Annotated in this window: 41 protein-coding genes, 1 other RNA gene and 1 pseudogene (1 of these 43 running past the window's edge); 22 read left to right on the top strand and 21 right to left on the bottom strand. The window is 65.7% G+C overall.

Annotated features, from left to right (window positions below; all coding sequences use genetic code 11):
• On the top strand, positions 1–574 hold the end of the coding sequence (locus EO174_RS21175) for a glycoside hydrolase family 3 protein (protein ID WP_126947306.1). The gene continues 2,114 nt to the left of window position 1, outside the view; the window shows 574 of its 2,688 coding nt (coding positions 2,115–2,688); its start codon lies off the left edge, out of view; the stop codon is at positions 572–574.
• A 149-nt stretch (positions 575–723) separates the two neighbouring features.
• Positions 724–2,187, top strand: a complete 1,464-nt coding sequence (locus tag EO174_RS21170; protein ID WP_126947303.1) for a mannitol dehydrogenase family protein — start codon at positions 724–726, stop codon at positions 2,185–2,187.
• Positions 2,188–2,350: 163 nt separating this feature from the next.
• On the opposite strand, the gene EO174_RS21165 is transcribed toward EO174_RS21170, so the two are convergent.
• Positions 2,351–2,737: a VOC family protein gene (locus tag EO174_RS21165; RefSeq protein WP_126947300.1), complete on the bottom strand. Its 387-nt coding sequence runs from the start codon at positions 2,735–2,737 to the stop codon at positions 2,351–2,353.
• A gap of 249 nt (positions 2,738–2,986) precedes the next feature.
• Complete coding sequence (locus EO174_RS21160) at positions 2,987–4,075, bottom strand: hypothetical protein (RefSeq protein ID WP_126947297.1); 1,089 nt, start codon at positions 4,073–4,075, stop codon at positions 2,987–2,989.
• Positions 4,076–4,688: 613 nt separating this feature from the next.
• On the opposite strand from EO174_RS21160, the gene EO174_RS23290 reads away from it, so the two are divergent.
• The 4 genes from EO174_RS23290 (at position 4,689) to EO174_RS21140 (ending at position 8,464) form a co-directional block, all read left to right on the top strand.
• The gene (locus EO174_RS23290; protein ID WP_241240057.1) at positions 4,689–5,078 is read left to right on the top strand and encodes a SymE family type I addiction module toxin; all 390 of its coding nucleotides are present in this window, start codon (positions 4,689–4,691) and stop codon (positions 5,076–5,078) included.
• A gap of 325 nt (positions 5,079–5,403) precedes the next feature.
• Positions 5,404–5,562 (top strand): DUF2256 domain-containing protein, encoded by a 159-nt coding sequence (locus EO174_RS21150; RefSeq protein ID WP_104584391.1) that lies wholly within the window; start codon positions 5,404–5,406, stop codon positions 5,560–5,562.
• 235 nt (positions 5,563–5,797) lie between these two features.
• The gene (locus EO174_RS21145) at positions 5,798–6,802 is read left to right on the top strand and encodes a 2-hydroxyacid dehydrogenase (RefSeq protein ID WP_126947294.1); all 1,005 of its coding nucleotides are present in this window, start codon (positions 5,798–5,800) and stop codon (positions 6,800–6,802) included.
• A gap of 39 nt (positions 6,803–6,841) precedes the next feature.
• Positions 6,842–8,464, top strand: a complete 1,623-nt coding sequence (locus EO174_RS21140) for a lactate permease LctP family transporter (RefSeq protein WP_126947291.1) — start codon at positions 6,842–6,844, stop codon at positions 8,462–8,464.
• A 67-nt stretch (positions 8,465–8,531) separates the two neighbouring features.
• On the opposite strand, the gene EO174_RS21135 is transcribed toward EO174_RS21140, so the two are convergent.
• On the bottom strand, positions 8,532–8,954 hold the full coding sequence (locus EO174_RS21135; protein ID WP_104584323.1) for a hypothetical protein: 423 nt from the start codon (positions 8,952–8,954) through the stop codon (positions 8,532–8,534).
• Positions 8,955–9,239: 285 nt separating this feature from the next.
• On the opposite strand from EO174_RS21135, the gene EO174_RS23435 reads away from it, so the two are divergent.
• Together EO174_RS23435 and EO174_RS21120 are read left to right on the top strand one after the other, a co-directional pair.
• The gene (locus EO174_RS23435; protein ID WP_126947328.1) at positions 9,240–9,851 is read left to right on the top strand and encodes a hypothetical protein; all 612 of its coding nucleotides are present in this window, start codon (positions 9,240–9,242) and stop codon (positions 9,849–9,851) included.
• A gap of 559 nt (positions 9,852–10,410) precedes the next feature.
• Positions 10,411–11,457 (top strand): kelch repeat-containing protein, encoded by a 1,047-nt coding sequence (locus EO174_RS21120; RefSeq protein ID WP_126947288.1) that lies wholly within the window; start codon positions 10,411–10,413, stop codon positions 11,455–11,457.
• A 142-nt stretch (positions 11,458–11,599) separates the two neighbouring features.
• On the opposite strand, the gene EO174_RS21115 is transcribed toward EO174_RS21120, so the two are convergent.
• The 6 genes and pseudogenes from EO174_RS21115 to EO174_RS21090 form a co-directional block, all read right to left on the bottom strand.
• Complete coding sequence (locus tag EO174_RS21115; RefSeq protein WP_126947286.1) at positions 11,600–12,637, bottom strand: SMP-30/gluconolactonase/LRE family protein; 1,038 nt, start codon at positions 12,635–12,637, stop codon at positions 11,600–11,602.
• A 76-nt stretch (positions 12,638–12,713) separates the two neighbouring features.
• A pseudogene (locus EO174_RS21110) lies at positions 12,714–13,897 on the bottom strand (endo-1,4-beta-xylanase).
• 239 nt (positions 13,898–14,136) lie between these two features.
• Complete coding sequence (gene galB / locus EO174_RS21105) at positions 14,137–16,815, bottom strand: beta-galactosidase GalB (RefSeq protein WP_126947325.1); 2,679 nt, start codon at positions 16,813–16,815, stop codon at positions 14,137–14,139.
• A 184-nt stretch (positions 16,816–16,999) separates the two neighbouring features.
• The gene (gene uxaC, locus EO174_RS21100) at positions 17,000–18,421 is read right to left on the bottom strand and encodes a glucuronate isomerase (RefSeq protein ID WP_126947283.1); all 1,422 of its coding nucleotides are present in this window, start codon (positions 18,419–18,421) and stop codon (positions 17,000–17,002) included.
• 51 nt (positions 18,422–18,472) lie between these two features.
• Complete coding sequence (locus EO174_RS21095) at positions 18,473–19,465, bottom strand: endo-1,4-beta-xylanase (RefSeq protein WP_126947280.1); 993 nt, start codon at positions 19,463–19,465, stop codon at positions 18,473–18,475.
• A 10-nt stretch (positions 19,466–19,475) separates the two neighbouring features.
• Complete coding sequence (locus EO174_RS21090; RefSeq protein WP_126947277.1) at positions 19,476–20,801, bottom strand: MFS transporter; 1,326 nt, start codon at positions 20,799–20,801, stop codon at positions 19,476–19,478.
• 466 nt (positions 20,802–21,267) lie between these two features.
• Here EO174_RS21090 and EO174_RS21085 point away from each other — a divergent pair, with 466 nt between their 5' ends.
• The 4 genes from EO174_RS21085 (at position 21,268) to EO174_RS21075 (ending at position 27,884) form a co-directional block, all read left to right on the top strand.
• Positions 21,268–24,210, top strand: coding sequence for a TonB-dependent receptor (locus EO174_RS21085; protein WP_164740293.1), 2,943 nt, complete (start codon positions 21,268–21,270; stop codon positions 24,208–24,210).
• Positions 24,211–24,451: 241 nt separating this feature from the next.
• Positions 24,452–25,939 (top strand): MFS transporter, encoded by a 1,488-nt coding sequence (locus tag EO174_RS23285; protein WP_241240056.1) that lies wholly within the window; start codon positions 24,452–24,454, stop codon positions 25,937–25,939.
• Between the two features lie 33 nt (positions 25,940–25,972).
• On the top strand, positions 25,973–27,007 hold the full coding sequence (locus EO174_RS23280) for a glycoside hydrolase family 43 protein (RefSeq protein ID WP_241240055.1): 1,035 nt from the start codon (positions 25,973–25,975) through the stop codon (positions 27,005–27,007).
• A 343-nt stretch (positions 27,008–27,350) separates the two neighbouring features.
• The gene (locus EO174_RS21075) at positions 27,351–27,884 is read left to right on the top strand and encodes a lipocalin family protein (protein WP_126947275.1); all 534 of its coding nucleotides are present in this window, start codon (positions 27,351–27,353) and stop codon (positions 27,882–27,884) included.
• 86 nt (positions 27,885–27,970) lie between these two features.
• Here the strand turns inward: EO174_RS21075 and EO174_RS21070 are convergent, their stop codons facing one another.
• On the bottom strand, positions 27,971–28,324 hold the full coding sequence (locus EO174_RS21070; RefSeq protein ID WP_126947273.1) for a ribonuclease E inhibitor RraB: 354 nt from the start codon (positions 28,322–28,324) through the stop codon (positions 27,971–27,973).
• Positions 28,325–29,056: 732 nt separating this feature from the next.
• Here EO174_RS21070 and EO174_RS21065 point away from each other — a divergent pair.
• Positions 29,057–29,260 carry a YdcH family protein gene (locus EO174_RS21065; protein WP_164738977.1) on the top strand — a complete coding sequence of 68 codons (204 nt, stop codon included), beginning with the start codon at positions 29,057–29,059 and terminating at the stop codon, positions 29,258–29,260.
• Positions 29,261–29,654: 394 nt separating this feature from the next.
• Here EO174_RS21065 and EO174_RS21060 read toward each other — a convergent pair whose 3' ends face one another.
• The 3 genes from EO174_RS21060 to EO174_RS21050 all read right to left on the bottom strand — a co-directional run bounded on the left by EO174_RS21060 (position 29,655) and on the right by EO174_RS21050 (position 34,610).
• Positions 29,655–30,635 (bottom strand): zinc-binding dehydrogenase, encoded by a 981-nt coding sequence (locus tag EO174_RS21060; protein WP_126947271.1) that lies wholly within the window; start codon positions 30,633–30,635, stop codon positions 29,655–29,657.
• Between the two features lie 328 nt (positions 30,636–30,963).
• Positions 30,964–33,633 carry a glycerol-3-phosphate 1-O-acyltransferase PlsB gene (gene plsB, locus EO174_RS21055; RefSeq protein WP_115678152.1) on the bottom strand — a complete coding sequence of 890 codons (2,670 nt, stop codon included), beginning with the start codon at positions 33,631–33,633 and terminating at the stop codon, positions 30,964–30,966.
• Positions 33,633–34,610: a hypothetical protein gene (locus EO174_RS21050; RefSeq protein ID WP_164738978.1), complete on the bottom strand. Its 978-nt coding sequence runs from the start codon at positions 34,608–34,610 to the stop codon at positions 33,633–33,635. The genes plsB and EO174_RS21050 overlap by 1 nt, the downstream gene beginning before the upstream one ends.
• Positions 34,611–35,016: 406 nt before the next feature.
• On the opposite strand from EO174_RS21050, the gene EO174_RS21045 reads away from it, so the two are divergent.
• From EO174_RS21045 to EO174_RS21030, 4 genes are all read left to right on the top strand, one after another.
• Positions 35,017–36,069, top strand: coding sequence for a LacI family DNA-binding transcriptional regulator (locus EO174_RS21045; protein WP_104649838.1), 1,053 nt, complete (start codon positions 35,017–35,019; stop codon positions 36,067–36,069).
• A 134-nt stretch (positions 36,070–36,203) separates the two neighbouring features.
• The gene (locus tag EO174_RS21040) at positions 36,204–39,233 is read left to right on the top strand and encodes a TonB-dependent receptor (RefSeq protein ID WP_126947268.1); all 3,030 of its coding nucleotides are present in this window, start codon (positions 36,204–36,206) and stop codon (positions 39,231–39,233) included.
• Positions 39,234–39,538: 305 nt separating this feature from the next.
• Complete coding sequence (locus tag EO174_RS21035; protein ID WP_126947265.1) at positions 39,539–42,571, top strand: TonB-dependent receptor; 3,033 nt, start codon at positions 39,539–39,541, stop codon at positions 42,569–42,571.
• Between the two features lie 110 nt (positions 42,572–42,681).
• The gene (locus EO174_RS21030) at positions 42,682–44,202 is read left to right on the top strand and encodes a tryptophan halogenase family protein (RefSeq protein WP_126947262.1); all 1,521 of its coding nucleotides are present in this window, start codon (positions 42,682–42,684) and stop codon (positions 44,200–44,202) included.
• 247 nt (positions 44,203–44,449) lie between these two features.
• Here EO174_RS21030 and pyrF read toward each other — a convergent pair whose 3' ends face one another.
• Complete coding sequence (pyrF, locus tag EO174_RS21025) at positions 44,450–45,175, bottom strand: orotidine-5'-phosphate decarboxylase (protein ID WP_126947260.1); 726 nt, start codon at positions 45,173–45,175, stop codon at positions 44,450–44,452.
• Complete coding sequence (locus EO174_RS21020; protein ID WP_126947319.1) at positions 45,172–46,134, bottom strand: 5'-nucleotidase, lipoprotein e(P4) family; 963 nt, start codon at positions 46,132–46,134, stop codon at positions 45,172–45,174. Before EO174_RS21020 ends, pyrF begins: the two co-directional genes overlap by 4 nt.
• Positions 46,135–46,219: 85 nt before the next feature.
• Between EO174_RS21020 and EO174_RS23365 the strand changes: the two genes are divergently transcribed.
• Positions 46,220–46,354 carry a hypothetical protein gene (locus EO174_RS23365; protein WP_256359939.1) on the top strand — a complete coding sequence of 45 codons (135 nt, stop codon included), beginning with the start codon at positions 46,220–46,222 and terminating at the stop codon, positions 46,352–46,354.
• A gap of 58 nt (positions 46,355–46,412) precedes the next feature.
• Positions 46,413–47,081, top strand: a complete 669-nt coding sequence (locus tag EO174_RS21015) for a DUF480 domain-containing protein (RefSeq protein ID WP_126947257.1) — start codon at positions 46,413–46,415, stop codon at positions 47,079–47,081.
• Positions 47,082–47,213: 132 nt separating this feature from the next.
• Here the strand turns inward: EO174_RS21015 and EO174_RS21010 are convergent, their stop codons facing one another.
• Positions 47,214–48,248: a DUF4272 domain-containing protein gene (locus EO174_RS21010; RefSeq protein WP_126947254.1), complete on the bottom strand. Its 1,035-nt coding sequence runs from the start codon at positions 48,246–48,248 to the stop codon at positions 47,214–47,216.
• A 77-nt stretch (positions 48,249–48,325) separates the two neighbouring features.
• Here EO174_RS21010 and EO174_RS21005 point away from each other — a divergent pair.
• Positions 48,326–48,401: non-coding RNA, sX9 sRNA (locus tag EO174_RS21005), on the top strand.
• A 4-nt stretch (positions 48,402–48,405) separates the two neighbouring features.
• Here the strand turns inward: EO174_RS21005 and EO174_RS21000 are convergent.
• The gene (locus EO174_RS21000) at positions 48,406–48,996 is read right to left on the bottom strand and encodes a GNAT family N-acetyltransferase (protein ID WP_119132113.1); all 591 of its coding nucleotides are present in this window, start codon (positions 48,994–48,996) and stop codon (positions 48,406–48,408) included.
• A 62-nt stretch (positions 48,997–49,058) separates the two neighbouring features.
• Positions 49,059–51,035, bottom strand: a complete 1,977-nt coding sequence (locus EO174_RS20995) for a UvrD-helicase domain-containing protein (protein ID WP_126947251.1) — start codon at positions 51,033–51,035, stop codon at positions 49,059–49,061.
• A gap of 113 nt (positions 51,036–51,148) precedes the next feature.
• Between EO174_RS20995 and EO174_RS20990 the strand changes: the two genes are divergently transcribed.
• On the top strand, positions 51,149–51,784 hold the full coding sequence (locus EO174_RS20990) for a thymidine kinase (protein WP_016904282.1): 636 nt from the start codon (positions 51,149–51,151) through the stop codon (positions 51,782–51,784).
• Positions 51,785–52,293: 509 nt separating this feature from the next.
• Complete coding sequence (locus EO174_RS20985) at positions 52,294–53,538, top strand: GAF domain-containing sensor histidine kinase (RefSeq protein ID WP_126947247.1); 1,245 nt, start codon at positions 52,294–52,296, stop codon at positions 53,536–53,538.
• 134 nt (positions 53,539–53,672) lie between these two features.
• On the opposite strand, the gene EO174_RS20980 is transcribed toward EO174_RS20985, so the two are convergent.
• The 3 genes from EO174_RS20980 to mutM all read right to left on the bottom strand — a co-directional run bounded on the left by EO174_RS20980 (position 53,673) and on the right by mutM (position 57,445).
• On the bottom strand, positions 53,673–55,274 hold the full coding sequence (locus EO174_RS20980; RefSeq protein WP_104649900.1) for a glucan biosynthesis protein D: 1,602 nt from the start codon (positions 55,272–55,274) through the stop codon (positions 53,673–53,675).
• A 67-nt stretch (positions 55,275–55,341) separates the two neighbouring features.
• Complete coding sequence (locus EO174_RS20975; RefSeq protein ID WP_119129931.1) at positions 55,342–56,445, bottom strand: DUF4380 domain-containing protein; 1,104 nt, start codon at positions 56,443–56,445, stop codon at positions 55,342–55,344.
• Between the two features lie 184 nt (positions 56,446–56,629).
• Positions 56,630–57,445, bottom strand: a complete 816-nt coding sequence (gene mutM / locus EO174_RS20970; protein ID WP_126947244.1) for a bifunctional DNA-formamidopyrimidine glycosylase/DNA-(apurinic or apyrimidinic site) lyase — start codon at positions 57,443–57,445, stop codon at positions 56,630–56,632.
• Positions 57,446–57,671 lie beyond the last annotated feature (226 nt).

The raw sequence follows: 57,671 nt of genomic DNA, 5'->3' as shown, positions 1-57,671 counted from the left end.
GCTGGCCTGGTACCCCGGCCAACGCGGCGGCAGCGCGGTGGGCGATGTGCTGTTCGGCCAGGCCAGCCCCGGCGGCCGTTTGCCGATCACCTTCTACCGCGAAGACGAGCGCCTGCCCGCCTTCGACGATTACGCCATGCGCGGGCGCACCTATCGCTACTTTGCCGGCAAGCCGCTGTACCCGTTCGGCCATGGCCTGTCGTACACACAGTTCGCCTATTCCGATCTGCGCCTCGATCGCACCACCTTGGCGGCCGACGGCATGCTCACGGCCACGGTCACGCTGAAGAACACCGGCCAACGCGCCGGCGATGAAGTGGTGCAGCTGTATCTGCATCCGCTCACGCCGCAACGCGAACGCGCCGGCAAGGAGCTACGCGGCTTTCAACGCATCACCCTGCAGCCGGGCGAACAACGCCAGCTGCGCTTCACCATCAAGGCACAAGACGCCCTGCGCATCTACGACGAGCAGCGCGAGGCCTACGCGGTGGACCCAGGCGCCTACGAGGTGCAGATCGGCGCCTCCAGCGCAGACATCCGCAGCAGGCAACGCTTCACCGTCACCGACAAGTAGCGCCTTGCAAAGCCCCTCGCTCTGCGGACGTGGGCAAAGAAACCCTCCGGCCGCGATTGCCCTAAGCCCCTCTCCCCTCGGCAGAGGGGTTGGGGTGAGGGTACGGCGCAGGCGACTCCACCACACATCCCTAATGTGCAGACACCACGATGCAAGCCCCACGTCTTTCGCTCGACACCCTTGCCACCCTGCCGCCAGTAGTTTTACCGCCCGCTTATGGCACAGCTGCAACCACCATCGGCATCGTCCATCTAGGCGCAGGCGCCTTCCACCGCGCCCACCAGGCCGTCTACATCGATGACCTGCTCGCAGACGATCCCAGCTGGGCCATCTGCGCCGTCTCCCTGCACAGCCCAGGCATGCGCGACGCGCTGCGCCCACAGGACGGCCTGTACACCCTCGCCCTGCTCGACGAGCACCCGCAACTGCGCATCATCGGCGCCGTCCGCGAGGTGCTGTGCGCCGCCGACGAACAGGCCGCCGTGCTCGCGCGCCTGGCCGATCCCGCCGTGCGGCTGATCACCCTCACCATCACCGAAAAAGGCTACTGCCTGGCTGGCGACACGCTCGACCTTGCGCACCCCGACATCGCGCACGACATCGCCCACCCCGGCACACCGCGCAGCGCCATCGGCTATCTCGTCGCCGGCCTGCACCAGCGCAGGCAGCAGGGTATTGCGCCGTTCACCGTGCTCAGCTGCGACAACCTGCCCGACAACGGCAGCCTGCTGCGCCGCGCGGTGCTGCGGCTCGCCCAGCAACACGATCCAGCGCTTGCGGCGTGGATCGACCAGCACGCCACCTTCCCACGCTCGATGGTCGACAGCATCACCCCCGCCACCGACGACGCACTGCGCGCGCAAGTACAAGCGCAGACCGGCCTGCACGACGCCTGGCCGATCCAGCGCGAGCGCTACAGCCAGTGGGTGATCGAAGACCGCTTCTGCAACGGCCGCCCCGCCTTCGAGCGGGCGAGCGTGATCCTCAGCGACGATATCGCCGGCTATGCACGCGCCAAGCTGCGCCTGCTCAACGGCCCGCACTCCGCACTCGCCTATCTCGGCAGCCTGCTCGAATTGGAAACCGTCGCCGACGCCATGCGCCACCGGCCACTGGCCGCCTTCGTCGAAGCCCTGATGCGCGAAGACATCGCCCCCACTCTACAACCCATGCAAGGTTTCGATGCGCAGCAGTACATCGACGCCATCCTGGCCCGCTTCGGCAACCCCGCCATCCGCCACCTGCTCGCCCAGATCGCCTGGGACGGCTCGCAGAAGATCCCGGTACGCCTGCTCGGCGTCATCGGCGACGCGCTGGCTGCCGGGCGGCGGATCGACCGGCTCTGCATTCCGGTAGCGGCCTGGCTGCAGTTCGTGTGCAGGCAGGCTGGTCATGGAGCGGCCCTGGTCGACCCGCTGAGCGAAGAGCTAAGCGACATGGGCCGCTCGGCCACCGGCGATGCCGCCCATGACATCGCGGCATTCCTCACCGTGGATGCGGTATTCGCGTCGCTTTCCGGCGATGGGCGTTTTGTGCAGGCGCTGCACGCTGCCTACGCTGCGCTGGGCAATGCAACACCAGCAGAGATACAGCGGGCCATTGACTTGGGGTGATGCATCGCACTGCATCGCCCGGTGAGGTCGCATGCAACAAAGGTCTGATGTCTGCAGCGTGCGATTGGCGGGCAGCAATGCGCAGAACACCGCCCATCGAGCTACCCGATCCGCGGCCTATTGCGGATAGGCAGGCACGCAGATGCAGCGGGCGATTGAATGCCTACTTACCGATCACCTGCCCAATCCTGAGCAGGTTGCCGCTCTCATCGACAAGCGCAAATTCCCGCATTCCCCAGGGCTTGTCGCCGACAGGATCGAGCCTGGGGATGCCGTGCAGCGGAAGCTCCGCCGCACGCATGGCGGCGTAGACCGCATCGACATCGCCAACCCGGATGTAGCACCCCGCATAGCAGGCAGCAGGATCCAGGTCCGGATGCGCGAAGAAATGCAGTTCCACCTCGCCACGGGTCAGGATCGCGTAGCCTGCATCGTGCGGATGCGCATCGCCGACAAAGCCCAGCCGCCGGTAGAAGGCAACCGTGCGTTCGATCGATTGGCTTGGTAACAGCGGAATAGTGCGATCTGGCACAACAGCGCTGAAAATCATCACCTTCTCCAATTGGGCTGTGGACTAGTTACAGAAAGTTTCATGCATGCAAGTCCTCAGTGCGATTCGTTCGATCGCCAGTAGTGCGCCAAATTAAAAATCCGGCAAAAACAATGACGCGCCTCTGCCAAAGCGAGCCCTCCTTATGCAGCTCCTTAAAATAATAATCGTTGCATCCATAAATGTAGATCAGTAATAGCACCTTACAAAATCACTATCACAAAAATTAATTTACATTTAAAAATCTAATTAATTCGTAGCTATCTGATCCGCTAGAACTCTCCAGCTAGCGATTCTCTCTGAAGTTTTTGCCATCGAAATGACGCTAGCCCTTATAGAGGCGGTTACTCGCCTCATCATCCTTGTTGCATCGCCCGCTTCTTCCATGGTTTTAGCAAAATCTAAAGAGTTGACTGCTGACGTTTCAGCCACAGAAATTAGTCCATAAAAAGATCCAATAAAGTCAGGCGCCCCATCAAGCTGACTCGGATCCTTGATCGCCTCAAGCAAAATATATTCTACCCCAGGCGCAGCTCGATCGACATTATTTTTAAATTCTTGAGATATAACATTCAATCTAATTGACGGATCTTGTAAATTCTGAGCGATTTGATTCGCCACTTCGAGCTTTCTGGATGAGTAATTACTCACCGCTGGAATACCGCGAATCCGCTGAGTTCCATTGTTAAGTATGGCAGATATCTCTTCTACAATTACGGTTGCTCTCATCGCCGTCTGCGTCATATCTCCGAGACTGATCTCCATATCAACCATATGCTCCAAAAATCCCGGGGGCTCGTCAAATTCTACATTATCAATATTTTCATCGAGTAATATTTCGCTTTCAGCAATCGGATTCTCTAGCCATATCCTAGTTGACGCGACTGGATCAGACCCGTGTTCCAACCCCTCCTTTAATGCTGCAGTTAAGGACTTTTTTGCCGCAATCAATCGAGCAGCCGTTCGATTAAAAAGTATTGTCCTTATTGTAGATATATCAAATGGAAGTTTTCCCTTTTCACCAATCTGGAAAGTCAGCTTTCCAGTTGTATGACGCAAGCCCAACTCATACATTACATTTGGATTAGCACCTGTTAAATCGGCAATTACGATGTGTGAGTCACGCAAATAACGGAATATTTGCTCATGAATTTCTCCAGTTCGGGAAATGTGATCAGCCCTAAACGCCTCGACATTAAGCGCATCGCATGCTGGTAAAATAATCTCTTCGAATACTTCAATCGCGTCTTCATACGCGACTTTTGCCTCAGACCCGTTCTCTGCGTCTCGGTCTCCTATTGGTCCAATTACGAAAGCTTTGAGCTTTGGCAGTTCCATTCCCTTCTCCACCTATTAAAAATTAAAGTGACATAGAGAAAATCAACAAAGCAACTCCCTAAAAGGTGACGCCCGTTAGCCAAACTCGAATAAAGGCAGTTCGAAAATTGGCGTGACTGGCAGCTCACCTACAGCCCGCATTAAAATGACTCAAATAAAACTAACTGTATGTAAAAACATGTAACTATTTTAAATAATTTATTTAGACATCCGTTAAACGACACTAGCATTACGACCCCGATGCTCACAAGCAAACTCTACTGACGAATAATTACCCTTCGCTATTCGCTTTCCTTGGAGAACGGAAGGCCTCAGCGTAAGCCGGGCTTCTCTTGACCCAAGGTGGCTTAGGTTGCAGCATAACGGTGCTGCGGCACATTCCGTAGCCGGATTTGACAGTCCGAAACCACAAGGCGCACCAGCGCCCATTGCACGATGTCGGCGCTTTTTCTTTGCCTGATGTCATGCGTGGGGCGTGCTCGCTCTATGGCGGGCGGTGTGCGGAGACCGAAAGGTCTGCCGGTATCTTGTGGCCGGTCTGTCAACCGCACACCGTCCGCCACCTCGATTGACAGCGATGCGGCGGGCCTCTCTATCGCACAAGGAGTTCGATATGACCCACCCCAAAGCGACTGCCCATGCACGCCCTGCATCGCCGGCCAAGCGCTCTGTTGTCGCACGTACCGGATCAAGGCAGAGCTCGGTGTCCGCCGTGACCGACATGGAGTCGGCGGCAGATCCATCGCCAGCGCCCACCCCACCGTTGCGCAAGCCCGGCTTCCGTATTCCCGAGCGGGTCACCATGAGCTGCCAGCACTACGACGTGCGGCGGGCCGAGGATGTGGTCGGCTGCGCGGTGCCCAAGCTGCGGCTGTCCGGACGTTGGCTGGAACACTGCGGTTTCGCGGTTGGCGATGCGCTGCAGGTCACGGTGGGACGCGGCGTGCTGTTGATCAGCCGCGTGGCACCCGCGCTGGCTGCGGTGAAACCACGCCGAAAGTGACGCGCGTGGGCCAAGCGCCCTAATGCGGTGCTTGCGGCACCTGCTCCCCTGTATGGGAGCAGGTGCGCTTGTTGCCCTCGTCCGGATTGGAGAGAGGAGCCTGCCCTATCCTGTTTGCGTTGGAGACAGAAGGCTGCCTGTGCCGTCTGCACGCGAGAGCAACGTGTCTGTTCCGATACGGGGCAGCGAAGCAAGGCCGCGTTGCACGTGGGTCGCCAGCGGCACGGAGCGTGTTGCCTGCACCGGCATCTGCAGGGCACCGCGCGACATGACATGCTTGGCCTCATCCACGCTCCACCCACCTCCGGTTAGGCTCACGCGCCGCATGGCCATGCGCAAGAAACACGAGTTGCCTGAGAAACCCTGCATGCACTGCGGGCGGCCGTTTCGTTGGCGCAAGAAGTGGGAGCGCGTGTGGGACCAGGTGAAGTACTGCTCCGACCGTTGCCGTGGCGAAAGCAAGCGGACGCGTCCGCCTCCGTGACCTGCACGATGTGCGCCTTGCCGGTCACCACCACGCGCGCGCACCAGCGCCAGACCGTCGCACACGGGCGCACTCGCGTAGTGTGGGTGCGCGCTGTGCAGTAACGAACCTCGGCACCGGTTCGATGTCCGCATCGCCACTGGCGCTGGTCGTGGTCGCGGCGATTGGCAAAAACGCGGTGGAAGAGGCCCGGTTGGGTGAGCTACCGTATTCCCGCACCTATGGAGTTTTCCGCATGAAAATGGCTGTCTTCAGCACGCGCCCTTACGACAAGCGCTTTCTCGACGAAGCAAAACTGCGCCTGGGCGCGGAATGTGCAGCCGAGTTCGTTTACTTCGAGGCAACGCTGGATCTGCAGACGGCCGCACTGGCGCAGGGGTGCCAGGTGGTGTGCGTGTTCGTCAACGACCAGCTCGATGCGCCCGTGCTGCAGGCGCTACACGCCGGCGGTGTGCGCGCGGTGCTGCTGCGCTGCGCCGGTTTCAACAATGTGGACCTTGCCGCGGCCACCGCACTTGGCCTGTTCGTGGCACGCGTGCCGGCCTACTCGCCCGAAGCGGTGGCCGAGCACACCCTGGCGCTGGTCATGACGCTCAACCGGCAGACGCACCGCGCCTACAACCGCGTGCGCGAGGGCAACTTCATGCTCAACGGCCTGCTCGGCCGCACCTTGCACGGCAAGACGGTGGGCCTGGTCGGGCTGGGCAAGATCGGGCTGGCGACTGCACGTATTTTCAACGGGATGGGCTGCGACGTGCTGGGCTTCGACCCCTATCCCACACCCGGCTTCGCTGCGATCGGGCAGCGGGTCGAACTGGAGACGCTGCTTGCACGTGCAGACATCGTCTCGCTGCACTGCCCACTGACACCGGCCACGCAGCACCTGATCGACGATGCGGCGCTGGCGTCGATGAAGCCGGGGGCGATGCTGGTCAACACCTCGCGCGGTGGACTGGTGGATACCGATGCGGTGATCCGCGCGCTCAAGTCCCGCCAGCTCGGCCATCTGGCCATCGATGTCTACGAGCAGGAAAGCGCCTTGTTCTTTCAGGACCGCTCGGGCGAGATCATCGACGACGAGGCGTTCCAGCGCCTGATGACCTTCCCCAATGTCTTGGTCACCGGGCACCAGGGATTCTTCACCGCCGAGGCGCTGCAGGAGATCTCCGAAATCACCCTGCGCAACCTCGCTGATTTCGCTGCGGGCTCCCCGTGCGCCAATCTTGTTCCGACACCGTAAGCGTCACCTATCCCGTTCACCACCCGCGCAGGTCCAACCATGTGGCAACAACTCTACGACCCGCTCGGTAACGCCAACCTCTCGGCCTTGCTGGCGGCCTTGCCGGTGCTGTTCTTTTTGCTGGCGCTGACGCTGCTGCGGCTCAAGGGGCTGACCGCCGCGTCGCTGGCGGTGCTGGTCTCGGTGGCGGTGTCGTCGCTGGTGTTCGGCATGCCGATGGCCAGCATCGTGGGCGCCGCGCTGTTGGGCATTGCCAACGGCATCTTCCCGATCGGCTTTATCGTGCTGATGGCGGTGTGGCTGTACAAGCTGGCAATCCGCAGCGGCAAGTTCGAGGTGATCCGCGGCAGCATTGCCACGGTGTCCGAAGACCAGCGCATCCAGGTGTTGCTGATCGCGTTCTGCTTTGGCGGATTTCTGGAAGGCGCTGCGGGGTTTGGCGTGCCGATCGCCATCTGCGCGGCGTTGCTGGTGGAGCTGGGCTTCCGTCCGCTCAAGGCGGCAATGCTGTGCCTGCTGGCCAATGGCGCGGCGGGTGCCTACGGGGCGATCGGCATCCCGGTGCTGGTGGGCGCGCAGCAGGGCGGCGTGCGCCTGGACGAGATGTCGCTGATGCTGATCGCGCTGGTGCAGGTCTGCGCACTGCTGGTACCGGCGGGGCTGGTGGCGATGCTCGATGGCTGGCGTGGCGTGCGCGAGACCTGGCCGGTGCTGCTGTTTGTCGGCGTGGTGTTCAGCGGCGTGCAGACGGTGACCTTGTCCCTGCTGGGTCCGGAACTGGTGGACATTGTCGGCCCGCTGGCCGGCATGGGCGGGCTGGCCCTGTTCATGCGGTTCTGGCGGCCCAAGCGCATCTACCGCGAAGCACAGGCGCCGCCGTGCTCCACCCAGCGCTGGACGCTTGCCCAGGTGCTGCGTGCGTGGTCGCCGTTCTACATCCTGACCGGCGCGATCCTGGTATGGAGCCTGCCTGCGTTCAAGGCACTGTTTGCCGCAGACGGCGCGCTTGCCGCCACGGTGTTGCATCTGCCCATCGGCCTGCTCGATCAGCGCGTGCAGGAAGTGCCGCCACTGGTGGCCAGCGTGCGTACGCTGCCTGCGGTGTGGAATGTCGGTTGGCTCAACGCTTCCGGCACGGCGATCCTGATCGCCGCGGTGCTCACGGTGCTGCTGTCGCCGCGCCTGACCCTGCGCTCGGCAACCGGCGAATTGGCCCAATCGGCGAGGGAGATGTGGAGACCGCTGGCCACCGTGTCGCTGGTGATGGCGGTGGCCTATGTCACCAACTATTCCGGCGCATCGTCGAGCATTGGTCTCGCACTGGCGCAGGCCGGTGGCGTGTTTCCGCTGCTGTCGCCGGTCATCGGCTGGATGGGGGTGTTCATCACCGGCTCGGTGGTCAACAGCAATACGTTGTTTGCGCATCTGCAGGCGGTGACGGCGGCACAGATCGGCGTGCCGGCCGCATTGCCGGTGGCGGCCAATACCGCCGGCGGCGTGATGGCCAAGCTGGTCTCGCCGCAATCGATCGCCATTGCCGCCGCTGCGGTCAAACTGGTGGGGCAGGAGTCGGCAATCATGCGGACCACCCTGGCCGCCAGCCTGGGATTGCTGGCGTATGTCTGTCTTTGCACGTGGCTGCTGTCGATGCTGCTGCACTGATGCCGGTGGAGGCGTGCCGGCCGGACGAATATCCGCATTGCCCAGGCGTCTTCGGCCTGCTTGCGCATCACTTCGCCTGCCGCCCCTGCACGGCACCAGCGGTGCCGAACAGGCGCATCAGCACCACGACGAGCAGCGCAACAAAGCTCAGTTCCCACACATAGAACGCGATACCCACGTGGTCGATCATGACCTGATGGCCGGCCTCGTTCTTGTCGAACCGGGTTGCGCGAAAGGTATCCAGCCCGATCAGGCACGCCGCTACCAACAGCGCCGCCGCCACCTTGTCCACCTTGAAGAGGTAACACAGCCACGCCAGGAAGAACAACGGATTGCTCATCCAGGCCACGCATTGGCCATCGACCACCTGCATCCAGCCAAGCAGCAGGATGACGAAGCCACCCAGGTGATCATTGCCGCCATGCAATGCAGGCAGGCATAGCGCAACGCCGTACAGCAGGGCCGATAACACGGGTAGAAAAATCTTCACGAGCGTCCTTGTCCAGGATGAGGCGAGTGTGCGTGTGCTCTTCCGGAGCTCCGGATCGCATCTGCACGGGCGAGCTTGTCCACTATAGACACTGCGCGCGCAGCTTTCACCGGCGCCCCGGGCCAGCCAGGGGCGGCCAACCCCACACCCGGTTGCGGCTAATGCGTGCCGGTTCTCTTCGCAGCGCCCGCTCCGCCTGCCCGCTTGGCAGCGCTGCCCTTACGTGCCACGGCCATGTTGTCGACCAGGTTGGGATAAGGCCGGCCCGCTGCCTTGGCGCGCTGTCTGGCTTGCGTCTTCTGCGCTGGAGAAAGCGAACCTGAGCGCGAAGCACGCTTCGGATTCGGCTTGTTCCATGGCGCTGAAGCCTTGCCCTCGCCTTTCTTCGCAGTGCTGCGCGTGGAGGCGCTCTTGCTGGCTGCAGGTCGGCGAGCGGCGGTCCTTTTTGTCGCAGTCTTCTTTGCAGGTCTTTTCTTCGCCGTCGCTTTCTTGACTGTGGTCTTCCTTGCTGCGGTCTTCTTTACAGCCGCCTTCTTGGCTGCCGTCGTGCCGGTGGCCTTGCGGGCACCGGTCGACGACCTGGACGTTGATGTCGCCGCGCTACCGGCCACTGCTTTGCCGGCTGCGCCTTTTCTCGCCGAAGGTTTCTTCGCGGAGGCCGTTCCGGTTGTGTACCTTGCGGCCTTCTTTGCGGCGGTCTTCCTTGCGGTGCGTTTTGCTGCGGTCTGCCCGGCGGTGCGTGTCTTCGTACCACTGGCTCCGGCGGCGGCCGTGTTGCTGGTGCCTGTGCCCTTTCCTGCTTTGGTCTTCGCGCTGGCTGCATCCTGCAGACGCTGGTACAGCCGCGCTGCCCAGCGCTGGCCGGCATCGCCGCCCCAGAGCAGCCAGGCGATGTAGCCTGCAGATGGAGCACTGCGATCGGCCCAGCCCTTGGCGTTCTTGTCCACGCTGTGGCGCGCGAAGTACGCATGCATGCGCCGGATGGTCTGCGTGGACAGCGACGTCTGTGCCGACAGGTCGCGCGCGCGCGCAACGCCGATCGCGGTGCCGCCACGCCCGTGCTGCTCGCGCAAGCGCAGTCCGCGTGCCGCTGCGTTGGCAACGTTCCTGGGTGGCAGTGTCGAAATCGCCTGCTTTGCTGGTGTGCGTGGCACGGGTTGCTCCTGTCGCATCGAGTTGCCGTAGTGTTCGCATGCGCCGTGCTGCTGCATGTGAAGAGGCTGGCAGCCGAGCCTGCGCACACCACACGCCGATGGAGGTGACTCGGCGATACGCAGGCACGCCACGCGGCGCGCGATTGCGCGGTCGTCAAGGCGAGCTCTCGCTCAGCATGCACCGGCAAGCGACATCCGCCGCGCCAGGCGCAGGCGCAGGCGCAGATCAGCCTGCTTGGGAAGCTGGATCGCCGTGCATGTGTCGCTACACTGGCCTGCCACGGCTATCGCAAGAGTGCTGCATGCGCCTGTTGAAGACCTCGTTCCACGCGGGCCTGCTCGCTGCCGCAATCGGCATGCTCCCCGTGCTTGCGCAGGCTGCCGACGCAGCGGCGCCGGCAACCACATCGGCGCAATCGACACAGTCGCCCCAATGGCAGGTGCTGAGCACACGCAATCAACCGCATGCGCGGCATGAGAACAGCATGGTGGCCATTGGCGATCGCCTGTATCTGGTCGGTGGACGCGATCAGCGCCCGCTGGAGATCTTCGACACCCGCACGCGCCGCTGGTCGCAGGGCAGTGCGCCGCCGCTGATGGTGAGCCACGCGCAGGCGGTGGTGTCGTCGGGCAAGCTGTACGTCGTGGGCGGGTTCACCGGCGACTATCCCGAGGAAGCGTCGCTGAGCAATCTGCTGATCTACGATCCCCGCACCGACCATTGGCAGGTGGGGCCGGAGATTCCCAAGCATCGCCGCCGCGGCGGGGCAGGCGCGGTGGAGCACGACGGCGTGCTGTACCTGGTCGGCGGCAACACGCGCGGCCATATGAGCGGCTATGTGCCATGGCTGGATGCGTTCGACACCAGAACGCAGCAATGGACGCAGCTGGCCGACGCACCGCGTGCCCGCGATCATTTCCATGCAGTGGTGCTCGACGGGAAACTGTATGCCGCCGGTGGACGCAGGTCGGCGCACGAAAGCGGCAATACCCTGGCGCAAACGATTCCCGACGTCGATGTGTATGACATCCAGCGCGGCACCTGGTCGGTAGCACCGGCTGCGCTGCCGACGCAGCGCGCAGGCACTGCGGCCATCGCACGCAATGGCCGCCTGCTGGTCATCGGTGGCGAGAGCATGCGGCAGGTCAAGGCGCACGACGAGGTGGAGGCCTACGACCCAGCCGCATCCACCTGGACGACGCTGGCAGCATTGCCGCAAGGGCGGCATGGCACCCAGGTCGCCGCCGTCGGCGACGATCTGTACATCGTTGCGGGCAGCGGCAACCGTGGCGGCGGGCCGGAGCTGGATGATGTGTTGGTGTTGGGCGGGGCGGAAGCCACACGCTAAGCGAGGTGGGGTTCATCCGAGCCGGATCGCAGTCTTGGCTCGAAGGGAAAGCGACTTGTCGTACTGGGCGATCGGTCACGCTCCATCGCGGCCAGGGCCGCTCCTACAAGAGCGGCGACTGGGTGTGGTGGGCTATCGGGTGCTACCTTGCAAACTCCAGGCCCCGCGCCTTGACGCGCACCCGCGTCAGCATCGCGTGCGAGGTCATGTAGAGGGTATGGCCGTCGTCGCCGAAGGCGCAATTGGAGATGGCCTCGCCGGTTTCGATGCGGCCCAGCCTGCGGCCGTCGGGGGCGAACACGATGACGCCGCCGGGGCCGGTGGCGAACAGGTGGCCGTCGGCGGAGACCGCCATGCCGTCGGGCAGGCCGGGCGCGTCCTTGGCCACCAGATCGGAGGCGTCGGCGAACACGCGCTTGCCGGTCACCGCACCGTTGGCGTCGAGCGCGTAGGCCATCCAGATCGGGCGCTGCGGATCGGAGTTGGCCACATACAAGGTGCGCTCGTCGGGCGACAGGGCGATGCCGTTGGGAAGGCTGAGGCTGTCGTCCAGCAGGTGCACGCTGCCGTCGGTGTCCAGGCGGTAGATGCCGTTGAAGCGCAGTTCCTTGACCGGCGAGTCGTTCATGCCCTTCAGGCCATACGGCGGGTCGGTGAAGAACACCACGCCATCGCTGCGGCGGACCAGATCGTTGGGGCTGTTGAAGCGGTGGCCTTCGAACTGCGTTGCCAGCGGTGTCTTCTTGCGCGTGACCGGGTCGAGCCTGGCGACGATGCGCGTGCCGGAATCGGCCAGCAGCACGGTGCCGCCAGGTTCGGCATACAGACCGTTGGCGCCGGCCTCGCGTAAGGTCGCCTGCTCCGGGCCGCTATAGCCGGAGGGCGACAGAAACACCGACAAGCCTCCGTCTTCGGACCAACGATAAAGCTTATTTTCCGGCACATCGGTGAACAACAGATAGCCGCCATTGCGCACCCAGGCCGGCCCCTCGGACCAAGTGAAGCCTTCGGTGAGCTTCTCGATGCGCGCGTCGGCCGCAACCACCTTACCGAAGCGCTGGTCGAAGGTTTCCAGGTGCCCGATCGCCGTGAAGCGCGGCGGTGGAGCTTCCTTTTTCGTGCAGGCAGCGACAATGGCCAGCAGCGGAACGGCCAGCAGCAGATAGGGCGGTAAGCGCATCGGTCAGTCCAGTAACGAAGTCGGGCCATGATGCCACCATGCGTGTGCAGGTCTGCTGCGCACGCTGGCGACCATGCTAGCGCTCGCCAGCGTGCGCCGGCACCGCCAATATCGCATCCACTGCCGGCTTGGGCTGGTAATTGCGATCGAACAGCAGCGGATAATTGGTACGCCCCGGCACGGGGTAGTCGTTCTTCCATGACATGCCATCGGTGACGCCCCAGACACTGACGCGGGCGAGCTTGTCGCGCTTGCGCCAGAACAGCGCGAACAATTCGGCGTAGCGATCACGCAGTTGCGCCTGCGCCTGCGGTGGCAGGCCATCGCGATACGGGTCGAGAAAGCGCTTGAATTCCGGCAGCTGGAACTGCGGGTGTGCAAGGCCGGTGCCGATGACCTGGCCTTCCCTGGTGAGCGGCAACACGTCGATGTCCAGCTCGGTGATCATGACCTTGATGCCGAGCGCGGCGTAGGCATCGATGGCGTCTTCGATGTCGCGCAGGCTGGGGTAGTTGAGCCCCCAGTGTCCCTGCATGCCCACGCCGTCGATACGGATGCCGGCCTGCTGCAGCATCTTGACCATGCGCACGATCCCGTCGCGCTTGCTCGGCCGCCAGGCGTTGAAATCGTTGTAGTAGAGCTGCGCATCCGGTGCATAGCGCTGGGCAAAGGCGAAGGCGTTACGCACCACGGTGTCGCCGTCGCCGACCCGCTGCACCCAGTTGGTATCGCGGTAACTGCCGTCTTCGTCGATGATCTCGTTGACCACGTCCCAGGCCTGCACCTTGCCGACATAGCGCCCTGCCACGCGCTCGATGTGCGCGCGCATGCGCTCCAGCTGCGCATCGGCGGTGTTGGGCTTGCCCTGTGCATCGACGAAGAACCAGTCCGGCGTCTGGTTGTGCCAGACCAGCGTATGGCCGATCACGAACATGTCGCGGCTGCGGCCGTAGGCGACGAAGGCATCGGCGGCGCTGAAGTCGAACACGCCCGGACGTGGCGCAACCACTTCGGCCTTCATCACGTTTTCGGCGGTGACGGCATTGAAGTGGCAGGCGACCAGCGCGGAAGAGGCGGCATCCTTGCCGGAGACGATGTCGGCATTGACGGCGGTGCCGATCAGGAAGCCGTCGGCGTAGCGCGCCGGAGCGACGTGCTGCGGGTGTCGCAGGCAGCGGAGGCTGGCAGTGCAGTGACGGCGCTGATGACGGCGAACGCAATGCTCAGGCAGGTTGATGCGCGCGTACTGTTTTCTTGCATGACAGGCTTCCTGATCGGATGCGTTTTCTGTTCTCTTCGCGGCTGACCGTGACTGGCAATGCGCGCCAATGCGGGATCGCAGCTTATGCGTTGCCAGGTGCGTTTGAATCCAGCAACCACGCTAGCGAACGCGGGAGCACGTTTGCGTCCATCGCATCTGTTGCGTGCAGGCACCGCATCGCCATCCGGACGCGACAGCTCACCTGCACGTGCCACACACTTGCCGAGCAGCAGCCCCATCACTCCACCACCACCTGCGCACTGGCCGCCTGCAAGCTGTCGGACTCGACATGGACGGTGATCGTGCCCCGCACGCCGGCCTTGCCGCGCACGATCGCCAGACACAGGCCGTTGAAGGCGTTGCGCTGCGGCGCGGCGAACGACTCCAGGTTGGTGGGGTCGCCATTATCGGTAGCGACGAGTTCGCCCGGGCCCTCGATGCGGAAACGCAGGCGGTCGCCAGCGGTCGGCGCAGGACGGTCGGCGCGATCGAACAGGCGCACGGTGACAAAGCTCAGATCCTGCCCATCGCCACGGATGCGGCTGCGGTCGGGCATCACCTGCATGCGCGCGGCGCTGCCGGCGGTCTGCACGCGGTCGCTGGCCCAAGGCTTGCCCTGCCTGTACGCCTGCACGCGCAGCTCGCCCGGCTGGTAGACCACATCGTCCCAGCGCAGCCGGTACTGCAGCGGGCCCTTGCGCTTGCGCCCCTGCGAGACGCCGTTGACGAACAGCTCGGCCTCGTCACCGGAGGTGAACACATGCACCGGCGTGACCTGGCCCTCGCGGCCGGGCCAGGTCCAGTGCGGCAGCAGGTGCGCCATCGGCAGGTCGGGGCGCCAGCGTGACTGATACAGCCAGTAGCGGTCCTTGGGAAAACCGGCCAGATCGAAGATGCCGGAGTAGGAACTGCGCGAACTGTAGTACGGCGTGGGCTCGCCCAGATAATCGAAACCGGTCCAGACGAATTCGCCGGCAACATACCGATGCTGGTCCTGGGCCGCGAACACCTTGTCGGCGCTGGAGCCGAAGTCCACCGCATGCAGTTCGTAGGCGCTGACCTGGTGCGCGACCGAATCGCCGCCGCGCCCATCGCGCACCGGCGCGCTGGTGTCCGGCGTCACCGGAAACAGATACACGCCGCGGCTGCTCAAGGCCGAGGCGGTCTCGCTGCTGAGGATGGCCTTGTGCGGAAACGTCGCATGGAACGCCGGGTATTGCGGTTGCTTGCGGATACGCTCGGTGCCGGCGAATTCCGGTGTGTCGCGGATGCCTTCGCCCTGGTAGTTGAGGCTGATGACATCCAGCGCAGCGGGCAGTGGCATTTCGGGCGAGGCGTAGTTCATCGCCACCGTGGCTGGGCGCGAGGGGTCTTCCTCATGCACGATGGCGTGCAGTGTGCGTGCGATCGCCGCGCCCTGCTCGCCGGTGTATTGCTCGCCGACTTCGTTGCCCACGCTCCACAGCATCACCGAGGGATGATTGCGGTCGCGCCGCAGCATCGCGCGCAGGTCCGGCTCGTGCCATTGCGGGAACACCAGGTGGAAATCCAGCGGGGTCTTCTTCATCTGCCAACTGTCGAACACCTCGTCCACCACCAGCAGGCCCATGCGGTCGGTCAGCTCCAGCAGCTCCGGCGCGGGCGGGTTATGGCTCATGCGGATGGCGTTGGCGCCCATCTGCTGCAGCAGCTGCAGTTGCCGCTCGGCGGCGCGCACATTGAACGCCGCACCCAGCGCGCCGAGGTCGTGATGATTGTTCACGCCGCGAATCGGCACCTGTTCGCCGTTGACCAGCAGGCCCTGCTCGGCATCGAACACGATGCTGCGGATGCCGAACGGTGTTTCGTAGCGATCCACCACGTGCCCGTCCTGGCGGACCTCGGTCACTGCGACATAGCGATGTGGGCGCTGGGTGGGCGGCGGGCCCCAGAGACGTGGATGGTCGATCTGCGTGCTGCCCTGCACGCGTGCGCTCCCGCCCGCGGGAACCGCAACCCGCATGGCGGCAATGCGCGCGACCGGCTCGCCACTGCGCGTACCGCGTGCAGCGTCGAGCACATAGATCGCGGTGCTCACCTGCGCCTGCACCGCACTGCGGGCGGCATTGTCCAGCGTGACTGCCAGCTGCACCTGCGCCCTGTCGGCCGACACCTGCGGCGTGGTCAGCTGCGTGCCCCAGTGCGCGACATGCAGCGGCGCGGTCCTGGTCAGCCATACATTGCGATACAGCCCGCCACCGGGATACCAACGCGCCGAGTCGGGCGGGTTGTCCAGGCGGATCGCCAGCTGGTTGCTGGCGCCAAACACCACGTACGGGCTCAGGTCCACGCGCCAGGAGCTGTAGCCATACGGCCAGCCGCCGACCAGCTTGCCGTTGAGCCAGACCGTGGCATAGGCCATCGCCCCATCGAGATCCAGAAACAGCGAACGTCCGCGATCGCTGGCCGGAATGTCCAGCGTCTTGCGGTACCAGCCCACGCCCCAGCTCGGCAGGCGCCCCATGCCGCCGTACGGGCCATCGGCCAGGAACGGCCCGGCGATGGCCCAATCGTGCGGCAGATCCACGCGCTCCCAGCCGCTGTCGTCGAACTGCGGCTGCACGAAGGCCACGCTGCTGCCCGGATGCCCGGGCGGGCGGACATGGCGGTTTGCCGGGTCTGCAATCAACGCATTGGCTGTGGGCAGGATCCACGGCTTGAGCACGCGTGTTGCGGTGGCATCGAGGTGCTGCGCCTGCTCGGGCCGGGCATCGGCCACCTTGCCGTCTTCGCTGCGTAGCACCTGCGGGCGGACGTCGTAATCCAGGAGTTGGCGATTGCCGGGAGGGTCGCCGCGGTGGAAGCGCCATTGCGCGTTGAGCGAGACCCGCTCACGTGGCAGTTCGGTAGGCGCCGGTGGTGCTGCCAGCGCGGGCATGACGATGAAGATGCAGAGCATCGCCACACGTGCAACACCTGCGCAGCGCCTCAAATCGCGCATCACCGGTGCCTGCCTGCCGGCACGCGTCATGGCGCGACACTCTTCTGCCGTCTATGCACGCACGGCATGTTCGCCCTTCGTGCACACGGGTGGGCATCGCTGCCTGCTGCCTCGCCCACCTTCACAGGTGGTAGGCCCGCTTGGGCAAGCGGTAGGCCAGATCGATCGCCACCTCGACCGCTTCATCCTCATCCAGGCGATGCTCGGCAACCAGCCTGGCGAGAAACGCGCTGTCCACGCGCCGCGCCACATCGTGGCGTGCCGGAATAGACAGGAAGGCGCGGGTGTCGTCGTTGAAACCCACGGTGTTGCAGAAGCCGGCGCTGGCCAGGGTCTGCTCGCGGAAGCGCCACATGCCCTCCGGCGCGTCATGGAACCACCAGGCTGGGCCCAGCAACAGCGACGGGTAATGCCCGGCCAGGGGCGCCAGCTCGCGGCTGTAGCTGGTCTCGTCCAGGGTAAACACGATCAGGTGCAGGCGCGGGTCGTTCCCGAACCGGTCCAGCAAGGGCTTGAGCGCATGCACGTAGTCGGTGCGCATCGGAATATCGGCGCCCTTGTCGCGCCCGAAGGTCTGGAACAGCTGCCGGTTGTGATTGCGGAAGCAGCCCGGATGCAGCTGCATCACCAGGCCATCGTCCAGGCTCATCGCCGCCATCTCGGTCAGCACCTGCGCGCGGAACAGCTCGGCCTGCGCCGGCGTGGCCGCACCGCGCACCACGGTGTCGAACAGGCGCTGCGCCTCGGCCGGCGACAGATCGGCGGTGGCCGCGCTGGGGTGGCCATGGTCGGTGGAGGTTGCGCCGTGTGCGGCAAAGAACGCGCGGCGCTGCCGATGCGCACGCAGATAGCCCTGCCAGCTCAGCACGTCCTCGCCGGTGAGCGCGCCAAACTGCTGCAGCGCGCCGGCAAACTGTTCGTGTTCGGGGTCGACCACCGGGTCCGGCCGGTACGCGGTGAGCACGCGTCCCGTCCAGCCGCTGGCGCGAATGGCCGCGTGGTGCTGCAGCGTGTCCAGCGGCGATTCGGTGGTGGCGATCACCTCGATGTTGAAACGCTCGAACAAGGCCCGCGGGCGAAACGCCGCTGTCTGCAAGGCGGCGGTGATGTGGTCGTAGTAATGATCGGCGGTGCCGGCATCCAGCCGGATGCGCAAATCGAACACGTCATGGAAGACATGGTTGAGCCACAACGCTGACGGCGTACCGCGCAGCAACGTGTAGTGCTCGGCGAACACGCGCCACGCCGCGCGCGGGTCCACCGCCGCGCGCGACCCGTCCGCCCGCGGGATGCCCAATGCGTCCAACGCGATGCCCTGGCTGTAGAGCATGCGGAACACATAATGGTCCGGCACCAGCAGCAACTCGGTGGCATTGGCGAATGGCGCATCGGTGGCGAACCATGCCGGGTCGGTATGGCCGTGCGGGCTGATGATCGGCAGCGCGGCGACCTGCGCATACAGGCGCCGTGCGATCGCGCGCGTGCCAGGGTCGGCGGGCAGCAGGCGGTCGTCGTGCAAGGTCAGGGGCGAGGGCGTGGACATGGAATCAGGGTATCCAGAGAGACGAAGAACGAAACCTGTCGGCCGCCCGCGTCATGGCGCGGACGTGCCGGGATGGCTGGCAACGTAATCGCGCAGCCAGGTCAGCGCAGGCCGTTCGGTGCCATCGGCACGGATCAGGTACGCCGCCTCCTTGTCGCGCCACAGGCCGGGGCGGAACCCCCACAGCGTGATGCCGCGCACCGCCGGGTGCTCCCAGAACACCGGGAAGACGCGCTGGTAGTCGGCCAGCTGCTGCGCATCGCTGGGGCCGTCCAGATCGAACTCGGTGATGTAGATCGGCAGGCCGGTCGCGGCCAATGTATCGAGATTGGCACGATGCACCGACATCGCCACGTTCGGGGTGGTTTCGAAGGCGTGCTCCTGCACGCCGATCGCATCGACCAGCTGCTCGCGCTGCAGCAGCTGCACGATCTGCAGGTACTTCTGCGTGGCCTGGGCGCTGTTGGTGATGCTGTAGTCGTTGATCATCAGCCGCGCACGCGGGAAGTGCTGGCGCGCCAGCCGGAACGACTGCAGCACCCATTCCCAGCCGCTGGCGCCGTTGCCGCCGAGTGCCTGCAGATAATTGCCGCCGCCGGTGTCGTCCTTGCTGGGCGGGTCGTTGAGCGGTTCGTTGACCACTTCCAGCAGGTCGATGTCCGGATACCGCTGCGCCACCGCAGCAAACCACTGCGCGATCTCGCGGCGTTGCTCGGCCGGCGGCAACGACTTGATCCACTCCGGCTGCTGGTTGCCCCACACCATCACATGCATCTGGAACGGCATGCCATTGGCCTTGGCAAAGCGGTAGGCCGTATGCAGCCCGCTCCAGTCCATCTGGTCGCGCACCGCTTCCACGCTGCCCCACTTGCCGCTGTTTTCGGGTGTGAGCTTGTTCCAGTACTGCGCGAATCCTGGCGCCTGTTGCGGGCTGTAGGCACTGCCCAGGAACTTGGGCGCGCCGGCGGCCAGCGGCGCGGCCTGCGCCAGGCTTGCGATGTTCGCTGCAAACAACACGCCGGCTGCCAGTGTGCGTAAGTGCATGATGCTCCCCTCAGGACGATGCGGTGGCGGCCGGTGAGGCCGCTGCCGGCAGCTGCGCCGGCTCCAGGCGTGGTACCAGCGCGTGCACCAACGCCAGCGCCAGCAGGTAGGCCGAGCCTGCCATCAGGAACACCGGCACATAACTGCCGGTGGCCTGCAGCAGGAACCCGATGAAGGTGGCGATCAGCATGCCACCGACCGCACCGGCAAAGCCGCCGATGCCGACCACCGTGGCCACCGCATGCCGCGGAAACATGTCCGAGGGCAGCGTGAACAGGTTGGCCGACCAGCCCTGGTGCGCGGCGGTGGCCAGGCCGATCAGGCCGACCGCCAGCCACAGATTGTCGGCACGTGCAGCGAACACGATCGGCACCACCGAGACGGCGCAGATCAGCATGGCGGTCTTGCGCGCGCGGTTGACGCTCCAGCCGCGCGCGATGAAGCGCCCGGCGACCCAGCCACCGGCGATGCTGCCGATGTCGGCCAGCACGAAGATCACGATCAACGGCGCGCCCAGTTGCAACAGGCTCAAACCGTATTCGGCATGCAGGAACTTGGGCAGCCAGAACAGGAAGAACCACCAGATCGGGTCGGTGATGAACTTGCCCAGCACGAACGCCCAGGCCTGCCGGTGCCGCAGCACCTGCAGCCACGACAGCCGCCGCTGCACCGGCTCGTGCGCATCGCTGCGGATATGCGCCAGCTCTGCCGCCGACAGGCCGGGCTGCTGCTCCGGCGGGTGATAACTGAGCCACCACACCAGCAGCCAGGTGGCGCTGAGCACGCCGGTGAACAGGAAGGCCGCCTGCCAGCCCCAGGCGGTGGCGATCAGCGGCACCAGCAACGGCGCGACGATGGCACCGATATTGGAGCCGGAATTGAAGATGCCGGTGGCCAGGGCGCGCTCGCGACGCGGGAACCACTCGGCCACCGTCTTCAACGCAGCGGGGAAGTTGCCGGACTCGCCCAGCCCCAGGAAGAAGCGCGCGATCGCAAAGCCCACCACGCTGGTGGCCAGCGCATGCCCCATCGCCGCCAGGCTCCAGATGCCGATCGCCAGCGCGTAGCCGACGCGCGTCCCGAAGCGGTCGATCACCGCACCGCTGCACAACAGGCCCAGCGCGTAGGCGGCCTGGAAGGCGGTGACGATATAGCCGTACTGGATCTCGTTCCAGCCGATCTGCGTCTGCAGAAACGGCGCCAGCACGCCCAGCACCTGGCGGTCGACATAGTTGATGGTGGTGGCGGCAAGCAGCAGTGCGCACACGCGCCACCGCATGCGGCCCAGGCGCGCCAGCGTGCCGGCGGGCGCTGCGGCGTGCGGCAACTGGCTCATGTGCCCGCGCGCCGCAGCGCTGCTGCGCGCAGCATGCGCGGGGCAATCGCGCAGCGACCACTGCTAGGCACTGCCGCATGCTCGGGGTAGCCCGGCCTCTGGCTGCCGCGTTCTTCGGTTCGATTCATCGAGCACTGCACCTGCACGAAGGTGGCCTTGCGCCACGGGTGATAGCGCTACCATTACCACGCCATCGGGCAAAAACCATCGCGCAGTGCAGCACGCCACAAGGTCATGCATGACGAATACGGGTTTGAGCAGCGCCACTGTCGCAGTCGCTGCGTTGCCCCCGCCGACTATGCTGCCCTGCAGCGTGATGTTCTGAATTTGGTAGCGCTACCATCCGGCGTCACTGATCGCCCGTTCTTCCCCACCGCACCATCGCCGCGCCGCGCATCGGCAGCGGCACTCCCTGCGCAGGGGCGATGCGTGGGACATCTGCTCACCTGTTAGGGAAGGGATTACGGTGAAGAACAGCTACGCACGAACCGCGTTGTCCTGCGCGTTGGGGTCCATCCTGCTGGGCATGGCCAGCACTGCCGCCTGGGCACAGTCCAGCGATGCCAGCAGCGCCGCGCCTGCCGCACAACCGCCACCGGCCACCGCTGCCGGCGGCGATGCGGTGACCCAGCTCGACACCGTCACCGTCTCCGGCTACCGACGCAGCATCCAGTTCTCCACCGATGCCAAGCGCGACTCGGTGGGCTTTGCCGACACCGTGTTTGCCGAGGACATCGGCAAGTTCCCGGACATGAATATCGCCGAGTCGCTCAACCGCATCCCCGGTGTGCAGCTCTCGCGCGACGTCAATGGCGAGGGCTTGAACATCGCCATCCGCGGCCTGGGCACCAGCTTCACCAAGACCACGCTCAACGGCGCCAGCATCGCCACCGCCTCGATCGGCCTGAACGCGCAGAACCAGAACCGCGAAGTCGATCTGAACCTGTTTCCCACCGAATTCTTCACCCAGCTCACCGTGAGCAAGACGCCCACCGCGAGCATGCTCGAAGGTGGCGTGTCCGGTGTGGTGGACATGCGCAGCGCGCGGCCGTTCGATCGCCCCGGCGTGCACTTCACCTACCAGGCCCAGGCCGACTGGAACAGCACCAGCGAAAAGACCACCCCGCGCGGCGCCTTCATGGGCAGCTGGACCAACGAGGCAGGCACCTTCGGCGCGCTGTTCGGCGTGGCCTCGGTGCGCAGCAAGCTGGGCGTGCGCGGCTTCGAAAGCGTGGGCTGGACCAACCCCGGCCTCACCTACACCCAGTGCGGCCTCACCCCGCCTGCGGGCACGCCGGCCACCAATCAGCCGGCCGCGTGCAACGTCAATGGTGGCGGCAACTGGCGCATCCCCGACCGCGTGCCGGCCACCGCCGGCAGCGGCCTGACCACCGGCGAGACCATCGATGCGGCCTGGCTGCTGGCGCGCAACCCCGGCCTGAGCATCGACCAGATCAGCGACGCACTGATTCCGCGGCTGGGCCGCAGCGTGTACATGAATGGCGATCGCGACCGCGATGCCTCGGTGATGTCGCTGGAATGGCGCCCCTCCGACAGCATGCATTTCTACCTGGATACGCTGTATTCGGAAGCCAAGCGCACCACCGAGCGCATCAGCATGAATCTGATCGGCCGCAACGGCAACATGATTCCGCTGGGCATGCAGCTGGACCAGAACAACGTGGTCACCAGCGCCACCTTCGCCAATGCGCAGTACTTCCTGGAAGCGCGCCCGTACCGCGAAGAGGTCAAGTTCTGGAGCGTCAACCCGGGTGCGGAACTGTTGTTCGGCGCGGACCAGGACATCAAGCTCAACGTGCAGGCCAATGCCACGCGCAGCTGGCTGGATCGTGAGTCGCCCAGCATCCTGGTCACCTCGCCGTTCACCACCGTCGACTACCGCAATGAAGGCGGCGACCGCCCGTCGATCAGCAGCCCGCTCGATCTCAACGACCCGAACCTGGGCTGGGGCTGGAACGGTGGCCGGGTCAATATCCAGAACGAGAAACGCGTGACCGAAACACGTGGCGGACGTGCCGACCTGCAATTCGGCGAAGACAAGCGCAACATCAAGATCGGCGCCGCCTACGACCAGGCCGAGCGCACCATTCGCGGCTTCGACAACAGCATCGCCTGGGAGCAGGTGGTCTGCCGCGGCGGCGGCGGCACCATCTGCAACGGCGGCCCCGGCTCGGCAATTCCGAATGCGGCCCTGGCCGGCTATCTGCGCCCCGGCCCGGACGGCTTCATCACCGCCGATTTCAACCGCTTCCTGGGCGACACCAACTACTACGCGCTACGCGATTCCGCCCCGGAAACCAACTCCGCCAACACCGGTGCCTCGGCCGGCGGCATCCGCGAAAAGAACTGGGGTTTCTACATCGAAACCAACGCCGAAACCGAGGTGTGGAACCGCACGCTGCGCTTCAACGCCGGCGTGCGCTACGTGGCCACCGACCAGACCATCACCGGCCCGGTCACCATCAACGGCATCCGCCGCATCCAGGTGCTGGATTCGGACTACAAGGAAACCCTGCCCTCGTTCAACGCCGCCTGGGACGTGGCAGACAACGTGGTGCTGCGCCTGTCCAGCTCGCGCACGCTCACCCGCCCCGATCCCAGCGCGATGCTGCCCAACACCAACTTCAGCGACCCCTCCGCGCAGACCGCAACCCAGGGCAATCCGAACCTGGCGCCGTATCTGTCCACCAACGTGGATTTCGGCGGCGAGTGGTACACCGGTGGCGAAGGCTATGTGGGCCTGACGCTGTTCAACAAGCGCATCAGCGGCTTCACCGTCAACGGCGTGCGGCGCATTCCCTTCAACGACCTGGGCGTGCCCTACGACAGCCTGCTGCCGATCCAGCAGGCCGGCCTGGACCAGCGCGGCGGCCCGAATGCGGCCACCGTGGATGTGCAGACCCAGGTCAACGCCGACGGCGTGCTCAACATCCGCGGCACCGAGGCAATCTGGGTGCAGCCGCTGGACAAGCTGGTCGACGGCATGGGCTTCAGCGTGAACTACACGCATGTCACCCAATCCTCCGAAGGCGAAGGCATTCCGGCAGTGGCGGTCGGCGTCGCACCCAACCTGTGGAACGGCACCGTGTACTGGGAAAAGGATGCCGCCTCGGTGCGCCTGTCCTACACCTGGAACGACGACATGGTGATCTCCGGCGCCAACCAGAACGGCATTCCGTATGCGCGCCTCAACGCCGATGCGCGTGGCCAGCTGGACCTGTCGGCCAGCTACGCACTGGACTGGTTGCCGTCCAAGCCGCAGCTCACCCTCAACGTCACCAACCTCACCGACGAACCGTTGCGCACCACCTACGCCTGGCCCAACGCCACCTACGATCTGTACGAGCCCGGCCGCACGGTCATGCTCGGCATCCGCGGCACGTTCTGAGCGTGGTCATCGACACGACCGCACAGAGGCCGGGCGGGTGTGGCCGACCCGTGGAGCGCGCGTGGCCTTGTTGCATGGCCCGCGCACCGCATGCCGCTGCCGCTGCCCTGGCGACGGCGCGCGCGGTTTTGCCGGACACTTCAGGCGCCATGCCTGCCGGCGCGATCCGTACCGATCGCGGTCGGCGGCATGGCGCGCGCCGCGGCGTTTCCCGCAGCACTCCTCGAGCCCGCCCCGCCTCATGAACGATCCGTCACAACAGCTCTCCCTGCGCGAAAAGATCGGCTACAGCCTGGGCGACCTGGCCGCCAACCTGATCTTCCAGACGCTGGTCACCTTCCTGGCGTTCTTCTACACCGATGTGTTCCGCATCCCGGCGGGTGTGGCCGCCACGCTGATCTTCGTGGTGGGCATGCTTGGCGCGTTCGTGTTCACGCCCATCATCGGCATCCTGGCCGACCGCACCCGCACGCGCTGGGGCAAGTTCCGCCCGTGGATCCTGTGGACGGCAGTGCCGTTCGGTGCGTTGTCGCTGGCTGCATTCAACACGCCCGCCCTCGGCGAGCAGGGCAAGATCGCCTACGCCTTCGCCACCTACACGCTGCTGATGCTGGTATACGTGGCCAACAACCTGCCCTATTCGGCATTGAGCGGCGTGCTCACCGGCAGCATGGAGCAGCGCAACAGCCTGTCGGCGTATCGCTTCCTGGCGGTGACCTTCGCGCAGTTCATCATCCAGGTGTTGCTGCTGCCGCTGGTGCTGATCCTGGGCAATGGCGACAAGGCGCAGGGCTTTCGCAACACCATGGCGCTGTTCGCCGCCGTCGGTACGCTGTGCTTCCTGATCACCTTCTTCACCACCCGCGAGCGGGTGCTGCCGATCAGCGAACAACGCAGCAGCGTGCGCCAGGACCTGGGCGATCTGGTCCGCAACAAGCCCTGGCTGGTGATGCTGGCGCTGACCATCCTGGTCTTCATCAATCTCGCCATGAAAGGCGGGATGTACATCTACTACTTCAAGTACTACCTCGATGCCGGCGCGCTGGCGCAGTTCCTCGACAATGCCGGCTTCAACCGCTTCATCGCTGCAATCAATAGCGTGCTCACCGGCGCCGGCATGAGCGCACTGCAATGGCCGCAGGACGCACCGACCTCGGCCTTCAGCGTGTTCAGCGCCGGCGGCATCCTGGCGATGATCGTGGGCATCGGCTTTTCCAAACGCCTGGCCGACCGCCACGGCAAGCGCAATGTGTTCGGCGGCGCGCTGCTGGTTTCCACGCTGTTTTTGCTGGCGTTCTATGTGTATCCGCCGGCGGCGATCGGCTGGGTGTTCGCCTCCTATGTGCTGCATGGCTTCTTCTACGGCATCACCATCCCGCTGCTGTGGGCGATGATCGCCGACGTGGCCGACTACTCGGAGTGGAAGAACCACCGCCGCGCCACCGCGATCATCTTCTCGGCGATGTTGTGCGGGCTGAAGATCGGCCTGAGCGTCGGAGGCGCCCTGGTCGCCGGCATCCTGGCCTTCTATGGCTACGACGCCGCCCTGCCGCTGCAAGGCGCTGCGGTGACGAGCGGCATTCGCCTGGCCATCAGCGTGTATGCGTCCGTCCCGTTCCTGCTCGGCACCGCGTTGCTGGCGCTGTACGAGATCGACAAGACGCTGGAAACCCGCATCGAACACGAGCTGGGCCTGCGCCGTCAGGCCGCACCACTCGCTTCGCCCTGACTCCCTCCTCCCACCTCATGCACAGGTACGCGCATGTCCGATGAACTGCACACCGCTGCACTGCAGGCGCTGGCGCGCACCGCCATTTCCGCACCGCTGGTCACCCACCTCTACACCGCCGACCCGTCCGCACACGTGTTCGACGGCGCGCTGTACATCTACCCCTCGCACGACATCGATGCCGGCGTTGCCTTCAGCGACGACGGCTCGCACTTCGACATGGCCGACTACCACGTGCTGCGCATGGCGCATCCGCACGCGCCGGTGGAAGACCTGGGGCAGGTGCTGCACGTGCGCGACGTGCCCTGGGCACAGCGCCAGATGTGGGCACCGGATGCCGCGCAGCGCGACGGCAAGACCTACCTGTATTTTCCCGCCAAACGTGCCGACGGCATCTTCCAGATCGGCGTGGCGGTCGGCGATGGCCCGCAAGGCCCGTTCGTCGCCGAGCCCGAACCCATCGCCGGCACCTACTCGATCGACCCGGCCGTCCTGGCCGACGACGACGGCGCGCACTACCTGTACTTCGGCGGCATCTGGGGCGGCCAGCTGCAGCACTACCGCGACAATGTCTACGCGCCGACCCATCAGGAACCTGACGACGCTGCGCCTGCGCTCGGCCCGCGCGTCGCCCGCCTGCGCGAGGACATGACGCAACTGGCAGAGCCCACCCGCGAGATCGTCATCCTCGACGAACACGGCGCCCCGCTCCGCGCCGGCGACCACACCCGCCGCTTCTTCGAAGGCCCCTGGGTGCATCGCCATGCGGGCCGCTATTACCTGTCCTACTCTACCGGCGACACCCACCTGATCTGCTACGCCACCAGCGAGTCCCCGTACGGGCCATTCGCCTACCAGGGCGTGCTGCTCGCACCGGTGATCGGCTGGACCACGCATCACTCCATCTGTGCGTTCGAAGGCCAGTGGTATCTGTTCTATCACGACGCTGTCTTGTCGGGCGGGCAAACGCATCTGCGCAGCATCAAGATGGCACCGTTGCAGCATGCTGCCGACGGAAGGATCGCGACGATTTATCCATATGGAGAAGACGCGGTGTCGCCCTGGTGAATGTCGTTGCGCTCCTGCTTCCCGGAACGTCCACCAGCGCGTCATGGCTCCACCGCCGGCACTGAACGACACGTCCTGTCACCGCGGTGCTTTCAAAGCACGTCGTGATCCTTACTGCGGCCGATCGTCGCCCCAGCGCTCAAGTCTTTGATCGAGCATCTCCTGGCATGCCCAACACGTTGGCCTGGCGCTTCAACGCGGCCATGACATGTTGGACGTTACCGTCGCCTCACTGGCACGGCAGGCCGGCGTGCGCCAGTGCGGAACTGCATCGCATGGGGTTGCATCCGCACGCATGGCACCTCCGTAGGGCATGTACGTGTTCTTTCAGGTGGAGATTGTCATGCGACATGGTTCGATGCTGTTGTTACTGACGCTCGCGGCCCACGGAAGTGCCAGCGGCGGTGAGTCGCGTTCCGCCTTGCCGCGCGCAGACAGCGTGGACGTGCCGCGCTTCATGGGCGACTGGTACGTGATCGCGCACATTCCCACCCGGCCCGAGCGCAAGGCCTACGATGCCGTCGAGCGCTATGCACTGCGCCCGGACGGCCGCATCCAGACCACGTTTACCTACCGCAAGGGAAGTTTCGAGGCACCGCTCAAGTCCATGCATCCGATCGGCCGGGTGGCGAAGGAGGGCAATGGCGCGCTGTGGAGCATGCAATTCTTCTGGCCGTTCAAGGCCGAGTACGTGATCGCCTGGCGCGATGCAGACTATTCGCAGACCATCGTGGCACGCAGCAAGCGCGATTACGTCTGGTATATGGCGCGCACGCCGCAGGTCTCCGAGGCCGACTATCAGCAGGCCGTCCAACGTATCGCCGCCATGGGCTACGACGTCTCGCAGCTGCGCCGCGTCCCGCAGTCGCAGCGCTGACGCGGTAAAGCGCCGCTGCGGAAAAAAAACTGCGACGCGCCCAGCGATGCAGTGACCGCATCGCAGGCGCTTACATGCCGTGCGCGTCAGACGTTCTTGTCATCCACGGAAAATTCCCACCCGTCATTCAAGCCACCCAGCGGCTTGGCTTCGGCTGCCAGCTCTTCCTCGAACGCCGAAATCGCCTTGTACGTTGGGATCATGGTCGGATACACCGTCACGTCCATCGGAAACGCCGTGTTGTCCGGGTAGTGGCAGCAACGCACCTTCTGCTCGAAGCGCAGCAGCGTCACCGAGAACTCCAGTGCCGACTCCTTCGTGGGAAAGACCACGGAGAACGCAATCTCGCGTGGCTTGGATAGATCCACCCCTCGCTGGGCGATGTGCCAGAGGGTGTCGCCGTTGTCGTCGTTGGGATACAGGTCCGGATGTCGTTGCATAGGGGTTTGGATTTTGGCAGCCAATTGGCCGAGGAGGAATTCTAGCGCCTGGCTCTTACCAGGTATTCATACGCGACGTAGCAATGGCGCCGCCAGCGGCACTGGAAAGCAGGTACTCAGGCAGAGCAGGAGGCTCGCTGAGCAGCGCGGTTATCGCAGGTAGGGCGGAGGCAGCAAGACCCGTCGTCTGGCCGCCGGCTTCAGCACCCGAATCCAATCAGACACGCGACTGGAGTCGCGTGGTGACCATGCAACCGCATGCAGGGTGGGCGCCATCCAGAGCAACCGACTGAGCATCAATGCTGATCACAGGTCACTTCAGACAATGGTGAAAACTCCATAGTGGTTGGGGCATGTCCTCCGGTCGCCACTGCTTGTGAGGTCTCTGACCACGCTCCACATCGTGTGGCATGACATCATCCTGCCTTGTTACCAGACCTTTCATCAGCTTGTGGCCAATAGGCGCACCACTGCCTTATCCACAAGGTCGAAATTGTCAGACATTGCGTTGTCGGCAGCGCTGGCCAGGTTGGCGGCGGTGAGCAGGCTCAGGGCCGGCAGGGAAGACCGCAGGCGCATCGTAAGACCCTTTCTCGACGGCCGTGGCCGCGCGGCAATGAGGGGGTCGGGTGCGCCGCCCGCTTCCCCGGCGGCGCGCCGGCGTTGTCGCAGCCTCAAGCGGCCTGGCAAGCAGGTGACGCGACCGGGCCGCGGTTGTGTATGCTCGGAGCCGTGGAAACCCTCTCACCCGCCGAGATCGCCGAGCAGATCGCCGAGTTGCGACGCGCCCACCGCGCGTTGGACGAGGAGATCCAGCGCGTGCCCGCGAACCTGGAGGACGAGCTGCAGATGAAGCGCCTGAAGAAGCGCAAGCTGCATCTCAAGGACTGCATCACGCGGCTGGAGATGGAGCTGGTGCCTGACGAGCCGGCGTGAGGCCATGCCTGCAGTTGGGTTCGCTTGTCGACACCCGCGCGCTGATCGCGGCGTCTGCCCGCTCTTGGGGCCAATTCCCCTGCGTAGGAGCGCACCTGGGCGCGATGAGGCGTCCCCCTGGAAGGCCCGTCGCGCTCAGGCGTACTTCTACGGTGCCTGTAGGCAGATTGGCTGGCGGGGCTGCGAATGCGCGACATGTGATTCGCGATGGGGACGCGGCGTGGAGCAAGCGCGGCCGTGGCGTGGCGTTGCGCGCACGTAACCGCCTGACTGCGAGTCCGCAGACGTTGACCAACTGTCGCTGCGTTTCCCGCATGCGCCCTTGGGACACCTCCCCCCGCCAGCGGGAGAAGGAAGCGCCAAGGCGAGACAATCAGACTCCTGCGTGCAGCGCTCAGCCTGCGCGCAGCAGGATCTTGCCGCGGCGGCCCGGCTCGGCGCTGGCGGCTGCCGCTTTGGCGGCGTCTTCCAGGTCGAACACCGCTTCCACCGGCAGGGCCAGGCTGCCATCGACGGCGGCCTTGAGCAGTTCGCCGATCATGCGGCGCTTGTCCTCGGGCTTGGTGGCGGCCATGACCTTGCTGCCCCAGAAGCCGCGCACGCTGGCCTGCTTGAAGATCACATCGCCGGTGGGAATCTGCAACGGCTCGCCGGTCATCGAGCCGAACGAGACCAGCTCGCCGCCTTCGGCCAGCAGCCCCATCAGCTCGCCGGCCGCGCTGCCGGCGACCGAGTCGATCGCGCGCACGATGGGTGCGTCGCCGGCCAGCGCGCGCGCGGTGTCCTGCCAGCCTTCCTGCGCGGTGGAGACTGCATTGCCAATGCCCAGCGCCTGCAACTCGTCCACGCCGGCATCGCGGCGCACCAGGTTGATCACGTTGATGCCGCGTACGGCGGCGAGCATAGCCACGGTCTTGCCGACCGCGCCGTTGGCGGTGTTCTGCACGATCCAGTCGCCTTTTTCGACCTGCAGGAATTCGATCAGCATCAAGGCGCTCAGCGGCATGGCGATCAGCTGGCAGCCGCGGTCGTCGTCGAGCGCGTCGGGCAGCGGCACCACGCCGGACGCGTCGGCGAGGAAGTACTCCGCCCAGCTTTCGTGCACGCCGGCGGCGACAACGCGCTGGCCGATCTGCAGGCCGTCGACACCGTCGCCGAGTGCGTCGATCACACCGGCCGCTTCGCTGCCGCCGATGGCGGGCAGCTCGGGCTTGTAGCCGTAATTGCCGCGCACCGTCCACAGGTCGTGGTTGTGGATCGGCGAGCGACGCATGGCGATGCGCACCTGGCCCTTGCCGGGTTGCGGGGTGGGCCGCTGGCCGAGTTCGAGCACCTTGGCAGGGTCGCCGAATTGGGTGTGGATGGCTGCGCGCATGGAATCTCCTGCCGGGCACGCCAGTGGTCCAACGCACCCGATCGTGATGAAAGGTGGCGCGATGCTATCGGCACGGCCGCAAGCGGAGGATGAAACGGGCGGAACTGTTGTGTGAAGTTGCGGGCGTCAGTAGAGGACGCCAGAAGTGACTCTGGTCTGCTGCAGCGCCGGGGGGTTGCGTGCTGACTGCCCTCATCCACCCTTCGGGCACCTTCTCCCGGAGGGAGAAGGAAGGCGTCGTGCGCACCTGCGCTTCCTTTCCTTGCCGGTGCGCTACCGTTGCCCGCATCACCCCCCGCAGGGGGGCGCTGGCGTTTGTAGCGCCGCCTTACTCGGCCGGCGGCAGCACCACATCCGGCTTGACCGCTTCGGGGCTGACCCGCTCGATGGTGTGGCGCAGTTCGCGGCCGAGAATGAACTTGGCATCCTTGGCCCAGGCATCCAGGCGCTCGTCGAACAGCAGCTTGCTGTTCTCGTCCGGCCACACCAGGCGCAGCTCGCGCAGTTTCTGGATGAAGCTGCGGAACAGGGTCTTGTCGAAGAACTCCGGGGCGGCCGGGGCGTACAACAGGCTCAGGCGTTGCGCGGCCTGCTGGCACAGGCTTTCCAGTTCGCCGGCGCCGAGTACGCCGGGGCCGTTCTTCACCAGCACCGAAATGGCGATGTAATAGCGCTCGAAGGCCTGCTGCAGCGAATGGCCGATCGCCCGCAGGCGGAACACTTCATCGGTCTGCCCGGTGTTGCGCGCCAGGATGCCGCCATCGTCGTCGGTGACGTTGAGCAGCAGGCCCTCGCGCACGAACATGTCGATGGTCTGCTCGATGCGCTCGGCAAAGCGGTCCTCGCTCCACGGCAGGAACAACTCGGCCTGCAGGAACGGGTACACCGTGCGGCCCAGGCGGATCAGGCCGGCGCGGCTCATGCGGCGGTTGTTCTGGAAGCAGCAGGCCACCCACGAGGACGCGGTGAACAGGTGCAGCACGTTGTTGCGGAAGTAGCTCAGCAGCACCGCGGTGTCGCCGCTGACGCTCAGCACATCGCCCAGCGGATGCGACACGCGCGTGAGCACGTTGATCTCTTCGGCGTGGGTGATGATGCGCGCCGGGGTGTGCGGGGTGACGGTGACGCGGTCCGAATACGGCATTTCCGCCAGCAGCTTCTTGCACAACTCGATCTGCGCGATCAGGTCGGCCTCGCCCATCGCATGCTTGGGCGTGGACAGCAGCGCCAGCGCCAGCAGGTTGATCGGATTGACGTCGGCGGCGCAGTTGATGCGGGTCTGGATCTGGGTGGACAGCGTGTCCACCGCCGGTGCCAGCCAGGTGGGTTTTTCGTCGTCGGGCAGCGGTTGGCCGTCCCAATCGGGCGCGTGCCTGGCCAGCACGTCGTTGAGCGCGATCGGCTCGCCGAAGTTCACCACCACCTGGCCGTAGTTCTGCTTGAGCACCTTGGGGATGGACCACAGCAGGCCCCAGATGGATTCCTTCTCCTTCGGCCGGCCGGTGAGCTCGTCCAGGTAGCTGTTGCCTTCCATCAGCTTCTCGTAGCCGATGTAGACCGGCTGGAACAGCACCGGCTTGCGCGGCTGGCGCAGGTAGGCACGCAAGGTCATCGCGATCATGCCGCCCTTGGGCTGCAGCAGGCGCCCGGTGCGCGAGCGCCCGCCTTCGACGAAGTATTCGATCGAATAGCCGCCGGCCACCAGCTGGGCGACGTATTCGCTCAGCACCGCCGAATACAGCGCGTTGCCCTTGATGGAGCGGCGGATGAAGAACGCCCCGCCCTTGCGCAGCAGCGTGCCCACCACCGGCAGGTTGAGGTTGATGCCGGCCACGATGTGCGGCGGCACGATGCCGCGTTCGTACAGCAGGTAGCTCAGCAGCAGGTAATCCATGTGGCTGCGGTGGCTGGGCACGTAGACCACTTCGTGCCCGGGCGCGGCCTGCTTGAGCTTGTCCAGGTGGTGCACCAGCACGCCGGCGTAGATGCGGTTCCACACGTGGGTGAGCAGGAAGCTGGCCGAGCGCACCACCGGGCTGGAATAGTCGGCGGCGATTTCCCAGGCGTAGGCGTGCGCCTTGCGCCAGGCATCGACCGGCTTGGAGTTGTCGCGCTTGGCCTGGGTGGCGATGGCCTCGCGCACCGAGTCGGCGGCCAGCACCTGGTCCACCAGCAGGCGGCGGGTGGACAGGTCCGGCCCGATCACCGCCTCGCGGATGCGCCGGAAGTGGGTGCGCAACACGCGCTGCAGCTTGCGCAGGGTGCGCTCGGGCGGCAGGCCCTCGGCCATGGTCTGGCGCAGCGAGATCGGCGGGGCGAAGCGCACGATGGTGGTGCGGCCGTTGAGCAGCACCGCCAGCAGGCGCCGGAAGCGGCCGACCAGCGCCCAGTTTTCCGAGAACAGCACCGCGAACCAGCCGCTCTGCTTGTCCGGCGCGCGGCCGACGAAGATCGACACCGGCACCAGGTGCACGTCCAGGTCGGCACGCACGCGGTGCGCCTGCAGCAGCTTGGCCAGCGAATCGGAATGGGTCTTGCCGCCGCGCTGCTCGGGGATCAGCGAGTTGCTGCTGCTGCGCCGCGACAGCGCCAGGTAGGCGCGCTTGCGCTGCAGCGGGTCGCCCGGCAGCGGCACCAGCGGCGAGGGCAGCCCCGCTTCGCGGCAGGCCTTGTCCAGGATCAGCGCGCTGGACAGGCCGTAGTCCTCCAGCACATAGACCACTGGCGTGCCGTCGTCGTAGCGGCTGGGTTGGTCCGGTTCGATGGTCAGGCTCAGCCAGGGGTCGGCGAGCCGGCCGAGCAGGCGCGCCCACCACGGGCGCTTGGCGTTGCGGGCGGCGGCGACGGCAGGCGCGATCGACGGCGCAACCTCCGGCGGAACCGGTGTGGCGGTCGGCAATGCGGCGGCCGTGGCGCCGAGATCGGCGGCGGCAGCGCTGGGCGGGGCGGGCTGGCCGTCCGGGAACGGCAGGGGATTCTGGTCTGGCATCACGGTCATTATCGCCCAGCCGGGCGCTGCCCGGTGGCGGCGGGCGTGGCGGGCGCGGCCGCCGGGGTGTCAGGCGTTGCCGCGGCATCGGGTACGGGCGTGGCCGGCGGCGCGGCGTCGAGCAGTGCCTGGACCTCGTCCTGGGTCTGCTGCTGGTACCAGTGGCCGTCGCGCTTGATCAGGGCGATGCTCAGGTCGATGTCGTGCGCGGCCAGCGGATAGCGCAGCCGCACCTGGGCGCGGTCGCCGTCCTGGCTGATCAGGCCGGTGCGCAGCGCATCCAGGCTGCCGTCCAGCGACAGGCCGTAACGCTCCAGCACCTGCTTGGCCGCGGCCCAGAACGGCCCGAGCCGGCGCAGGCTCTCTTCCATCCCCAAGCGCTGCAGATCGGCGTCCGAGCCGATGCCGGTGGCACGGGCGGCGGTCACCAGGTCGGTGATGCTGGCCTTGGCGCGCGCGCGATCGGCCAGCGGCGCGGTGGCGGCCCAGGCGCTCAGGGCATCGACCAGCTGCACGTAGTGGGCGCGTTGCTCGGGCTGGTAGTCGCTGCGGCTGCGCAGGTATTGCACGCCGAACTGGCCCAGCGACTGCGCGGCCTGGCGGATGCCCTGCGCCTGGCCGGCCAGCTGCGCATCGAAGGCCTGCTGCAGCTGGCGCTCGGCGCCGGGCGCCGACAAGGTCCCGAGCAGGCTGCCGACCTCGTTGGGCAACGGCAGCTCGGTCAGCGGCCAACGGCTGGCCCCGCTGCGCCAGGCCGCTTCCAGCCGGGTGTATTGCGCAGGGGTGACCCGGATCCGCGCATAGGCGACCAGGTCGTTGCGCCGCAGTGGCAGGGTCATCGACTGCATCGCCGCAGCCGGCTCGGCGCTGGCGCCCGGCAATGCGGCGGTCTTGTCCGTACGCTGGCAGCTGCTGACGCACAGCGCTGCCAGCAGCACCCACGCGATGGACTGGAACCGGCCGGCGCGGACGGTGGATGGCGACATGCGCACGCTGTTCCCCCTGATCGATCGGCGCATCTTGCTGGCTGAACGCACTGGCGGCAAGGCGCGCGACAACCGTGCGCCCGGGTACGGTACCAAACGTTAGGTTTTCGTAGTTCCACGCATGATGTCGTCCGGTGTCCGACATTGACTGCTGTTGTCCCTTGCGGACAAACTTGTCCAGGCGATGTCGCCAAGCCCTTGTGCCACGTGCATTTGGCGCAATGGTGCAGCGCATCATGTAAGCGCTTGCAGTTCCTGCTAGCGTGCGCGCCATCTCGCTCTGAGGTCGCCATCGGTTGGGGCCGATGTCATTCATGTGCATGTGTGACACGAACGTTCTGCGCCAGCGGACCGCGCGCCCCTACCCGGCGCGCGCCGGCAACCGCGTTGTCCTGGAGGTTTTGCCATGAGTCGGCCACGCTCCGAAGGCGGCAGCGTCACCATCAAGGACGTCGCGCGCGAAGCGCAGGTGTCGGTGGCAACGGTCTCGCGCACCATGAACGGGCATCAGCACGTGGCCGAATCGGTGCGCGAACGCGTGCTGCAGGTGGCCCGTGCGCTGCATTACATCCCGCATCACGCCGCGCGCAGCCTCAGCAGCCGGCGCACCCACACCATCGGGGTGGTGCTGCCGGACCTGCATGGCGAATTCTTTTCCGAATTGATCCGCGGCATCGACCAGGTGGCGCGCGAGCAGGGCTACCACCTGCTGGTGTCCAGCTCGCACGGCGACCCGCAGGCGCAGCGCAAGGCGCTGGAACGCCTGCCCGGGCGCGTGGACGGGGTGGTGGTGATGTCGCCCTCGCTGGGCGACTCCGGCGTGCACGAGGATGCCCTGCCCGGCGGCCTGCCTGCGGTGCTGCTCAACTGCGCCGGCACCGCCAGCCAGCGCCCGGTGCTCAACGTGGACAACTACGGCGGCGCGCGGATGATGACGCGGCATCTGCGCGACAGCGGCCACCGCCGCATCGCCTTCATCGCCGGGCCGGCCGACAACTTCGATGCGCACGAGCGTCTGCGCGGCTACCGCGACGAGCTGGCGCTGGATGCCGACGCGCAGCCGTGGGTGCTGCCGGGCAACTTCGACGAAGAGTCCGGCTACCGCGCCGGCCAGACGCTGGCGCAGGACACCCGCCCGGATGCGGTGTTCGCGGCCAACGACATGATGGCGCTGGGCTGCCTGTTCGCGCTCGGCCATGCCGGGCTGAAGGTGCCGCAGGACATCGCGCTGGCCGGCTTCGACGACGTGCCGATGGCGCGCTACGTGCTGCCGGCACTGACCACCATGCGGGTGGATATCGCCGGGCTGGGCGCACGCGCATTGCAGTTGCTGCTGGGCCAGCAACTGGCCGATGCGCCTGCACCGCCCGCCGACGCCGCACCGCCGGCGTTCTCGGAGATGGTGCCCGAACTGATCGTGCGCGCATCCAGCGCGCCGCGTGCGGCGCCTCCCACCTGAGACGCGCCACCGCGCCTTGCCGAACGTGTGTTGCTTGCAGTCCCTGCCGTTGTTGCCAGCTGTCCCGCTTTACGCCGTACCGACGCGCCAGCCACTTCGCTGGTTCGCGCTTTACCCCTGGGAGGGGGAAAGTCATGAAGCATTACCGCACTGTCTCCACCCTGCCGGCGCGCAGCCTGTTGTGCTGCGCCCTTGCCGCCTCGTTGCTGGCCAGCACTCCGGCCATGGCCCAGTCCAGCAACGCCACCTTGCGCGGCCAGGTCGCTTCGGCGCAGGCCGGCACCACCGTGACCGCGACCAATGTCGCCAGCGGCGCCGTCCGGCGCGTGCCCACCGGCGCCGACGGCAGCTACGCGCTGGTCGGCCTGCCCCCGGGCACCTACAAGGTGGACGCCGGCCCCGGCAGCGAACAGACCGTGACCCTGTCGGTGGCCTCGTCGGTCACCTTGAACCTGGGCGGCGGCGCGGCGGCGGCGCCTGCCGGCGATGCCACCACGCTGGATGCGGTGCAGGTCACCGCCACCACGCTGCAGGAGGTCAAGACGTCCGAAGTGGGCACCAACGTGTCGCTGAAGCAGATCAGCACCGTGCCGCAGCTGACGCGCAACTTCCTGGAGTTCGCCGACACCGTGCCGGGCATGCAGTTCGAGACCAACTCCAACGGCAATAGCCAGATCCGCGGCGGCGCGCAGGGCAGCTCGGCGGTGAACGTCTACATCGACGGCGTCGGCCAGAAGAGCTACCTGTTCGGCGGTGTGTCCGGGCAGGAGCAGAGCGCGGGCAATCCGTTCCCGCAGCTGGCCATCGGCGAGTACAAGGTCATCACCTCCAACTACAAGGCCGAGTTCGACCAGGTCGGTTCGGCGGCGATCGTGGCCTCGACCAAGTCCGGCGGCAACGAATTCCACGGCGAGATCTTCGGGCGCACCAGCAACACCGATTTCCGCGCGCGCCAGCCCGACGAGCGCGCCGGCGCGCCCAACGCCGACGGCAGCAAGCGCAAGACCCACCAGGACGAATATGGCTTCGCGCTGAGCGGGCCGATCGTGCAGGACAAGGCGCACTTCTTCTTCAGCTACGAAGGCAAGGGCTTCGAGGTCTCGGCCGATCCGGTGGCCGTACCCGACCGCTTCAGCGCGCTCAGCGACGACCTGCCGGCCGGCGTGCAGGGCCGGCTGGGCTCGGTGACCCGCCCGTTCAACGAAGACCTGTACTTCGGCAAGGTCGACTGGGACATCGGCGAAAACGACCGTCTGGAACTCACCGGCAAGTATCGCGACGAGGAAAGCCGCGACAGCGTTGGCGGCCAGACCACCGCGATCGCCTCCAAGATCAACCTCAATACCGAAAAACGCTTCGACCTGCGCTGGCAGCATTACGGCGAGCGCTACGTCAACGAAGCGCGTGTGTCCTACGAGGACGTGCTGTTCAATCCCACCGCCTATACCTTGGGCAGCCAGACCGTGTACACGCGCGGCATCGCCGAAGACGACGTGCTGCTCAACGACGGCGCCACCAGCGGCCTGGCGATCCAGCGCAAGGGCCAGAAGGGTCCCAGCTTCCAGAACGACCTGACCTTCAACAACCTCGAGTGGCACGGCAACCACGTCATCAAGATGGGCGTGAAGTACAAGGAAGTGGAGCTGACCCAGAGCGAGAACTCGGCAGCCAATCCGTCGTTCTATTACGCAGTGGACGATGGCGTCGGCACCTCGGCCGTTCCCTACCAGGTGCGCTTCAACCTGCCGTTCGCCGGCGCCGCACCGTCGGTGACCACCACCAGCAAGCAGCTGGGCCTGTACATCCAGGACGATTGGGACGTCAACGACAAGCTGCAGTTGAACCTCGGCGTGCGCTGGGATGGCGAAAAGATCCCCTCGTACCTGGACAACGTGACCCCGCCGGAAGTGGTAGCGGCCTTGAACGGCCCCGGCACTGATCCGGCGGTGAGCGCCACCTACGCCGAGCAGCTGGCCAAGGGCGGGGTGAATATCAACGACTACATCAGCAACGGCCGCAATCGCAAGCAGGACAACAACAACTTCGCACCGCGCCTGGGCTTTTCCTACGACTTCCGCGGCGACGAGTCGCTGGTGCTGTTCGGCGGTGCCGGCCGCAGCTACGACCGCAACCTGTTCGACGTGATGGGCCTGGAGCAGATCAAATCCGCGCTGGCGCAGTACACGATCCGCTTTGCCGGACCCACCGACTGCGTCCCGGCGCCGGGCACCTGCACCGCGTTCGATCCGGCGTATGTGAGCAACCCCGACAGCCTGGGCAACCTGGTCGATGCGCGCGTGCGCAACGGCGAGATCAACCTGCTCAACAACGATCTGAAGACGCCGTACGCGGACCAGTATTCATTGGGCCTGCGTACCCAGCTGGGCGAGTGGAACACCTCCGCCACGCTGTCCTATATCCACAGCAAGGACGGCTTCATCTTCACCCTGGGCAACCGCTATGCCAACGGGGATTTCTTCCAAAACGGCGCCCAGGCGTTCGAGCAGCGGCCCCAGGGCTTCGGCAACCTGATCATCGGCAACAACGGCGTGGAGACCAAGACCGGCCAGCTGCTGCTGTCGGCGGACAAGGCCTATACGCAGGAAAGCGGCTGGGGCCTGACCGCGGCGTATACCTTTTCGCGTGCACGCGGCAATCGCGGCAACGACGATCGCTACGGCTTCGATGCGGCCACCATCGCCGACTACCCGTTCCTGGACCTCAATGCAGTACCGCGCCACCGCCTGGTACTGACCGGCATCTACGACCTGTTCTGGGGCATCAGCGGCTCGGCCAAGCTGACCCTGGCCACGGTGCCGCCACGCAACGAGGCGATCTCCTACGACCAGTACGGCGGCCCCAGTTCGGACAATATCCGCGTGGTGTCGGTGGATGCGCCCGGCGGCAAGTTCATCGCCGGCGGCGACATCTTCGGCACCCGCCAGCTGGACCTGTCGTTGTCCAAGGACATGCATATCACCGACGCGGTCACCGTGCAGGTGCGCGGCGACCTGATCAATGCGCTGAACTTCCGCAACTACGATCAGTACAGCATCGACTGGGGCAGTGCCGGCGTGTACGACCCGCGCGTGCGCATCAACCAGTACGGCGCGATGTCCACCCCGCCACGGACCTTGTTCATGAGCGCACGCATCATCTGGTAACGGCGGCGTTGGCGGCATCCGGCGTCCCGGCGCCGGTGCCACCCCCGCTGCCTAAGCTGCATCGGCCCCACGGCAATGGGGAGGGGCCGCCTGCAGGCTTGTTGCATCGTCCCGATTGCGGTGTGTTGCTGTGGCGCTGCGCGCGATGCTGCAGCCAGCACGCTCCCATTGGCGATTCGTTTTTTGTTGTGTTTGCCGTCCCTGCTGTCTGTTGCCGCTGTACCCGTTCCATCCACACCAAGCACCAACCTCGACGCGCCAGTCACTTCACTGGTTCGCGCTTTACCCCTGGGAGGGGGAAAGTCATGAAGACTCACCGCACCGTCTCCACCCTGCCGGCACGCAGCCTGTTGTGCTGCGCCCTGGCTGCCTCGTTGTTCGCCACCACCCCGGCCATGGCACAGTCCAGCAACGCCACCTTGCGCGGCCAGGTCGCTTCCGCGCAGAGCGGCAGCGAGGTCGTCGTCACCAATGTCGCCACTGGCTCGGTGCGACGTGCACCGGTCAATGCGAACGGCAACTACACCATCGTCGGCCTGCAACCGGGCACCTACACCGTCGAATCCAACGGCGTCAGCCGCACGGTGACCCTGTCGGTGGCCTCCAGCGCCACCGTCGATCTCGGCACCGAGGCGGCGGCAGCGCCGGCCGGCGATGCGACCACGCTGGACACGGTGACGGTCAGCGCGCCGATGATCCGCGACGTCAAGACATCGGAGGTGGGTAATACGGTTTCGCTGCGGCAGATCCAGCAGCTGCCGCAGGCCACGCGCAACTTCCTGGAGTTCGCCGACACCGTGCCGGGCATGGTGTTCACCATCGACCAGGACGGCAACACCAAGTTGCGTGGCGGTGCGTCCAACGCCAGTTCCAGCAACCTGTACATCGACGGCGTGAGCCAGAAGAGCTATGTCTCCGGTGGCGGTATTGCCGGGCAGGACGAGACCCAGGGCAATCCGTTCCCGCAGCTCGCCATCGGCGAGTACAAGGTGATCACCTCCAACTACAAGGCCGAATACGGCCAGATCAGTGGCGCGGCGATCACCGCGGCCACCAAGTCCGGCACCAACGAGTTCCATGGCGAGGCGTTCTATCGCTTCACCAATCAGGATCTGCGTGAGAAGCGCCCGGACGAAGAAGATGGAAGGGTGGACTCGCAGACCAAGGAATACGGCGTTGCGATCGGCGGCCCGCTGATCCAGGACCGCATGCATTTCTTCTTCGCCTACGAAGGCAAGGACAACGTGGCGCCCAAGAGCGTGCAGCCAAGCGCGGAAGCGGCGCCGTTCGTCGGCCTGCTGCCGTCCAATCTGCGCGACCAGTACGGCGCGTCCAACATGCCGTTCACCGAAGACCTGTACTTCGGCAAGATCGACTTCGAGCCGACCGATAACGACCGCATCGAGCTGGCCACGCAGTACCGCGACGAAACCCAGGTCAGCAACGTCGGCGGCCAGAACGCGCCCGTCCGCGCAGTGGACAAGATCAACAAGGACAAGCGCACCAGCCTGCGTTGGCAGCACAGCGCCGACAGCTGGTTCAACGAAGCCATCCTCACCACCGAGGATTCGCGCAACGTGCCGACACCGCGCGGCATCGGCAACGGCTCCATCTATACCTACATCGACCGGACGCAGGCCGATCCGCGCCAGTGGGTCTTCCTCAACACCGGCGCCGCCAGCGGCGAAGACTTCAAGCTACGTAGCCAGAAGGGCTGGTCGTTCCAGAACGATCTGACCTTCAACGCCCTGCAGTGGCATGGCGAGCACACCATCAAGACCGGTGTGACCTATCGCGACATCAAGCTGACATCGCGCGAGTCCAGTTCGCTCAACCCGCAGTTCAGCTATGAAGTCGGTCAGAACGGTGTTGCGCCGGTTCCCTTCCAGGTGCGCTATATCCGTGCGTTCGACAATCCCGGTCAGGTGCCGGTGGTGGAATCGCCGTCCAAGCAGTACGGCATCTACCTGCAGGACGACTGGGCAGTGAACGACAAGCTGATGCTCAACATCGGCGTGCGTTACGACTATGAGGACACCCCGGCCTACACCGACTTCGTGACCTCGCAGCCCTTCATCAATGCGCTGTATTCGGACGACCCCGACAACCCGGGTCAACCGTGGGCCAACCGTCTGCTGCCCAGCGGCATCAACGTGGCCGACTACATCAGCACCGGCAACAACCGCAAGAATTTCAAGGACGCCTGGGCACCGCGCTTCGGCTTCTCGTATGACTTCTTCGGCGACGAGAGCGCGGTGCTGCATGGCGGCGCCGGTCGCTCCTACGATCGCAACCTGTTCGAGCAGCTCGCACTGGAATCGGTCAAGGCGGCGCTGTCACCGGTGGTGGTGTACTTCAGCGATGCTGCCAGCGGGCAAAGCTGCTTCCGCGACGACCGTGCGTGCACGGCGTGGAACCCGGCATATTTCACCGGCATCGATCAGCTCAATACGATCGATGGCACCAGTGACAGCTCCGAGCTTTTCATGTTCAAGAACAAGCTCAAGACCCCGTACAGCGACCAGTACAGCATCGGTATCAGCAACCAGGTCGGCGACTGGTTGACCGACGTGACCTTCCAGCGCGTGTTGGCCTATGACGGCCTGGTGATGAGCCTGGTCAACCGCTACCCGGATGGTGCGTACTTCGACGCCACCGGCAGCGTGCCCTGGGGCGAGCCGGTGCCGGGCTACCGCAATACGATCCTGGGCTACAACGGCCTGGAGCAGCGCAGCAGCCAGGTGTTGCTGTCGGCCGAAAAGCCCTACACCAAGGAATCGGGCTGGGGCTTGAACCTGTCCTACACCCACACCAGCGCGCGCCAGAACCGCACCATCGACGAGCCGTTCGCGTTCGACAAGGCCACCATTCGCGACTACCCGTTCGTGAAGTCCGATGCCGTGTCGGCGCATCGCTTCGTCGCGTCCGGCTCGATCGATGGCCCGTGGGGAGTGACCTTCGGCGCCAAGTTGGTGCTGGCCACGCCCGAGCCGATCAACACGATCGCCTGCTACGGCTTTACCGATCCCGATGGCGGCACCTGCCAGGCCGTGGGCGTGACCCCGCCGGGCAATGGCAAGTTCCTGCTGGGTGGCAAGATCTGGGGCTACCGCACCGTGGACCTGCAGGCCAACAAGGAGTTCACGGTGGTGGGCGACTTCAAGCTCAACGCACGCATCAACGTGCTCAACGCCTTCAACTTCAAGAACTTCACCCAGTACCAGTACAACAGCTTCGGCAGCAACGGACGCCTGCAGCCTGACATCACCGTGGTCGACAACGGCGAAATCAGCTATGTGCCCCGTAGTGTCGTGCTGGAAGTGGGCGCCAAGTTCTGATGCAGCCCAACGCCATCTGCCTGCGCTGTGCAGGCAGATGATCCGGACGGGGCCAGCTGGCCCCGTTCGCTTGTTGGCGTTTTCCACTCTTGTACAGGATCGAACGCCGCATGCTCCCCGCTCCACTGCGCAACATCGTCATCGTCGGCGGCGGTACCGCTGGCTGGATGGCGGCCGCGGCCTTCGCGCGCGTGCTTGGCCCCGGCTTCAAGGTGCAGCTGATCGAATCCGAACAGCTCGGCACCGTCGGTGTCGGCGAGGCCACCGTGCCGCACATCAAGGCCTTCAACAATCTGCTCGGCATCGACGAGGCCGAGTTCGTGCGCCAGACCCAGGGCAGCTTCAAGCTCGGCATCGAGTTCGTCGACTGGCAGCGGCCCGGCACTTCGTACATCCATGGCTTCGGCACGCAGATCGGGCACCCGCTCGGGCTGCTGCCGTTCCACCAGTACTGGATCAAGCAGCACGCGCGCGGCAAGGCGCAGCCGCTGGGCGCCTACACGCTCAACACCGTGGCTGCGGTGCGCGGCAAGTTCATGACCTCGGCCGGCGATGTGCCGGCCAATTCGCCGCTGGCCAACATCGCCTACGCGTACCACTTCGATGCCACGCAGTACGCGCGCTTCTTGCGCACCTACTCCGAACAGCGCGGCGTCACCCGCATCGAGGGCCTGGTCGAACAGGTGCAGCTGCATGCGGACACCGGCCACGTGCAATCGCTGCAGCTGGCCTCCGGGCAGGTCGTCAGCGGCGATTTGTTCATCGACTGCTCGGGCTTCCGCGGGCTGTTGATCGAAGAAGCCTTGCACACCGGTTACCACGACTTCAGCCATTGGCTGCCGTGCGATCGTGCACTGGCGGTGCCGAGCGAAAACGTCGGCCCGCCCACGCCGTACACGCGCTCCACCGCGCGCGCGGCCGGCTGGCAGTGGCGCATTCCGCTGCAGCACCGCACCGGCAACGGCTATGTGTATTCCAGCGCGCACATCAGCGACGACGAAGCCGCCGCCACCCTGCTCGCCAACCTGGAGGGCACGCCGCTGGCCGACCCGCGCCCGCTGCGCTTCACCACCGGGCGGCGCAAGCAGTTCTGGAACCGCAATGTGGTCGCGCTGGGCCTGGCCAGCGGCTTCCTGGAACCGCTGGAATCGACCAGCATCCATCTGATCCAGGCCGGCATTTCGCGGCTGCTGGAGCTGTTTCCGCGCGAGGGCATCAGCCCGGTGCTGGTGCAGCGCTACAACGACCGGCTGGCGTTCGAGTTCGACCGCATCCGCGATTTTTTGGTGCTGCACTACCACGCCACCGAGCGCGACGACAGCGCGTTCTGGCGGCACTGCCGCACGATGCCGATCACCCCGGAGCTGCAGACCACGCTGGACCTGTTTCGCGACAGCGGGCGCTTCTACCGCAATGCCGAGGAGATGTTTGCCGAGATCAGCTGGGTGCAGGTGATGGTCGGCCAGGGCATTCTGCCGCAGGGTTACCACCCGCTGGTGGACCAGGTGCCCGATCACGACGCCGAACGCTTCCTGGCCAGCGTGGCGCAGACCATCGGCCACTGCGTGGATGTCATGCCCACCCACCAGCAGTTCATCGATCGCTATTGCAAGGCGGCTGCGCCGCGCTGAGCGACGCCACGGCAGGCGCAATCGCCACATGCACCGATCGGCAGGCAAAAAAAAGGATCGGGCACAAGGCCCGATCCCTTCGAAAACCGGGACAAGCCCGGTGGACAATGAGTGGCACAGCTTCCGACTGACATCGGACGAGGGGCATCGTACGCAGGCTTTAACGTTAAAGCAACACTTTAATTCTATCGCTTTAACTTGTTGATTTTGCTTGCGTAGACATGGCCGGCGCGCGCCGGAGGCTCCGTCAGCGCTGCGCCACCGCCGCTTGAATCTCGGCCTGGATCGCAGCCGCCGCGGCGGCCGGATCGGTAGCCAGGCGGATCGGGCGGCCGACCACGATGGCATCGGCGCCATCGTTGAAGGCCTGCGCCACGCCCACGGTGCGTTGCTGGTCGTCGCCGACCGGGCCGCCGGGGCGGATGCCGGGGCAGACGATCGAAAAACCGGCGCCGGTGGCGCTGCGGATCGGGCCGGCTTCCTGGCCGGAGGCGATCACCCCGTCGATGCCGGCCGCCTGTGCGGCCAGCGCGCGCTCCACTACCACCTCCACCGGCTCGCGGTCGATGCCCATCGCGGCCAGGTCCGGGCGCCCCATCGAGGTCAGCACGGTCACCGCCAGCAGGCGCATGTCGCCGTGGTTGGCCTCGGCGGCGGCCTGCAGCATGCCGGCGTGCCAGCCGTGCACGGTGCAATAGCTCACCGGCCACTGCGCCAGGCGGCGGATGGTGCCGGCCACGGTGGCGGGGATGTCGAAGAACTTCAGGTCCACGAACACGCGCTTGTTGCGCCTGGCCAGGGCGTCGAGCACCTGGAAGTACTCGCCGGAGGCCAGCAGTTCCATGCCGATCTTGTAGAAGGACACCGACTCGCCCAGGCGGTCGACCCAGGCGATCGCCTCGTCGTGGCCGGGCACATCCAGCGCGAAGATCAGCCGCTCATGCGCGGCCAGCGGCAGCGGTGCGCGGCTCATCGGGCCACCTCCAGCGCGGCGCGCTTGGCGTCGTGGCGCTGCTGCCAGGGCTGGCCGTAGTCGTTGTTGAACTGCGCCGGCTCCCAGCCGCCGTAACTGGGGTTGGGCAGCATCCACCAGCGCTCGCCGAACCAGTCGTGGTACTGCTGCAGCAATGCGCCCCGCGCCTGGCCGGTGTTGGCGGTGACCTGCATGAAGTCGCCGAGCTGGTCGCCGAACTGCATCAGCACGCGGTACGTCTGCCCGGCCAGCTGGCGCCGGCAGTTCTTCTCGCTGCCGTTCTGCTCGCAGCCCTTGACCACCGTGCCCAGGCCCAGAAACACGCTGTCGTCGGCCACCGGCAGCCCGACGCTGCGCAGGTTGGCCAGCGTGGCGTCCTTGAGGTGCACCGCGCGGTTGGAGATGTAGATCAGGGTGATGCCGCGCGCGTTGGCGGCCTTGGCGAAGTCCACCACGCCCGGGATCGCGGTGGCCTTCTTCTCCGCCACCCACTGGTCCCAGCTCAGCTCGTCGTATTCCTTGCCGTCGCGCAGCAGACGCGCCTGGTAGGGCGAGTTGTCCAGCACCGTTTCGTCCACGTCCAGCACCACCGCCGGCTTCAGCCCGCTGGCGGCATTGCCGCGCTCCTCGGGCACCAGCGCATCCCAGTTGGGCTGCTTCAGCGCAGCGTCCAGCTTGTCGGCAGCAGCGCGATAGGTCTGCTCGGCCACCGCGCGGTACTCCTCCGAGCGCTGCATCCACAGCACCGCATTGAGGTTGTCGTCGCCGGCCGGTGCGCTGGCGGCTGCGGGCTGCGGGGTGGTCTTGGCGGCGGCGCTGGCGGCCGCATTGGCGGACACGGCGGCGTCCTGCGCGCGCTGGGCCAGCTCCTTGTCGGCGGGCTTGCAGGCGCTCAGGGCCAGCGCGATGCAGGCGAGCAGGGACAAGGGTGCGTAAAGCGAGGGGCGCATGGCATCCACCAGAACAGGAGCGGCAATGAAGACCGCGATTTTAGCGGGTTCGCGCCGCACCGCCCGCTCCGGCTGATGGCAGTGCCGCAGGCGCATGGAAGAAGACATCGCGATCGCGGGGTTCATGGCGATGCGCGAGTGCTGCATGCACCTGCGCACGCTGCGGGCAACCGACCGCCTCTTCGCTCCCGCTGCCGGTGCCGGCATCGCCGGTGGGATCGTGGCCTGAAGAACGCCGATGCAGGAACGGCATATCCTTGTGCGCTGATTGCCCCGGAGTCGCCCCCATGACAGATGCACCTTCCCCGCCCGTCCTCGATACCGCCCAGGCCCGCGTGCTCGGCTGCCTGATCGAAAAGGAGGCGACCACGCCGGATGCGTATCCGCTCACGGTCAACGCCGCGCAGGTGGCCGCCAACCAGAAGACCGCACGCGAGCCGGTGCTGAACCTGCAGACCGGCGTGGTGCATCACGCCCTGCGTCAACTCGAGACCCTGGGGTTGGTGCGCCAGCAGTTCTCCTCGCGCGCCGAGCGGTACGAGCACCGGCTGGGCAGCGTGCTGGACCTGACCCGCCAGCAGGTCGCCCTGATCGGTCTGTTGCTGCTGCGCGGCCCGCAGACGCTGGGCGAGCTGTTCGCGCGCAGCGAGCGGCTGACGCGCTTCAACGATGCCGACGACGTGCGCCACCATCTGGACCGGCTGATCCAGCGCGGCCTGGCCGTGCAACTGCCGCGCGCCAGCGGCCAGCGCGAAGAGCGTTATGCGCATCTGCTCAGTGGCGAGCTGGATGTGGAGGCGTTGCAGGCTGCGGCCGCGCGCGCTGCCCCCAGCGCCCGCAGCAATGCCGACAGCAGCGAGCTGGAAGCGCGCGTACAAACACTGGAAGCCACGGTCGCCGAGCTGCAGGATGCGCTGGCCGCCGTGCAGGCGCGCCTGGAGGCGGCTGGCGCCTAGGGCGATGGTCCGCTCCTGGAGATGCCCGCTTCACATCGACGCCTGCGCGGGGCGCGAAGCACGCAACGAGCGGCCAGACTCCGAGACAACGCGCTCGCCGCGCAGTGACGGCGCAGGCTGCGGCTGGCCCGCTTACGTCGGCGTATCCACCTCGTCCCAGTCGGCGTCTTCGAAGTGCAGCAGCCAGTTGAGGGCGTAGTGCCGCTCGTAGACCACGCCCGGCACGATGCCGGCCGGCGGCGGTTGCTCGCTCTGGCCGGCCTGGCGCACTGCCCAGTGCAGGCGCAAGTGCCGGTCCAGCGCATCCAGCAGTTCGGGCACCGGCCGTAGCGTCAGCGACGGCCGCGTCGCCGCGTCGGCATGCTCCAGCGCGCGCTGGGCAGCCAGGGGCACATCGCACAGGTCGGTCGGCTCCGGCAGCGCCTCGGCCAGCCCCAGGGCCCACTGCAGCACGGCCAGGCTCTCGTAGCGCCAGCCGAAGTTGGCGAGCTGCTGCGGCTCCGGCGCGGGTTGGGCAAAAAAGGCGCGCTCCTGCGGCGACAGTGCCGCCGCCACGCCGGGCAGGCGGGCGTCCATCTCTTCCAACGCCGGTGGCGTATCGCCGGCGGCCAGCATCTCCGCGCGCAAGGCCACCGCAAACAAGCCCAGCATGCGCTGCGTCACCGTCGCAGCATCGCGCACCCGCGCTTCGGCCTCGCCAGGCACCGGCGGCAGGCCGGGTGGAACGCGAATGCCTTGCGCGGTCAGCTGCGCAAGTTGCTGCGCACGCCGCTGCAAGGCATCCGGCGGATACGGCACCTGCGCCTGCGCATCGATCGCCGGCTCGCCCTGGCTGATCAGCACCCGCCCGTGCGGATCGCGCACGCTGCCGTCGGCCAGGAAACACACCGCATTGGCTTGCTCGGCCCACTGCGCCAATTCCCCGAACGCCGCATCGTCGACCTCGAACGTGAAGTGCTGGCGTACCCGTTGCACATGCCGCATCAGGTGATAGCGCGGCTGGGTCATCTGGCCGTCGCCGGTCTGGTTCACGTAGCCGACAAAACCGTGCAGATGATTGGCCAGTTCCGGATCGGCGTGGTCGCGGTGCTGCACGGCGGCGCGCGGCAGGAAATCCGGCCACATCGGCTCGCGCAGCGTGGAATAGGCGTTGACCAGCAATGGCATGCACGTGTCCTGGTTGGGGCGACGGACACCACGACGGCGCTCATCGCCAGGCAGCTGCGGTCGGTGCGCGCAGTCTCCTGTGCCAGGTGTGCACCGGAGTTCTTCCGCGCCGTCCAGGCTGCGCTGACGACTGCTCGTTACGTTGTGCCGGCCGCGTTCAGCGGTGAGCGTCGCCGCCAGGGTGCCGCAGGCCTGCCCGGCTGTCCATGTCGACGGGGCCCAGCTCGATCGTGTAATACAGCACCGGATCGGCCTCCTGGCTCAATACGCGCAGGCCTTGCCGCTGCAGCCCGAGTTTTTCCAGCGCGCGGATCGAATCGACATTGCCCGGCGACACGATCGCGCACAGCTGCGACAACCCCAGCACATCGCGCGCATGCGCCAGCACCGCGCGCCCGGCTTCGCTCACAAACCCCTTGCCGCGATGTTCGGGCAGCAGTGCAAAGCCGATATGCGGCACCGGCAAGGTATCGCGGCACAACAAGCCCAATGTGCCGGCAAAGGCGCCTTCGGCGCGCGTCTCCACCGCCCAGTGCGCAAAGCCGTAGCGTTGCTGGTGCGCCTGCGCCCACTCGCGCAGATGATCACGCGCCTGCTCGCGGGTCCGCACACCGCGGTCGTTGATGCCGGCGATGAAACCGGGGTCGTTGACCAATGCCAGCACCGCATCGGCATCGCGCTCGGGGTCGAGCGTGCGCAGGCGCAAACGCGGGGTTTCGATCACGACGGTCACGGCGCACTCCGGCATCAGGGCAACCCAGCCTGCCGTGCAGACGTGTCGCTGGCAAGCCTGCGTATACGCAACAACCGCTAGTCGAACAACGCCTGGATCGCCGCCAGGCCCGCGCTGGCGCGCTCCTTCTTGCGCTCGGCATCGGCCACCGGGTCGGCGCCATCGCGCTGCAATTCTTCAGCCGGAATCTCGTCGAAGAAGCGGCTGGGCTTGAGCCGCACATGCTCGCCGAACTTGCGCGTCAACTTGCTGTGGCTCATCCACAGCTGCTCCTTGGCACGGGTGATGCCCACATACAGCAGCCGGCGTTCTTCCTGCAGGTTGCCTTCTTCCAGGCTCACTTCATGCGGCAGCACGCCGTCTTCGCAGCCGACGATGAACACGTAACGGAATTCCAGCCCCTTGGACGCGTGCATGGTCATCATGCGCACCTGGTTGCCGCCGTCGTCCTTGTCGTTGCGCGACAACAGCGCCAGCTGCGCGGCCAGGTCGCTGGCACTGGCACCACGCGGGCCGCCTTCGAACCACTCGGCCAGCTCGTCCAGATTGCGCTTGCGGCGCTGGAAGCCGGTGTCGTCCTTGGACTGGTTGCGCAGGTCGTTGAGCAGGCCGGATTTTTCGGCCAGCATGCGCACCAGTTCTCCCGCCGGCAGCGTGGCCGAATGCTCGCGCATATCGCGCAGGATATCGGTGAACGCACTCAGGCCATTGGCCGCACGCGGCGGCAGGTGCTGCAGCGCGCCCATCGACTCGGCCGCGCGCGACATCGGTACCGACTTCGCACTGGCAAGCTCGGCCAACCGCGCCAGCGAGGTCGCCCCGACCTCACGCTTGGGCGACTGCACGGCGCGCAGAAACGCGGCGTCATCGTCGGGATTGACGATCAGCCGCAGCCACGACAGCACGTCCTTGACTTCCTGCCGCTCCAGAAACGCGGTGCCACCGGTCAGGTGATACGGCACGCGCAGCAGCTGCAGCGCCTTTTCCAGAGGCCGCGATTGAAAATTGCCGCGGAACAGGATGCAGAAATCGCTCCACGGCACCTGCTTGGCGGTCCCCAGGAACGAGATCTCGGCGGCGACCTTTTCCGCTTCGTGCTCGCTGTCGCGGCATTCCCACACGCGGATGCGCTCGCCATCGGCCTGGTCGCTCCATAGCGTCTTCAGGTGTTCGTGCGGGTTGTGCGCGATCAAGGCATTGGCCGCACGCAACACGCGGTTGGAGCAGCGGTAGTTCTGTTCCAGCTTGATGATTTCCAGCGCCGGATAATCGCGCCCCATCTGCTGCAGGTTTTCCGGATTGGCGCCACGCCAGGCGTAGATGCTCTGGTCGTCGTCGCCCACGCAGGTGAAGTTGCCGCGTGGCCCGGCCAGCATTTTCAGCAACCGGTACTGCGCATCGTTGGTGTCCTGGCACTCGTCCACCAGCAGATAGCCGATGCGCTCGCGCCAGCCCAGTACGATCTCTTCGTTGGCCTCCAGGATCTGCACCGGCAGGCGGATCAGGTCGTCGAAGTCCACCGCGTTGAAGGTGGTCAGCCGCGCCTGATAAAGCTCGTACAGGCTGGCGGCTTCCTTTTCGCGATTGCTGCGCGCTGCCGCCATCGCCTGTTCGGGAGACAGGCCGGCGTTCTTGGCGCGCGAGATCAGGTTCTTGGCATCCTCGATCGCATCCGGCTTGGCGCCGTGCATCAGGTCCTTGATCTGGGCGGCGGCATCGTCGGAATCGAAGATCGAAAAGCCGCGCTTCAAGCCGGCAGCGGCGTGTTCGATCTGCAGGAACTTCAACCCCAGCGCGTGGAAGGTGCAGATGGTCAGGCCATCGGCGCCATCGCCACGGATGCGCTTGGCCACACGCTCGCGCATTTCCTTGGCCGACTTGTTGGTGAAGGTGATCGCGGCGATGCGCTTGGCCGGATAGCGGCCGGTGGCGATCAGGTGCGCGATCTTCTCCACGATCACGCGCGTCTTGCCGCTGCCGGCGCCGGCCAGCACCAACAGGGGACCTTCGCAGTGCAGCACTGCGGCGCTTTGCGGGGGATTGAGACCGTGCATAGAGACTTCCAACAGAGCGGGCCATTGTACCGGCGCCGCGTCGGGCAGGCCTGCGCCGCCGGTTCATGCAGATGGCTGTCACCGCCGGCCGCCCGGCCCGGTAAAATCCACCGATGGCCAAGCTCTACTTCTACTACTCGGCAATGAATGCCGGCAAGACCACCACCTTGCTGCAGTCCGCGCACAACTACCGCGAACGCGGCATGCGCACCCTGATCCTCACGCCCAAGCTCGATCACCGCGCCGGCAGCGGCGTGGTGGCCTCGCGGATCGGGCTGCGCGCGGATGGGCGCACCTTCGATCGCAACACCGAGTTGCAGCAGCTGATCGAGCGCGACATCCAGGCCGAAGGCGCGCTGCACTGCGTGCTGGTGGACGAGGCGCAGTTCCTCAATCGCGGCCAGGTCTGGCAGTTGAGCGAGGTGGTCGACCGCCTGCGCATTCCGGTGCTGTGCTACGGGTTGCGCACCGACTTCCGCGGCGAGCTGTTCGAGGGCAGCCAGTTCCTGCTGGCCTGGGCCGACGAGCTGGAGGAGATCAAGACCATCTGCCACAGCGGCAGCAAGGCCACCATGACCGTGCGCGTGGATGCGCAAGGGCACGCGGTGCAGGACGGCCCGCAGGTGGAGATCGGCGGCAACGAGCGCTACGTGTCGGTCAGCCGCGCCGAGTTCAAGAAGATCATGCGTGGCGAAGGGCGCATCGACCCGTTGCAGATCGCATTGCCGCTGCCACCGGCGGGCGCATAACGCCCACGCCCTGTTGGAAGGGCAGCGCGACGCTGGACGGGTTGCCCGCGGCTGGCAACGCCGATCTTCCTTAGACCGGCCATCGACATGCCACCGACGCGGGTGGCATGGCGTGCCAACGTCGTTTCGCACCTGGCGACGCATTGAATACGCGCAACTGCAGCGACACACGGCGGCCGTTACCCGATCCCGCCCGATGAACCTGATGCGCGGCTCGCGATCCTCCAGCTCCCGGATGATTCGGCATTATCGGCCCGGTATTTACGTGCCAGCGGACGGCTAACCCTGGCAGGGCGGCAGCTGAAGAATTCAGCCGGATGCTCTTGGCGCGCTGTCCTGATATGCGCTTGTGATGCGTCGCTAAACCCTTGCAGGCATGCGGTCGCCACTGCATCTTCGCTACACATCAACAGGCGTATCGTTGCGGGGCCGTTGCAGCGACCCGCACGCAACCAGGCGCAACCGCAGTCCTGTAAACTGGCGACCATCCACTTGTCGGGAGGCAATACATGGGTCCGCTTCCTCCCGAGTTACGCGCCGATATCGCGCGTGTTGGCCGGCTATCGTCGGTGCCCGATGTCCTGACCGTTCTCACCCGTCTGACCGGCATGGGGTTCGCCGCCGTTGCGCGCGTGACCGATACGCGCTGGATCACCTGCCAGGTGCGCGACGACCTGGCGTTCGGTCTGGCGCCCGGCGACGAGCTGCCGCTGGTCACCACCTTCTGCGACAGCGTGCGCACCCAGGGCAACGCGTTGTGGTTCGGCCATGCCTCCGAGCACCCGGTCTTCCGCGACCACCCCACGCCGCGGCTGTACGGCTTCGAAAGCTATGTCTCGGTGCCGATCAAGTTCGACGATGGCAGCGTGTTCGGCACCTTGTGTGCGCTGGACCCGTTGCCGCGCGTCATGGACGGACCGTTGGTGGAAAAGGTCGAACTGCTGGCGCAACTGCTGGCAGCGCAGATCCAGGCCGAACAACGCGCCGAAGAGAGCGCGCAGGAATCGCTGCGCGCGCGCAGCGAACTGGGGCGTGTCGGCGCCTCGGCCCGGCTGCGCGAAGAGTTCATCGGCATCCTTGGCCACGACCTGCGCAACCCGCTGCAGTCCATGCATGCGGTGGTGGACATGCTGGCGATCGACTCGCTCAACCAGCGCCAGGGTGGCGCGATCCGGTCGATGCAGCGCAGCCTGCGGCGCATGGAAGAGCTGATCGACTTCGCCAGCGATTTCGCACGCGGCATCGAACGCGACTGGCTGCAGCTGGATTACGGCAACGGCAGCGATCTGCTCGATGCGCTATCGCAGGTCGTCGACGAAACCCGCGCCGCGTATCCGAACCAGGTGCTGTCCACGCACGTGGCCATCGACGAACCGGTGCATGGCGATGCGGTGCGCCTGGCGCAGATGTTCGGCAGCCTGATGATCAACGCCGTGGTGCAGGGGCAACAGAGTTCACTGATCAAGGCGATCGCGGTGACCGAGCAGGGCCGACTGCGCATCGAGGTCTGCAATCTGGACGGTATCGACCCGCGCCGGCTCGACGTGCTGCACGCCTCCACCCACGTGCACACCGGCGGACGCCCCTTGCCCGAAGTCGATCTGGGCCTGCACATGGCCGCGCAGATCGCCCGTGCCCATCAAGGCGAGCTGCGCATCATCAGCGGCAAGGACGGCACCTGCTTCCGGGTGGAGCTGGCGTGCATGCGTCCGCGGGGACGCATGCAGCTTGTCGCCAAAACGAACCAGGCCTAGCAGACCCGCGGTCGCGCACCGCCTCGGCGTGCGCGTGGTGGCAACAGCGGCGTGCCGGCTCCCCGGCCCGGCGCGATCTCGGTGCGCCGTTGGCGCAAGGACCGCGCTGGCTGCCGGCCGCGCGTGGCCTTGCGCTAGTAGATCTTGCGCTCGCTCGGCGGCGGCGGCGTCCACTGGTACAGCCAGGTTTCGGTCAGCGGCTTGCCGTTGGCGCGCAGGAACAGCCGGATATCGATCTGCCGGGTGCTGTCATCCGGCGGCACCAGGTCGAACATCGCCCGATAGCCCTTGAGCTCATGCAGCGGACGCGCCGACACGATTTCGGTGCTCCCGCGCGAGACCTGGAGGATGGCCTCGACCTTGGCGTTCGGGTCCTTGGTCAACGCAGCCAGTTCGCCGCCGGCAAAATCCACCGCAAACCGCCACGAGAAATGGCTGCGCTTCTGCCCGACGATGCCGCCCAGGCCGGTGCGCGTGGCCACGCAATGCGCCAGCGGCGAACTGGCCGGCGGATGCGCGCCCCAGTACAGCCGGTACCCCATCAGCAATTCCTGGCCCGGCTGCGGCTTGTCCTGTGGATTCCAGAACGCCACGATGTTGTCGAAGGTCTCGTCCACGGTCGGAATCTCGACCAGCTGTACCGAGCCCTTGCCCCAGCCGCTCTTCGGTTCCACCCACAGGCAGGGGCGTTTCTCGTAGAACACGCCGTCGTCCTGGTAATGGTCGAAGTTGCGATCGCGCTGCAACAGGCCAAACCCGCGCGGATTCTCATCGACGAACATGTTGAAGCGCAGCTGCGGCGGGTTGCACAACGGCCGCCAGATCCATTCGCCGCCGCCGGTCCACATCGCCAAGCCATCGGTGTCGTGGATCTCCGGGCGCCAGTCCCAATCCATGCGGTTATCGTTTTCGCCGACCTGATACATGCTGGTGCACGGGCCGATGCCCAGCCGCTCGATGGTCTTGCGCGGGTAGAGCGCACTGTCGATTTCCATCACCAGCACCTCGCCATTGGTGATGGCGAAGCGATACGCACCGGCAACGCTGGGCGAGTCCAGTAGCCCGTACACCACCACGGTGTTCGAATCGTCTGCCGGCTGCTCCAGGTAGTAGGCGATGAAGTCCGGGAACTCCTCCGGCCCGCCGGTGCCGGTGTCGATCGCCAGCCCGCGTGCCGACTGCCCGTACTGGCCTTCCTTGCCGACTGCGCGGAAATAGCTCGCGCCCAGGAAGGCGGAGAAATCGCGGTCGGTGTCCTTGCGTGTATTGAGACGGAAGCCCGCAAAGCCCAGGTCCTTGGGCAACTGCTTGCCGCCCAGGCCACTGCTGCCGTAATCGAACGCCGCCGGGTCGTAGGCCAGTTGCTGCGCCTTGCCATCGACGATGTCGTAGATGTGCACGGGGGTATGGAAATACAGCCCCAGGTGAAAGAACTTGGCCTGGAACTTGCCGTTGCCGTCAGCCCATAGCGCGTGATCCTGGCGGTAGCGGATCGACTGGTATTGGTCCCAGTTCAATGCTTCCAGTGGCCCGGGAAGCAGCTGCTTATGGCTCTTGTAGGGCGCCGTGGCCAACGCACGCGCCTGCCCCTTGAGCCAGGCATAGTCGAACGGCTGCGGTTGCCCCAAGCGCCGCAGGCCAACGGCCTTGGCCGCCAGCGCCCACTGCGGCAGCGCCGGCAGACCGAGCGCGGCCAATGCGGCAGCGGCATTCTTCAGGAAATGGCGTCGTTGCATGCGCATCGATCTGATCAGGGAATGGCCGACATCATAGCCACAGCGCGGCACGGAGGTAATGCGCAGGTCAGGGCCCCGCAGACGAAGGCGCGCAGGCATTGATCAGCTGCAGCTCCTGCGCCTTGCTGCACAGGAACTGTTGTTGCGCCTGCTGCGCGTCCGGCCCGGAATAACGCAGCAAGGTCCATTGCTCGTTCGCCTGCATGTGCGCACCCGGCGCCAGCTGCCGATACGGCGCGTGCACTTCCATTTCCAGCAGCCCGCGCTCGGGATGCTGCGGCGGCGCATCCAGATACAACTCCACCTGCCCCTGTTCCGGATGGATCGCCGCCAGCGGCTGGTGCGCAAAGCGGATCACCAGGACCTGATCACCGGCAAAGCCCGCCATCCAGCCCGCCGAAGGTTGCAGCAACACCTTGCCGCGCTGAATCAGCCCGTCCTTTCGTGCATCGGCGCGCAACGCAAACACACCACCGTGATGCCGATACGTGGGCGCAACCGTGCCAGGCTCGGTCGGTGGTTGCAGGCGAATGTCTGCCGCCTCGGCAACCGGCACGAACACGCGCGTGCCCGCCGCAACCCGCGTGTTGAACCACAGGTCCCAACTGATCGGATCCTTGCGGATATTGCGCGCAGTGGCCTCCACCTCCACGGTATCGGCGCGCGTGGATGAAAGCGCGACGCGCTTGCGGAGCTGCACGCCGGTGACCGGACTGGGTACCCCCTCCAACATCAGTTCATCGCCACTACGCGTGACTGCACGTGTGGTTGCCAGCGACAGATACGGATCCGGCGGCCAAACCGCGGTGGCGGCCTTACGTGTGAGGTTGACCTGTTGATGCACCCACCACTGACTCTGCGGCCCCACCCACACATCGTGGCCGAGATACGGGATATCGCCTGCAGTCGCGGACACTTCTGGCGCGGGCTGCTGATCAACCGCCTCGCCGGTCTTCAACACGTTGGGGTGTCCACGCAAATTGAAGGACAGCACGCGCCCACCGAAGGCGGGCGTAGCACTGAGTTCAACAACTCCGTTGTGCAACTGGATGCGCTCAACTCCAGGTTTGGTGCTGGACGCAAGCTCATCCGCGTATGCGCCTGTTGCCAGCGGCAACGCTGATGCACCCACAAGCATGATCGGCATTAAGTAGCGCAGTGAGGCAGGCATGGACGACTCCAATCACGGGACGTCACGATTGTGGCGCGATGCACGGCAACGCACCATCAAGCAATCGGCCGCTGCTGCTCCAAGCGCGCTGTTTGCTGTTATCCGAGGGCTACTGGCCAGCGGTCGTAACTGATCCAGAGCTGGAGGCTGGTGTTTCGATCAACGAGGGTCAGCTGGCCGGCATTCAACGCTGGCAACTGCTGCACCACACCGTCGCGCGTTGCCCGATCGTGGCGTGTTTCAGCAAACGTCCACACTGCTTGCAGGTTTCACCCTCGCGCCCATACACCGTGAGTTCCTGCTCGAAGTAACCGGGCGCCCCGTCCGGGCTGATGAAATCGCGCAACGTGGTCCCGCCGCGCTGGATGGCGTAGCCGAGGATGTCCTTCACTGCCGTGGCCAGGCGCCGGTAACGGTCCAATGACACTTTGCCCGCTTCGCGTAATGGGCTGATTCCGGCGCGATGCAGGCTTTCTGCCGCGTAGATGTTTCCCACGCCGACGACGACAGCCTGATCCATCAGAAAGGTCTTCACCGCCGCGCGCCGGCCGCTCGCCAGTGCATGCAGATAATCGCCAGTAAATGCATCCGATAACGGCTCCGGGCCAAGTGCCGCCAGCAGATCGTGCACGTGCGCATCGCTCTGCCACAACAGGCAACCAAACCGGCGCGGATCGTTGAAGCGCAGGATACGGCTATTTTCCAGGCTGATATCCACATGATCGTGCGCCCGCGGCGGGGTATCGCCGGGTAACACGCGCAGACTTCCGGACATTCCAAGATGCAGCAGCGCGCTGCCGCCGGCATCGGTATCGATCAATAGGTACTTGGCGCGGCGACGCACGTCGGTGATGGTCGCGCCGGGCAGCAGACGTTCGATCTGCTCAGGGATGGGCCAGCGCAGATCGGGCCGCCGCAGGATGACGCCGTGGATGCGTTGGCCGACCAGATGCGGTGCCAGCCCACGCAAGGTGGTTTCGACTTCGGGCAGCTCGGGCATGCACAACTCCAATCGACCAGGCCGGCGGCACGCCGGAGCGGATCAATATGGTGGCCAAACGCGGTAAATCCAGCTTTGCGATCATCAGGGCAAGGTGGATGCCGCTGCAGTACCAGTGAGTGGGCCCTCAGCGTCAAGCGCGCGTCTTGGTACTGGGGCCATGCTTAGAGTGCGCCTTGCCGGTCCGGGTTCTGCGGTGACATTCAGACCTTTCGGCCTTGCTAGC

This window comes from Xanthomonas sp. BRIP62418, assembly GCF_003993495.1.
GTDB lineage: Bacteria > Pseudomonadota > Gammaproteobacteria > Xanthomonadales > Xanthomonadaceae > Xanthomonas > Xanthomonas euroxanthea.
Note: the sequence above shows the minus strand (reverse complement) of the source record. Positions and strands in the feature narration are given on the sequence as shown.

Coding starts and splice junctions, on each gene's coding strand:
- EO174_RS21170 (WP_126947303.1), top strand. CDS start 724: ATGCAAGCCCCACGTCTTTCGCTCGACACCCTTGCCACCCTGCCGCCA.
- EO174_RS21165 (WP_126947300.1), bottom strand. CDS start 2,737: ATGATTTTCAGCGCTGTTGTGCCAGATCGCACTATTCCGCTGTTACCA.
- EO174_RS21160 (WP_126947297.1), bottom strand. CDS start 4,075: ATGGAACTGCCAAAGCTCAAAGCTTTCGTAATTGGACCAATAGGAGAC.
- EO174_RS23290 (WP_241240057.1), top strand. CDS start 4,689: ATGACCCACCCCAAAGCGACTGCCCATGCACGCCCTGCATCGCCGGCC.
- EO174_RS21150 (WP_104584391.1), top strand. CDS start 5,404: ATGGCCATGCGCAAGAAACACGAGTTGCCTGAGAAACCCTGCATGCAC.
- EO174_RS21145 (WP_126947294.1), top strand. CDS start 5,798: ATGAAAATGGCTGTCTTCAGCACGCGCCCTTACGACAAGCGCTTTCTC.
- EO174_RS21140 (WP_126947291.1), top strand. CDS start 6,842: ATGTGGCAACAACTCTACGACCCGCTCGGTAACGCCAACCTCTCGGCC.
- EO174_RS21120 (WP_126947288.1), top strand. CDS start 10,411: ATGCGCCTGTTGAAGACCTCGTTCCACGCGGGCCTGCTCGCTGCCGCA.
- EO174_RS21115 (WP_126947286.1), bottom strand. CDS start 12,637: ATGCGCTTACCGCCCTATCTGCTGCTGGCCGTTCCGCTGCTGGCCATT.
- galB (WP_126947325.1), bottom strand. CDS start 16,815: ATGCCCGCGCTGGCAGCACCACCGGCGCCTACCGAACTGCCACGTGAG.
- uxaC (WP_126947283.1), bottom strand. CDS start 18,421: ATGTCCACGCCCTCGCCCCTGACCTTGCACGACGACCGCCTGCTGCCC.
- EO174_RS21095 (WP_126947280.1), bottom strand. CDS start 19,465: ATGCACTTACGCACACTGGCAGCCGGCGTGTTGTTTGCAGCGAACATC.
- EO174_RS21090 (WP_126947277.1), bottom strand. CDS start 20,801: ATGAGCCAGTTGCCGCACGCCGCAGCGCCCGCCGGCACGCTGGCGCGC.
- EO174_RS23285 (WP_241240056.1), top strand. CDS start 24,452: ATGAACGATCCGTCACAACAGCTCTCCCTGCGCGAAAAGATCGGCTAC.
- EO174_RS23280 (WP_241240055.1), top strand. CDS start 25,973: ATGTCCGATGAACTGCACACCGCTGCACTGCAGGCGCTGGCGCGCACC.
- EO174_RS21075 (WP_126947275.1), top strand. CDS start 27,351: ATGCGACATGGTTCGATGCTGTTGTTACTGACGCTCGCGGCCCACGGA.
- EO174_RS21070 (WP_126947273.1), bottom strand. CDS start 28,324: ATGCAACGACATCCGGACCTGTATCCCAACGACGACAACGGCGACACC.
- EO174_RS21060 (WP_126947271.1), bottom strand. CDS start 30,635: ATGCGCGCAGCCATCCACACCCAATTCGGCGACCCTGCCAAGGTGCTC.
- plsB (WP_115678152.1), bottom strand. CDS start 33,633: ATGACCGTGATGCCAGACCAGAATCCCCTGCCGTTCCCGGACGGCCAG.
- EO174_RS21050 (WP_164738978.1), bottom strand. CDS start 34,610: ATGTCGCCATCCACCGTCCGCGCCGGCCGGTTCCAGTCCATCGCGTGG.
- EO174_RS21045 (WP_104649838.1), top strand. CDS start 35,017: ATGAGTCGGCCACGCTCCGAAGGCGGCAGCGTCACCATCAAGGACGTC.
- EO174_RS21040 (WP_126947268.1), top strand. CDS start 36,204: ATGAAGCATTACCGCACTGTCTCCACCCTGCCGGCGCGCAGCCTGTTG.
- EO174_RS21035 (WP_126947265.1), top strand. CDS start 39,539: ATGAAGACTCACCGCACCGTCTCCACCCTGCCGGCACGCAGCCTGTTG.
- EO174_RS21030 (WP_126947262.1), top strand. CDS start 42,682: ATGCTCCCCGCTCCACTGCGCAACATCGTCATCGTCGGCGGCGGTACC.
- pyrF (WP_126947260.1), bottom strand. CDS start 45,175: ATGAGCCGCGCACCGCTGCCGCTGGCCGCGCATGAGCGGCTGATCTTC.
- EO174_RS23365 (WP_256359939.1), top strand. CDS start 46,220: ATGGAAGAAGACATCGCGATCGCGGGGTTCATGGCGATGCGCGAGTGC.
- EO174_RS21015 (WP_126947257.1), top strand. CDS start 46,413: ATGACAGATGCACCTTCCCCGCCCGTCCTCGATACCGCCCAGGCCCGC.
- EO174_RS21010 (WP_126947254.1), bottom strand. CDS start 48,248: ATGCCATTGCTGGTCAACGCCTATTCCACGCTGCGCGAGCCGATGTGG.
- EO174_RS21000 (WP_119132113.1), bottom strand. CDS start 48,996: ATGCCGGAGTGCGCCGTGACCGTCGTGATCGAAACCCCGCGTTTGCGC.
- EO174_RS20995 (WP_126947251.1), bottom strand. CDS start 51,035: ATGCACGGTCTCAATCCCCCGCAAAGCGCCGCAGTGCTGCACTGCGAA.
- EO174_RS20990 (WP_016904282.1), top strand. CDS start 51,149: ATGGCCAAGCTCTACTTCTACTACTCGGCAATGAATGCCGGCAAGACC.
- EO174_RS20985 (WP_126947247.1), top strand. CDS start 52,294: ATGGGTCCGCTTCCTCCCGAGTTACGCGCCGATATCGCGCGTGTTGGC.
- EO174_RS20980 (WP_104649900.1), bottom strand. CDS start 55,274: ATGCAACGACGCCATTTCCTGAAGAATGCCGCTGCCGCATTGGCCGCG.
- EO174_RS20975 (WP_119129931.1), bottom strand. CDS start 56,445: ATGCCTGCCTCACTGCGCTACTTAATGCCGATCATGCTTGTGGGTGCA.
- mutM (WP_126947244.1), bottom strand. CDS start 57,445: ATGCCCGAGCTGCCCGAAGTCGAAACCACCTTGCGTGGGCTGGCACCG.